The sequence below is a fragment of the Marivita sp. genome (assembly GCF_051251565.1).
Taxonomy (GTDB): Bacteria; Pseudomonadota; Alphaproteobacteria; order Rhodobacterales; family Rhodobacteraceae; genus Marivita.
Genome location: NZ_JBPOFB010000006.1, coordinates 56,969 through 113,352, shown reverse-complemented (window position 1 = coordinate 113,352; position 56,384 = coordinate 56,969). Strand labels below are relative to the sequence as shown.

Sequence of the window (56,384 nt, the reverse complement as noted above, 5' to 3'; positions counted from 1 at the left end):
TCGGATGCCCAACCGAAATCAAACCCCAGGAATTCCGCGTCGGCATCACTCCGGGCGCGGCTCACGAAGCGGTCGATCACGGACACGAGGTGATCATCCAATCCGGCGCTGGCATTGGCGCAGGGTTTGACGATGCGGCCTATATCGCTGTCGGTGCAAAGATCGTTGATACCGCGCACGAGGTGTTCGCCATTGCCGACATGATCGTCAAGGTCAAGGAGCCGCAGGCAGAGGAACGCAAGATGCTGCGCGAAGGCCAGATTTTGTTTACCTATCTGCACCTCGCCCCTGACCCCGATCAGACCCATGACTTGATCGCGTCGGGCGCCACCTGCATCGCCTATGAAACCGTAACCGATCGGTCTGGCGGCCTTCCTTTGTTGGCCCCCATGTCCGAAGTTGCAGGCAAGCTTGCGCCACAGGTGGGCGCGTGGACGTTGCAAAAGGCCAATGGCGGGCGCGGAGTGTTGATGGGCGGTGTGCCCGGCGTCGGCCCTGCCGACGTGGTTGTGATCGGTGGCGGTGTCGTTGGCACCCATGCGGCGCGCGTGGCCGCAGGCATGGGCGCGGCTGTGACCGTACTGGACCGCTCGCTTCCCAGGATGCGCTATCTTGATGATGTGTTCGGATCGGTCTTTCGCACGCGGTATGCCAGCAAGGCGAACATCGCCGAGTTGATTGCACAGGCGGACATGGTTGTCGGTGCGGTCCTTATCCCCGGTGCTGCCGCCCCCAAGCTTGTCAGCCGCGCGGATCTGGGCACGATGAAACCCGGATCAGCGCTGGTCGATGTCGCCATTGACCAAGGCGGATGTTTTGAAACCTCGCATGCGACAACACATGAAAACCCAATCTACGACGTGGATGGCATCATGCATTACTGTGTTGCCAACATGCCCGGTGCCGTGGCGCGCACGTCCACGATCGCGCTTGGCAATGCCACGATGCCATTCATGCTGGCGCTTGCGGACAAAGGTTGGAAACTGGCATGTACAGATGACCCACACCTTATGGCGGGTCTGAACATACACGCCGGGAAACTGACCTATGCCGCGGTGGGCCAAGCGCTTGGTCTTCCTGTCATCGCGCCTGAAACGCTTATAAACGTGGACTAACCCACTGGCAGCGCTTGCATTTTTGTAAGCGCTGCGACCCTCTCATTCACCTGGACCAGGCAGGTGTGCACTTCAAATTTAATCAACCCAGACTTTAGTCTTGCGGTACTAAAGAATTTTAAAAGTTGTATTTGAGATGTTGATTAAACCAAATCCCAGAGCTAGCGTTTAATTGCTCAACTGACCCAGGGTCACCCCGAGGGTCGCCGGAGGACGTTGAGCACACCATAAATCAGGGAGGATATTATGGGTTATCTATCTCGTACGACCGCTGTTCTTGCGCTTGCGCCGATCATGGCCGGGTCATTGATGGCCGCGTCACAGGCTGCCGCACAAACGGGCGTCAACACCACAAGCCTGCAACATACCGTGGTTCTTTCGGACGTTGACGAACCGTGGGACATGTCGTTCCTCAACGATGGAACAATGTTCTTTACCGAAAAATGCGATGGCCTTTCCGTTCTCATGCCCTCCGGTGAAGTCAACAACCTCTTGGGCATGGAAAATGCCGAAGGCTATGCCAGCTCTGCAGGCGACCTGTTCTGCGACGGTCAGGCAGGCAGGCATGATGGGCGTGGCGGTTGACCCCGACTTTGCCAACAATCGCCAAATTTATGTGTATTCTACGTCAAACATGGCCACGCCGCACACCAACCGACTGATGCGTCTGGTGGTGAACGAAGACTTCACAAACGTGTCCGAACGGACCGATATCGTGGATGACGTGCCCTACAAGATGGAAGCGTCAGATCACCCCTTTGGCGGAACCGGCGCACATAACGGCGGGCGTGTTCGCTTTGGACTCGATGGCCATCTGTACCTGACGACCGGTGACACGCATAACGGTATCGTGCCGCAAAGTCCGACGATCATGGGCAGCAAAGTGCTGCGCATCGACACCGACGGTAACGCGATTGCGGACAACGCGCCGCCAGAAGGGTTTGACAAGCGCACTTTCACCTATGGGCACCGCAACGTGCAAGGTATCGCGTTCCACCCGGCCACCGGCACACCAATCGCTGCTGAACATGGCCCATGGCACTCGGACGAGATCACCGTGCTGCAAAATGGTGGCAACGCCGGTTGGGATCCGCGCCCGAATATGGCCGGTCGCGGCGATTGCCCCGACGGGTATTGCGGCTATAGCCCCAACCAGATGGACGGTATGGACCGCTATGAACGCGCGGCCTTTATGCCGATGACGGACCTAGACACCTATCCCGATGCCATGGCCCCGATCTGGGACAACAATGGCTGGTCACAAGGCACGTCGTCTGCCGCCTTCTTGCAGGGTGAACAGTGGGGCACTTGGGATGGCGCACTTGTTGTCGGCATCATGGGGATCGGCTTTGGCGGGACACCCATGGGTCAGCGGATCGACGTGATCCAACTGCACGAAGACATGACCGTTGCAGATGTCACCGAAATGACGCTTCCGATGGAAGCAGGCCGTTTCCGGTCCGTCGTTTCTGGTCCGGATGGCAGCCTGTATGCGGCTGTTGATGAAGGCGTGATCTACAAGCTGACACCCGGAAACTGATCAACCAACCGCCACGCGCGGTCAGGGACAAAACAAAGGGTGCGCAAAACCTGCGCACCCCATCTTTTTGAACGTCCCATTTTGAGCAAGATAAGCGCTCAGCCCTTTTTCAAGGCGTCCCGAATTTCGAGCAGGACATCAAGTTCGCTTGGTCCGGTATCAGCTTCGACTTCGGCCTCTTTCGCCTTCTCAGAGGCGTCTTTGACCCGGTTTACCATCTTCACCAACATGAACACCACAAACGCGATGATCAGGAAATTGATCACAGCCATGATGAAATTGCCAATGGCAAAAACCGCTGCGCCCGCGTCTTGGGCTGCTGCAAGCGACGCGTGCTCACTGCCGTCCAGCGTGTAGAACCAACCCGAGAAATCAATCCCGCCTGTAAACAGTGCGATAATCGGGTTGATCAGGTCCCCCACCAAAGATGTCACGATTGCCGTAAACGCCGCCCCGATGATGATACCGACGGCCATGTCCATGACATTACCCTTGGCGATGAAGTCCTTGAATTCTTGAATCATTACGCGTTCCCTCGTGTTGCTGGGCTCAGATCAAAAGATCAAACCCACTATTTTGATAGCATTTCGGTGCTGATTGTCACGCAAAGCTCACAAAGGCACGGGGAAATATGCGTTTCTGACTGCATAGACACAGCAGAAAAACATCTATGCACGCATCACGCGGGCAATGAACCCGTCAGAACGTAACGTAGGATCTGTGCGACCTCTTGCGGGCTGCGCGTCATCGCCAAAGCGGCGGCGTCCACCTCTTTCAAGGCATGATCGTGTTCGGGCTGTTGCAGGATGATAAGGGATTTGCCCAACGCGCTGGCATAGCCCGCGTCAAAAGCGGCGTTCCACTGTTTGTATTTCTCACCAAAGCGCACCACGACAACATCTGCGTCGGTGATTCCCTTACGGGTGCGAATCGCATTGACCATCGCGCCCTTGTGGTCGTGCCAATACTTGGTCTCCTCGGCCCCAAGGATCGCAACACCGCAATCATCGCTCGCGGCGTGATCGGTGACCGGGCTGTCAAAACTGACATCAAGGCCCTTGCAGGCGTCAATAATCTGTTCGCGCCAATCGGTATGAATTTCTCCGGACAGGTACACACGCAATCCCATGGGACACTCCTTTGGTTTGTTCACAGGGGTAGCGCAGTTTGGCGCGAAGGCCAATCAATCGGTCCGGCGGGCCACAATCGTCCGGCGCGGGTCTTTGCCCGGTGCCATCTGCGTCTGCTCAATCGTGAACCCGGCTCGCGTGATGGCGGCGTCCAGTTCTGCTGTTGCCAGTTTTGCGAAATAGGGTGCTTTGCCAACAGCCTGCATGACTGGCAGCCCCGTCTGGATGAACCACCAGATCAGGTTGCGGCGCTCTGGCGTGCAAAAGGTCTTGGACACGAAAACCCCGCCGGGTTTCAACCGCGCGGCAATATCCGACAACGCGCCGTCCATGTCTTCGATCAGATGCAAAAGATTGACGGCCAACACCGCGTCAAACGGTCCGCTGGGGGCATCTGACGTATCGGCGACAAGGAATTCGACGTTGGCGACGCCTTGATCCCGCGCCTTGTCGCGGCCCTTGGCCAGCATCGCATCCGACACGTCGGTCGCCACGATGCGGGACACGCTGGGGGCGAGCGCCAATGCGGTTGTGCCGGTCCCACAGCCAAGCTCTAGCACCGTGTCGGTCGGGGCCAAGAGGCCACGCACCTGATCCAGTGTCGCCTCATAGGCCTTGGGGTTGCGGATCGGCGTTGCGGCATATTTGTCCGCAACCCGATCCCAGAACTTTGCCGACCTATACATGGTGAACCGCCCTCTGTGTGCTGCCGCCTCAGCCGCGCAAGACGCCTCCGGTGGCTTTTTCAACCTTTTCGATGATCTTCTTGCCGACCGCTTCGATATCCGCTTCCTTGAGCGTCCCACCTGTGGGCTGTAGTCGCACGGTGATGGCAAGCGATTTCTTGCCATCACCCAGCGACCCGCCGATGAATTCATCGAACAAACGCACATCCGAAATAAGCGCTTTATCCGCCCCGGCAGCAGCGTTCATCAGGTCCAGCGCCGCAACATCAGACGCCACCACAAAGGCAAAGTCCCGTTCGACCGCTTGCAGATCATTCAGCACCAAGGCAGGTCGCGTCGCGCCAACCTTGCGCGGCAACGGTATCTCCTGCGGCCAAAGCGTAAACGCCACAGCTGGTCCCTTGATGTCCATCGCCTTGAGCACTTTGGGATGCAGTTCACCAAACACGCCAAGCACCTTTTTCGGGCCAAGGCAGATCATGCCATGCCGCCCGGGATGCCACCACGGACTGGCACCGCGCATAATCTGCGCCTTCGCAGGTGCCCCCATCGCGGAGAGCACTGCCTCGGCATCGGCCTTGGCGTCGAACAGATCTACCGCCCGCGACGTGCCATGCACATCCTTGGGGCCGGTGCGCCCGATGAGCAGGCCAGAAAGCTGCAAATGCTGCTCTTCGGGTTCGCCGCCATGGAACCCGTGACCCAGCTCAAAAAGCGCCAAGTCCATGAACCCACGCGCCTGATTGCGCGCTGCCGCCTGCAACAGGCCCGGCAACAGCGCCGGACGCATATGGCTCATTTCCGAGCTGATCGGATTGGCGAGCATGGTGGCATCATCGCCACCACCGAACAGCGTAGCCGCGGCTTTGTCGATAAAGGTGTAGGTCACACATTCGTTGTAGCCCAACGCCGCCGCCGTCCGTCGTGCCGCGCGTTCGCGTCGCTGCATCGGCGACAGGATCGCCTTGGGCACACCGGGATGCATGCGTGCCATCGGCTTGCCCTGCAACTTGGTCAGGGACGCGATGCGCGCCACCTCTTCAACAAGATCTGCCTCGCCCTGCACATCCGGGCGCCACGACGGCACATGCGCCATCTCGCCTTCAAGCGTGAAACCCAGTGCTGTCAGGGTTGCGCGCTGCTGCGCTTCGGGAATCTCCATTCCAACAAGCGAAATCACCCGCGCCGGATCAAGCTTGTAGGCGCGCGACGTGTCCGGCACCTGACCTGCAACAATCACCTCGGACGCCTCACCACCGGCGTGATCCACGATCATCCGCACAGCCAATTCAAGACCTTCGGGCGTGAAGGCCGGATCGACACCGCGTTCAAACCGGTAACGCGCGTCAGAGTTGATTTTCAACGCGCGACCCGCATAGGCGATCTGGATCGGATCCCAATAGGCGCTTTCGACGAACACATCCGTAGTGTCCTCGGTGCAGCCCGTTTCCTCGCCGCCCATGATACCCGCAATGCTTTCAGGCCCATTGGCGTCGGAAATCACCATCTGACCGGGCAACAAGCTGTAGGTCTTGCCATCCAGCGCCAGCAGCTCTTCACCACCTTGCGCACGGTGCACCCGCAGGTCACCCGTCACCTTCGACATATCAAAGACGTGCAAGGGGCGGTTGCGGTCATAGGTGAAGAAATTGGTCACATCGACCAAGAAGTTGATCGGACGCAGGCCAATGGCGCGCAGCGCATCTTGCAGCCATTTCGGGCTTGGCCCGTTCTTGACACCGCGAATGATCCGTCCGCAAAAGAGCGGGCAACCATCCAGCGTGTCATCGTCGATCACCACTTTGGTATCCGCTACAAAGCTGGCGGGAACGGGTGCCACATCCCCTGACCTGAGCGTGCCAAGACCGCGCGCCGCGAGATCGCGGGCAATGCCCAGAACGCCCAACGCATCGGGACGGTTCGGTGTGATCGCAATCTCGATCACCGGGTCCACTTTGGCGGGGTCGTTCTGAGCCAACCAATCTACAAAGGTCTGACCGACCTCGCCCGAGGGCAGTTCAATGATCCCGTCATGTTCGTCCGACAGTTCCAACTCGCGCTCGGACGCCATCATACCGTGGCTTTCGACACCGCGAATGTTGCCGACGCTTAGCGTCACGTCGATGCCCGGCACGTAGTCGCCCGGTTTCGCAAGCACGACGGTGATCCCCGCCCGCGCATTCGGGGCACCGCAGACGATCTGCTTGTCGCCCTCGTCGGTCTCGACCGTACAGACGCGCAGCCGGTCCGCATCGGGATGCTGTTCGGCATGTTTCACTTTCGCCAGCGTAAACGCCTTGAGCGTGTCCGCCGGGTTTTCGACGCCTTCGACCTCGAGGCCCAGATCGGTCAGGGCATAGGTGATCTCGTCCACGGTCGCCGTGGTGTCGAGGTGCTTTTTCAGCCAGGAGAGGGTGAATTTCATCGTTTCGTCTTCCTGTAGGGGGGGGCTTAGCCCACCAATCCAGTTTAGCAGGTTACAAACCCACCATAGGTTATCGAGACTAGCTCAAACCGCCATGCAGCGTCGGCACATCCAGCGCACTGAACCCATAGTGCCGCAACCAGCGCAGGTCTGAATCGAAAAACGCCCGCAAATCGGGGATGCCGTATTTCAGCATGGCGATCCGGTCGATGCCCATGCCGAAGGCGAAGCCTTGCCACTGCTCAGGATCAACGCCCGCGTTCTGCAATACTTTCGGATGCACCATGCCAGACCCGAGGATCTCAAGCCAGTCGTCGCCCTCGCCCACTTTCAGCGTGCCGCCTTCCCATGAACAGCGGATATCGACCTCGGCGGACGGTTCCGTGAACGGGAAGTGCGATGCGCGGAAGCGCAGTTCGACATCGTCGACCTCGAAATACGCTTTCACGAACTCCTCCAGCACCCATTTCAGGTTCGCCATGGAGATGTCCTTGTCGATGGCAAGCCCTTCGACCTGGTGGAACATCGGCGTGTGCGTCTGGTCGTAATCCGCGCGGTACACCCGGCCCGGTGCGATCACGCGAATGGGCGCGCCGGTCTTTTCCATCGTTCGGATCTGCACCGGCGACGTATGCGTGCGCAGCACATGCGGCGGACGGTCGTCACCTTCAGCGCGGTGCATGTAAAACGTGTCCATCTCGGCACGCGCGGGGTGATGGCCGGGAATGTTCAACGCGTCGAAATTGTACCAATCGGTGTCGATCTGCGGCCCTTCGGCCACGGCAAATCCCATATCGGCAAAAATCGCTGTGACCTCTTCGGTGACCTGGCTGATCGGATGGATGGTGCCTTGGCGCCGCCCGCGACCGGGCAGCGTGACGTCAAGCCATTCACCGCGCAGGCGTTCATCAAGCGCACTGTCTTCCAGAGCCACTTTCTTGGCCGACAGGGCCGAATTGATCTCATCCTTGAGCGCGTTCAACGCCGGGCCCGCAACTTGCCGGTCCTCGGGGCTCATCTTGCCCAATTCGCGCATCTTCAGGCTGATCTCGCCCTTTTTGCCAACCGCCTGCACGCGCAGGTCTTCCAACGCCGCTTCATCGTTCGCCGATGCAATCAGCCCAATATACTTGTCGCGCAGATCGTCCATGTCACCCTCCGGCCGATATCGTGCTTTCCCTAGCCGCCCCTGTGCAAGGACGCAAGACAAGCCCAAAACCCGTCTCTGATTCTTTGACCACGGGGCACGACAGGACCAGCCGTTCAGAAATGATTGTTATCAAGTCCATCAAAAGACATATATGTTGACCCTTTCACCAAATTAAGCAGTATTAAGGGTTATCACTATCAACATATTGGGCCATTACGGGCTCTGATGCTGCTTAGCGAGTTTGGGGGAAAGCATGTCACTACAGATTTTGAAAAAGCATTTACCGTGGATCGCACCGACCGCCGCGATTGTCTTGGCGGCAACCGGCGCACTTAACTTCGGCGCGAAAGGGTCCGATCGCGCGGACCGCTTGTCTGGGTTTGACACCGTTGAGGTGTCCCGCAACATCACCCAAAACCCGGTTGACCTAGGCGAACAGACCGCAGGGTTGCTGTCCGATCTGCCGCAAACCGAAGACGTGATCGAGGCGGCTGTGGTACAAGCCCCGCAAACCCCCGAGGTTGATATCACCGCTGCGGCACCTGCGGTTGTCGCGCCCTCCGAACCCGAGGTTCAGCCACAACCCGTGTCGATCCAACCCACCCCGGAAACCGCCCTCACGGAAAACCCTTCTGCATTTTTTGCCGCCGCACAGGCGAATTTGGCGCAGGACCAATCTTGCGTTGAGGATCTGCGCATCCTTGCCGATCAAGCACGCGTCTATTTCCCAAGCGGCGGGCTGACCACAGAAGAAGCAGGCATGGCACAGGCGCGACTGCTTGGTCTTGTCGCGCAGGATTGCCCCAGTGTCGAAATAATCGTCGAAGGGCACTCGGACCCGTCGGGAGATCCGGCGGCAAACTTGCGGCTGAGCCAACAGCGCGCGGATGAAGTGCTCAAGCGGATTGCGGCATCGGGCATCGACACGACGCGCTTCCAATCTGTCGGACTTGGCAGCGCAGAACCCTCCGGACTCACAGGCAGTCGCCCCGCCGCCTATTACGACCGTCGGGTTGAGTTCGAAATTCGGGACGTCGCTCAAACCGCCGACGTGATCCGCATTGACACCCCGGTCGTTCGTTCGGAATGCGTGTTGCAGCTTGAGGCGGCAGTTGCACAGACCAAGCTGTTCTATTCGCCCCGGTCGATCACAGCGCCGTCCGATGGTCTGCCTGCCGTCCTGCGTCTTGCCGCGCAGGCCAGCGCCTGTCCCGGTGTACGGCTGCGTGTTGTCGGCCAGTTTTCCGATGAACCCGGTTCAGGTGAAACCCCCGCCACAGCGCGGCTACGCGCGGTCGCCTTGATGAGCTCGCTTGTCGGGGCTGGCTTCGACCCCGCGCAGATCATCATTGCCGCACATTCGTCGCCACAGATTCTGGCTGGCCAGCCGGGGCTGAGCGAACGTCGCGTCGATTTCGATGTGATCCTTGAAAACTAGGTTCCGTCTGGTTCTAAACCGGACGCGCAAAGGCGGCTGTCATGGCCGCCTTTTTATCGTTCCGGGTCTCGCATCAAGATTTTACCATTTGGTAAAATATGACCGTCAGTCCCGTGGCCCAACAAGCCGGTCAATCGGGGCATAATCATCGGTCAACAAAAACCCGGTCGCTGCAATCCGGTCAACAAACCCGGCCCCCAGCGCGGCAAAGCTGGTGCGCTCAGGGGCAGGCACCACAAAGCTGTCCACTGGCGTCACTGCCCGTCCCGCCGCGATCACCATGACCACCCGTTCGCCGGGTTCAGGACGGCGCGCTTCGGCCCAGACCTCAACCACGGGAAACACATCGCGCAATGTCGTCACAACACTGCCAACGGCCTGCATCCGGTCAGCATAGTCGATCACGTTCATCAAATAGCTGCCATCCGGCGTCAGACGGCTTTGGATCAGTTCAAAAAATTCGCGCGTCACAAGGTGCTGGGGCACCGCCGTGTCGGTGAACGCGTCGCCGATGATGATGTCAAAGCGCGTTGTATCCGTGCGCAACGCCTGGCGTGCATCCATATGAAGGATAATGGCCGACTGCGGGTCAAACCAGAAATCCCGCGCAGCAAGGTCGGTCACCGCAGGGTCAATCTCGGCCACGGTGGTCTGTGTCAGGCCGCGATGGGCAAAGGCCCGTGGCAGCGCGTAATTCCCGCCACCAATCAAGAAGCTGGACGGGCTGCTGTTGGGGGCACGAATGCGGGCCAGCGCATCCAGCATCGCGGCATGATCGGTGAACATCACATCCGGCGCATCCTGCGCAGAAATGCCGTGCACCATATGATCAATCACCATCGCGCGGGTGATGTGTGCCGGGTTCGCCGACACATCGACGCTTTGGAGGCAGAAATACCGGCTTTCGATGGTGCACGGGCTTGGCGACAAGGCGGTTGCGACGGACAAGCCCACAAGCCCGACCGTGGTCACGCCTTCAATCAGGCGAAACCGTTTGGCCAAAGCAAAACACAGCGCTGCCCCAAGGCTGTAAACAAGCGTCACCGCTGCGAGGGTCCAAAGGCTGCCCAAGAACGAGATAAAGACAAAGCCCGCCAGCAAGGTGCCAAAAATCGCCCCGATTGCCCCGGATGCAAACATCGCGCCCAAGGCCTGACCCTGCCGTGATGGACCCGACAACGACACCTGTGTGAGCAAGGGCGCCGGGATGCCTGCAAACAGAGAGGGCAGAAAGAACGCGGCAAGCGTCAGCCCGGTGATGCCCCAGACGGGTTGCGGAAAGGCGCTCAGCACGGGTTCCGCTGAGGCGCGCAACGCCGCACCGGCAAGTGCCGTGGTCAGTGCCGCAGCCGCGAGCGCCCAGCCTGTTGCCGCCATCGGGTCGACGCCAGGTCGATCTGCCAGTCGCCCGCCCCACCAATGACCAACCGAGAACCCCGCGAGCACAACTGCAATCACAGAGGTCCATGTATAAAGCGACATACCGACATAAGGCGCCAACATGCGCCCCGCAACGATCTCGACCACCATGGAGGCGGCAGCGATTGTGGCTTGTAGGGTAACAAGCACCCAAAGTGGAGCTGTGGGCATAAGGCCTCGCAACGAAGGAATTTCACCCATGTTGCGTTTGCGCGGGTCGAAGGCAAGACCCCTTCGTGTCAGGCGCGCGCCAGAACCGGACCGTCCAGAAGGCGCATCAGGTCACCAAAATATCCCCCCGACCGCGCCGGTTGATTGGGGTCCGAAGTGATCACAACGGCCAGATTGGCCCCCGAATGCGCCGCAATGATCTGCCCGCCATAGCCCCGCGCCAATGTGTAGCCGGACGGCGACAGAAACCAGCCATAACCATATGACAGCCCGGACCAAGGCGAACGTGCGTATGGGACCATGGACGCGGCAACCCAGCTTTGGGGGATCACCTGCTGCCCGTCATACATGCCACCGTCGCGCATAAGTTTGGCGATTTTCAGCATGGCCGTGGGGCGCAGCGCCATGTTGTTGCCGCCCATGTAGTAGCCTTGAGGATCGCGGGTCCACGGAGGGATCTCAATGTCCAGCGGAGCGCCAAGACGGTCGCGCGCCTGCGCCAAAAGGCTTTGACCGGTCGCCTCGGTCAGGGCGGCCCCAAGGATATGGGTTGATCCGGTGGAATAAAGCATCTGATCACCGGGCTGCGCCACCATGGGCCGAGACAGCGCGTCCGCCAACCAGTTGCGCGAATTGACCCATGCACCATAGTTGGCCCCCGACGTTCGCTCTAGCCCGGCGCGCAGGGTGACCAGGTCTTCCAACGTGATCTCTGCGGCACCGGGCGTTGCGTTGACGGGCAGGATGTTCGGGGCGGTTTCGGCCAATGTGGCGGTGACGGCAGGCACATCGCCCTGCGCGATGGCGGCCCCTAATAGAAGCGCGACAATACTTTTCGAACAGGATTTGATATTGGCCAGCCGATCAAGCCCCGGCCCGCGCGGCGCTTGGGCAAAGAGCGTCTCTGCGCCCCGGCTGATCTGAAGCGAGTGCAATTGCGGCAGCGCGTCGATGGCGCCTCGCAGATCATCCGTTTGTGCACGGACCACATAAGGCACGCATAGCGCAGCGGTGGCAGACAAGAGAAATGTACGACGCTTGATCATGGTTCGGGTTTATGGCCTTCCCGCCGCGTGTCCAGCGCACTTGGATCACGACTGCGTGCGAGACACCGGGCGAGCACATACCTTTGAAAACAAAAAGCCCCGCTGAGCCAGCGGGGCCTTTCGAAACTTTGGGCTGTGATCGCTTACGCGGCCAGCGCGCCTTTGGCCTGATCCACGATCGCGTTGAACGCTTCGGGCTCGTGCACGGCGAGGTCGGCCAGCACTTTGCGGTCCACTTCGATCCCGGCCAATGTGAGGCCGTTGATGAAGCGGGAGTATGTCAGCGCTTCGTCGTGCATCCGCACAGCCGCGTTGATCCGCTGAATCCACAATGCGCGGAAGTTGCGCTTGCGGTTTTTACGGTCGCGTGTGGCGTACTGGTTCGCCTTGTCGACGGCCTGACGTGCGACCTTGAAGGTGTTCTTGCGGCGGCCATAAAAGCCTTTGGCTGCCTTAATAACCTTCTTGTGACGGGCGTGTGTGGTGGTTCCGCCTTTTACTCGGGACATATCAATTCCTCCTTAGCGCGCGTAGGGCATCATCGGCTTGATGATTTTCTCATCAGCCTTTGCCAGCGTGGTGGTTCCGCGCGCGTCGCGGATGAACTTGGTTGTGCGCTTGATCATGCCGTGGCGTTTGCCAGCTTGACCTGCTTTGATCCGGCCGGTGGCCGTGATCTTGAACCGCTTTTTGCAGCTCGACTTTGTCTTCATCTTCGGCATTTCCGTCTCCTTAGATAGGTCGGTGAACGCGCGACTCGGTATGCCATTTCGACCGGTCCCGCGGGTAGAGCGCGCCGTATATGCGCGGTTTGGGGGCAATGCAACTGTTTCAGAGCAGGCTGTCGGGGATTTTCTGCTCCGCTGCCGTATTTGCGCGCCGGAAGATAAAGGTCACGCAGGTTGATACGATCACAATGAACAGCGAATAGAGCACCGGAACCGCCATGATCGCCTGCGCCTCGGTCCCCTGAAAGGTGAAGACGATTATGGCAATGGCAAGCGGTCCGTTCTGGATACCTGTTTCAAGCGCCACGGTGCGCGCGTTGCGCGGGTGCAGGCGCAGGGCGCGGGCAAACAGATATCCGATGGTGATGCCAAACACGCCAAGTCCGATCGAGGCGATATAAGTGTTGGGTGTGGTCTCCAACAGGAATTGCCAATTGCGGGGAATCCAGCTGACCATGAGGAACAGGATAAAAAACAGCGCCAAGGCTGAGCCGAAAAATTCGGTCACAGCGCCCACATTCGCGCTGATCTTGCGCAGAACCATTCCGATGGCGACAGGCACCAGCAACAGAACCAGCGTTGCGATGATGTTCTCGCGCGGGATTTCAAGATCGAGCGCTGAGGCATAGAACACCAGAACCAGAGGGATCATCAGGACGCCCGTCACCGTTGATGTCACTGTCATCAGCACCGAAAGTGCCAGATTGCCCTTTGAGAAATAGGTAAAGATGTTGGATGTGGTTCCACCCGGCATACAGGCCATGATGAGGATACCCAGCGCAATGGTTTCGGGCACCACAAGGAAGGTTGCCAGCAGAAAGCCGATAAACGGCATGAACCCGTATTGCGAGATCACCCCGATGGCGAGGCCATAGGGGCGCCGCAGGGCAAGGTAGAAATCACGCGGCGTGAGCGATGCCCCCATACCCAGCATGATGACAAAGATCATGAGCGCCAGCAGCGCCTGTTCGAATGCTCCGACCATCGGGCTTACTCCGCTGCGATGCGGGCCAGCTCTTGGGCGCGCAGGTCTTTTCTGAGGATTTTACCGACATTGGATTTCGGCAGCTCGTCGCGGAATTCAACACTCCTCGGCACTTTGTATGCGGTCAGATGTTGTTTGCAATGGGCACGGATGTCGGCCTCGGACAGCCCGCTGTCGCGCTTGACCACGAACGCCTTGACCGCCTCACCAGAGGCATCATCGGGCACGCCGATCACCGCCGATTCCAGAATGCCCGGATGCAACGCCAAACAGTCCTCTACCTCGTTGGGATAGACGTTGAAGCCAGAGACGACCACCATGTCCTTTTTGCGGTCCACAATGCGGAAATAGCCGTCGGCATCCATCACGCCGATATCGCCGGTCAGGAACCAGCCATCCCGCAACGCGCCTTCGGTTTCGCCCGGTTTGTTCCAGTACCCGGCCATGATCTGCGGGCCCTTGGCTGCAATCTCACCGGTTTCGCCTTGTGGTACCGGTGCTCCGGCCTCATCGAAACAGGCGATGTCGGTGCCGGGCACCGGGATACCAATGGACCCATCCCGTGTCTTGCCAAGCGGATTGAAGGTCAGGACCGGCGACGTTTCGGTCAGCCCGTAGCCTTGCAGCACCGGCTTGCCGGTCACGCCCTCCCATTTCTGGGCGACCGCCGCCTGAAGTGCCATGCCGCCTGCGGACGAGAACTTGAGGTACTTGGGCGGGCTGTCGGTGAACCAGACCTCGTTGGTCAAACCGTTGAACAGCGTGTTGACCCCGCTCATCCACGTGATCTTGTAATTCTCGAAGGCGCGTTTCAGGTTTGACAGGGGCCGGGGGTTCGGGATCAGGACGTTGCGCGCGCCCAGCCAATAAAAAGCGAGCATGTTCACCGTGAAGGCAAAGATGTGATACAGCGGCAGCGCGGTTAGGGCGATTTCCTCGCCCTTTTCGACGCCTTCCAGCATCTCCATCGTCTGTTCCATATTCAGGATCAGGTTGGCATGGGTCAGCATCGCACCCTTGGCCACCCCCGTCGTGCCCCCGGTATATTGCAGGCACGCCACGTCATTGGCATCGACGGTTTGCGAATAGACATCCGGCGCGATCTGTTCGCGGGTCATGTGATCCCGCCCCGCCGCCAGCGCATCGGGGAACCGGATATGGGCCACATCAATCGGTTTTACGGACTTGTCCCAGTGCTTTTGCACCAAGCCGACAATACCGCGTGGCAAGACGGGCAGGAATTCGGCGACGCGGGTGACAATGATGTTCGGGATCGGATGGCCTTGGGTGGCCGCCGGGATCTTGTCGGCGAACATATCGATGATGACCAGCGCATGTGGCTTGGCATCGGCGAACTGCTTGGCCATTTCATCCGCAGTATAAAGTGGATTGACGTTCACAAGGATGCAGCCGGCCTTGAGAATACCAAAGGCCGCGACTGGAAAGGTCAGGCAATTGGGCATCTGGAGCGCGACACGATCCCCCTGCTCCAACCCGGCCACTTCGCGCAGGTAGACGGCAAAGACATCCGACATCTCGTCAACCTGCTGAAAACTCAGCGTGCCATTCATGCCGTTGGGCAGGCAGGTCGTAAAGGCCGGTGCCGCGCCATAAGTTCCCGACACCGAGCGGATCAGATCCGCAAGCGTGCGATAGGATGCAGTATCGATATCCTTGCGGACATTTGGCCCGTAAAAAGCCGTCCACGGACGCGCTTCGCGTGTCATGTCCATCCTCCCCATTCCTCACCATGTGGCACGATGTTACGGCCACATGGTCTCCATTTGCGAGAGGCTAAAGCGATATGACGGTTTGATCTATAGTGCCCGAACGTCACAAGCGCACAACCCGGCTGTCAGGTGAACCCACGCATCACCCGCGCCACAATCGACGGGATGGCTTCAATCGAATACCCACCGGGTTTGTTGGACATCGCCCAAACCAGCATCGCGCCCGCGATCATAAGGGTGATCGTCGCAATTCGTGGACGTTCCCCCTTGGAGATCGAAGACACCACCGCCGGAATGGACAAGACACCAAGCCCGAGGCCAATCACAAAAAGAGTATCCGGGTCCATTGCACCCTCTCCCACTGGTTATACCAGCCGGACGTTACTCTGGATCGGTGTTGTAGATCAAACGTTCGTCACACGGGGCAACCCGGAGAATGTTCGTTGTTCCCGGCGTGTTGAACGGAACACCTGCGGTCACGAGGATCTGGTCCGTCGCTCCGGCATAACCGCCAGCCCGCGCCGCGCGTGCCGCGTTCACAACGGCTTGCTTAAAGCGTTCAAGTTCGCCCGTGATCACACATTCCGTGCCCCAGGTCAGGGCAAGCCTGCGCGCTGTGCGCACAGAATTGGTCATGGCGATAATCGGTACGCGCGGACGTTCCCGTGCGGTCAACAGCGCCGTTGTGCCTGACGAGGTGTAGCAGCAGATCGCCTTGATATTCGTTGTCTCGGCAATCTCGCGGGCGGCGGCGACGATGCCATCAGCCACGGTCTGCCGTTTGGCCACGCGCGAGGCTTCCATGATCTCGGTATAGGTCGGATCGCTTTCCACCTCGATGGCTACGTTGTTCATCGTGGTCACGGCTTCGATTGGATAATCACCAGCAGCGGATTCCGCGCTGAGCATGATCGCGTCAGACCCTTCGTAGATCGCCGTGGCCACATCCGAGACTTCGGCGCGGGTCGGCATCGGGGATTCGATCATCGATTCGAGCATCTGCGTGGCCACGATCACCGGCTTGGCCGCAGCGCGGCAGCGGCGGATCAGACGTTTCTGGATCGGGGGCACATTCTGCACCGGCAATTCCACACCAAGATCGCCACGGGCAACCATGATACCGTCAGAAACTTCGAGGATCTCTTCAAAGGCTTTGACGCCCGCAGGCTTTTCGATCTTCGACAGGATAGCCGCGCGACCCCGGCAGAGTTCGCGCGCTTCCAATACGTCCTCGGGGCGCTGCACAAAACTTAATGCGAGCCAATCAACACCCAGGTCACAGACGAATTCAAGATCGCCGCGATCCTTTTCGGAAAGGGCCGCCAGCGGCAGCACAACATCGGGTACGTTCACCCCCTTGCGGTTGGAAATTGTGCCACCGGCGATGACGGTGCAATCCGCAAAATCGGCACCGCACGCATCGACCTTGAGACGGATTTTCCCATCGTTCACAAGCAAATGCGCGCCCGGCTCCAGGGCTGCGAAGATCTCGGGGTGGGGCAGCGTCACGCGTTGTGCGGTGCCCTCTTGGTCCAGAAGATCCATACGGAACTGCGCCCCGTCCACCAGCTCTTCTTCGCCGTTTGCAAACACGCCAACCCGAAGTTTCGGGCCTTGCAGATCAGCCAGAATGCCGATGGTGCTGTCGCAATCTTTTTCGACCTGTCGAATGATGGCGTGACGTTCAGCAATCTCACCATGGCTGCCATGGCTCATATTGAGGCGGAACACATCGGCACCTGCTTCGTGCAGGGCACGGATCATCTCATAGGTGGTCGATGCCGGCCCAAGGGTGGCCACGATTTTCACACTCCGCATACGTCTCATTCGAAAACCAGTCCTTCAGCTTAATTGTGGGCGACGGGCGCATCTGTCCGGCGCTGCCCTGTTCCATCTCGTAGCAGCAAGACAATTGGGCCATGTTACCGCTAACGAATTGCTTGGGTTATTGCCCATTTCACTTTCCAGCGCAACTCCACTATCTGATGCGCCCGGGAGATCACACACCTATGACATACCATCCATATTTCATTCATGGGGAAGAACGTGCATCGCGCTGGCTCATCACCTGCGATCACGCGGCAAACACGGTTCCCCCCGATCTTGGCGGCACGCTTGGCCTTTCTGACGCCGACATGTCGCGGCACATTGCTTTTGATCCGGGCGCGGCGGGTGTCACCCGCGCGCTTGCCGATGCGTTGAGAGCACCTGCGATCCTGTCGAATTTCTCAAGGCTGGTGATTGATCCGAACCGGGGCGAGGACGATCCCACCCTGTTGATGCGGCTCTATGATGGTTCAGTGATTCCAGCAAACCGACACGCCAACGCGGCCGAGAAAGAGCGCAGGCTGAACGCTTATCACCGCCCCTATCATGCCGCGCTGGAGCGTCTGGCCGCGCGCCGGAACGACACGGTGATCGTGGCGGTGCACTCTTTCACAAAGCAATTACGCGCGAGGCCCAGCCGCCCTTGGCATGTAGGCATTCTGCACGCCTGTGACCGCCGTCTGTCTGATCCGCTGATCACCGAGCTAGAGGCCCAACCCGATCTGGTGGTTGGCCGAAACGAGCCCTATCCCGGCCATTTGCCGGGCGATGCAATTGACCGTCATGCCTTGCATCATGGGCGGCTGAACACACTTATCGAACTGCGCAACGACCTTATCGAGACCGACGCGGCGCAAGCAGCCTGGGGCGCGCGACTGGCCCCAATGCTGAAAGCCGCCCTGGCCCAGACGACAGAGTGATCCAAAGGAGATCGACATGGACCCCCAAACACAGCTTGAGATCGAAGCCGCCGCGTTCCGTAGAATGCGTCAACATCTGATTGAAGACCGACCCGATGTGCAAAACATTGACATGATGAACCTGACTGGGTTTTGCCGCAACTGTCTGAGCCGTTGGTATCAGGAAGCCGCGAATGAACGCGGTATCGAGATGGACAAGGACACCGGGCGCGAGGTGTTTTACGGGATGCCAATGTCGGAATGGAAAGCCCTGCATCAGACCGAGGCCAGTGATGCGCAACAAGACGCGTTTCAGGTCGCGTTCAAGGAAAACGTGACCGACAAAGACGGCTAACGCTGGGGTACGACGTGGTTACGCATCTTGCCTGCCAGTGAACCGGGCCTGCCCGCCGGTGGCGGGCGTGAGGGCTTTGCCCTCACACTCCCGGGGTATTTTCAAACTAAAAAGGTATAAACGGTGCGCAAGTTAACGGTTTGCGCCCGGCACCCACAGAACGTCAGCTTTGCCATCGTCATTGGCCACGCGGGCAGACACGAAGAACCAATCGCTCAGGCGGTTGAGGTATTTGACCGCCGACGGATTCACGCTTTCCATCGTCGCCAGTTCGACCGTCAGACGCTCAGCGCGGCGCGCCACGGTCCGACATTGGTGCAGAGCAGCCGAGAGCGCCGACCCACCCGGCAGGATAAAGCTGCGCAAGGGTTCAAGTTTGACGTTCATCGCATCAATCTCGGATTCGAGCCGGTCCACCTGCGAATTCACGATCCGCAAGGGTTGGTATTCGGCGTCGGCGTCTTTTTCCATGTCGGGACGGCACAGATCGGCACCCAGATCGAAAAGGTCATTTTGAATACGCGACAATTGCATGTCGAGATCGCCTTCGGCCTGCAACCGCGCCAACCCGACAATGGCGTTCAGTTCGTCTACCGTGCCATACGCGGTGACGCGCATTGAATGCTTGGCCACCCGCGCACCGTTGCCCAGCGCGGTTTCGCCATCATCACCGGTTTTCGTGTAAATTTTGTTCAGAACAACCATCGTTTATTCCCCTCGCAGCCAGACAAAAAGCAAGATCAGGATCACAGCCACGAATTGTGCGATGATCCGCCAACGCATTGCCTTGTTGGCATATTTTTTGTTGAACTCACCACCTTTGGCGAAGCTCCCGATGCCAAAAAACAGCACAGCCACCACGGCCAAACAGGCTACGGCGGCAACGATAAAGAGGGGGTCTTGCATCATGGCGAGGTCTTTCTTCGGTTGGTGTTCCCGGGGATGTAGCCGTACCGCGCCGCAAAGCGAATGAAAAGTCAGGCTTTGGACAAAAGCCAGTCCAGCGCCCGTGTCGGTAGAATACGTTTGGCCAACGCCATCATATATGTCGGCGTCGTGACGCGGTAGCGCGGTTTTGCACGACGCGCGGTCAATGCCTTTTCCACCGCGTCAGTGACAGCCGACGCAGGCCATTGCACACCGGAACTGCCGCCTTTTCTGAGCATGTCCAGCAGGGAGGCTTCGTATTGGGCGCGGCGTGCAGAGGATTGCCAGTCGACCCATTTTTCGAATTGCTGGATCGCGTTCTTGCGGAAATCGGTCTCAATCGGACCCGGTTCGATCAAGACAACCTGAATGCCTGTCTCGGCCATTTCCATCCTGAGAACATCCGCATAGCCTTCGAGGGCGAATTTCGTGGCAACATAGGGGCCGCGATATTTCATCCCGACGATCCCAAGAACCGAGGAATTGAACAGGATACGCCCCCTGCCCTGCACCCGCATGGCCGGGATCAGGTGACGGTTCAGATCATGCCAGCCGAGGAAATTTGCTTCGAACTGCGCGCGCATGCCATCGGCGGGAATATCTTCGATCGGACCGGGAAGCGCGTAAGCCCCGTTGTGGAAAACCGCATCCAGCGTGCCACCGGTTTGGGCCAGCACCTCTTGGGCGCAGCGCGCAATGCTGTCGGGGTCTTCGTAATCAAGCTGCGGGGCGGCGAAGCCCTCTTCGATGCGGCGTGTGCAATCTGTTTCGGCGCGGCACGACGCAAACACGGTCCACCCAAGGGATTTGAGCCTGCGCGCTGTGTCGAGGCCTATTCCCGAAGAACAGCCCGTGATCAGAATGGTTTGCGGTGTCACGTCAGTTGGACGCCGTCACAAGAAAATCCGCAATCCAGCCTTCATCGCCCGTGGCTGTGTCACGCAGATGCAACCAGCCATTGCCTTCGTCCATGATGATCTCAACCATGTCATTGCGCACAAGCCGACCAACGACAGCATAACCGGTGCCGGGACCGCCGCGCATGTTCACGCGATCTCCGTCGACAAAACGCAGGTCTGGCTGCGCGTCTGCCGGGACATTTTCGGTCAGGGATGCCGCGACAACCACCGCCGCTTCGACCTCTTTGGAAATCAGGTCAACCGCAGGCGTTTGTACATCCGGTTCGATCAGGGCGCGTGCCGGGGCAATTTCTGTCAAATCGGCCGCATTTGTCGCGTCGCGTGCAACGGTGGCGGGTGCCGCCTCGGGCGAGGTCACAACAAGTTTGGGGTCTGCAAACACAACAATCGAATTGGAACCGGGTTCGAAATCTGATCCGCCCGACAATTCATAAAACATCACGCCCATAACAACGAAACTGATCACAACATACTTGTTCATCACAACCCCCAAAGGTGGACGCACCCCTTAACTCATCGAAAGATATACGTCGATTCTCATTCGACACCGAAGGGGAAAGCGAAAAAATATTCCCGCAATTGCTTTACGGCCTCAAAGGGGGTGAGTATCACATCATCTATGGCCAATGACGTCGACACCCCCCAAATACCCCCCCGCGATTTCTCGGAACCGCTGCGCCGTGCGATCGGCGACCGGTATCTGACCTATGCGCTGTCGACGATCATGCACCGCGCGCTGCCCGATGCGCGCGACGGGCTCAAGCCTGTGCACCGGCGCATCCTTTACGCCATGCGCGAATTGCGGCTCAGTTCGACTGGGGGGTTCCGAAAATCCGCCAAGATCAGCGGCGACGTGATGGGCAATTACCACCCGCATGGCGATGCCGCGATCTATGACGCGATGGCGCGCTTGGCGCAGGATTTCGCTGTGCGCTATCCGCTTGTCGACGGGCAGGGCAATTTCGGCAATATCGACGGCGACAACCCGGCTGCGGCGCGATACACCGAAGCGCGCCTGACCGTAGTGGCCGAGGCCCTGCTTGAGGGGCTGAACGAAAATGCGGTTGATTACCGGCCCAACTATGACGGCACGCTGGAAGAGCCAATCGTTCTGCCAGCGCAATTTCCGAACCTTCTGGCCAACGGGTCATCAGGTATTGCCGTTGGCATGGCGACGAATATCCCGCCGCACAATATCTCGGAACTGATCGACGCCTGTTTGCATCTGATCAAGATGCCCGACGCGCGCGACGATACTCTTTTGAACTATGTGCCCGGTCCAGATTTCCCCACCGGCGGCGTGATCGTCGAAGACCGCGAGAGCATCGCGCAAGCCTATCGTACTGGGCGCGGGTCCATCCGTCTGCGGTGCCGCTGGGAGATCGAGGACCTGGGGCGCGGTCAATGGCAGATCATCGTCACCGAGATTCCCTATCAGGTGCAGAAATCCAAGTTGATCGAGCGGCTGGCCGAGGTGATCCAGACCAAGAAGGTTCCGATCCTCGCAGACATCCGCGACGAATCCGCTGACGACATCCGCATGGTCCTTGAACCACGATCCAAGAACGTGGACCCAGATGTTCTCATGAACATGCTCTATCGCAATTCCGATCTCGAAACGCGGTTCAGCCTGAACATGAACGTGCTGATTGATGGACTGACACCCAAAGTCTGTTCGATGAAGGAGGTGCTGCGCGCCTTCCTTGATTTCCGGCGCGAGGTTCTGATCCGCCGCAGCCAGCACCGGATGGACAAGATCGACCACCGGCTTGAGGTCCTGGAAGGCCTGATTGTTGCTTTCCTCAATCTGGACCGGGTGATCGACATCATCCGCTATGATGACGAACCCAAAGCCGCGCTGATGCGCGAGGATTGGGGCAAGGATCATCCGCGCGCGATGAACGAGGCAGATTATGTGCCACCTCCGATGGTTGGGGGTGACGAGGATCTGGGCCTTACCGAGGTCCAGACCGAGGCGGTCCTGAACATGCGTCTGCGGTCTTTGCGCAAGCTCGAAGAGATGGAGCTTGTGGCCGAACGCGACCGCCTGATGGCGGAACGAGCGGGGCTTGAAGACCTTTTGGACAGTGGCGACTTGCAATGGGATGCCATTGCAGACCAATTGCGCGAGACCAAGAAGACTTTTGGCAAATCCTATGCCGGTGGCCAACGGCGCACGACCTTTGCCGAAGCTGGCGTGGTGGAAGACCTCCCTATCGAGGCGATGATCGAACGCGAGCCGATCACTGTGGTCTGTTCCGAGATGGGCTGGATTCGCGCGATGACGGGTCATATCGATCTGACCCGCGAGCTAAAGTTCAAAGATGGCGACGGGCCGCGCTTTATCTTCCACGCAGAAACCACAGACCGGTTGCTGGTGTTCGGATCGAATGGCCGCTTTTATACGTTGTCAGCCTCTAACCTTCCCGGTGGGCGCGGTATGGGGGAACCCTTGCGCCTGATGGTCGATCTTCCGAACGAGGCGTCAATCGTGGACCTGTTCATCCATCATCCCGATCGCAAGCTGTTGGTGGCCTCCAATGCCGGGGACGGTTTCATTGTCCCCGAAAACGAGGTGGTGGCCCAGACCCGTGCAGGCAAACAGGTGTTGAACGTACGCGGCGATGTCCGGGCGCTTGTGTGTAAACCTGTACATGGCGATGCTGTTGCTGTTGTCGGTGAAAACCGTAAAGTGCTTGTCTTTGCTCTTGATGAGCTGCCCGAGATGGGGCGCGGGAAAGGCGTTCGGCTTCAGAAATACAAGGACGGAGGCCTGTCTGATGCAACCACCTTCACCTTGGGAGAAGGCCTCTCCTGGCGCGACCCGGCAGGACGCACCAGAACCGAAGCAGACCTTGCCGAATGGACCGGAAAGCGCGCCGGAACCGGGCGCATGGCCCCGCGCGGCTTCCCCAGAGACAACAGCTTTACCTGACGCGCTGTCTACTGATGTGGTCGGCGGTCGTGGTGCGCTTTTCTGGCTGACGCTCAAGACTGGTCTGCTGACAGTTCTGACACTGGGATTTTACCGCTTCTGGATGCGGACCCGGTTGCGCCGCTGGTTTTGGTCTGCGATCCGACCCGGCGGGCATCCATTGGAATATGTCGGCGACCCGATCGAGAAACTGCTGGGGTTTTTGTTCGCGGTGGTCGTACTGGCCTTCTATATTGGGATCGTGAATCTGGTTCTGATGTTTGCCAGTTTCTCGTTGTTTCAGGACAATTTCGCCGCCTATGCGGCCAGTTTGGTGGGGGTGATCCCGCTTTGGTTTTTTGCGCAATACAGGGCGCGGCGCTATATTCTCGCGCGCACCCGGTGGCGCGGATTGCGCTTTGGTCTGGAGCCGGGTGCATGGGGCTATGCGTGGCGCGCAGTTGGGCATTGGATCATCACGATCCTCAGCGCCGGTTTGCTGATGCCGCGCATGACATTCTGGCTTGAGAAATACAAAGTGGACCGCACGTTTTTTGGCTCTGCCCGGATGGCTCAGGGCGGAACGTGGACCATGCTTTATCCTGCGATGAAGCCGCTGTTTGTTGCCCTGTTGGTCGGCCTTGCGGGCGGCGCTGCGATCCTTTCGGACAACTTTGCCATTGGCGCAGGCTTTTGCGTGATTGCGGGTTTCCTCGGGGTTTACGGCTTGGTCCATTACCGGGTTGAAAGCCTGCGCCTTTTGACCGACACCAAGACGATCAACGGTGTGGCCCTTGGCCTGTCGCCCAATCCCTTTCGGGTGATGATGATTTATGTTCTCGGAACCTTGCTTGCCGCGGCCGCCGTGCTCATTCCAGCCGCCATGTTCGGCGGGTTGATCGTCATGCTGCAATCGGCTGACCTATTGGCCGAGATGGATCTGGACGGCATGATCGCGCCGGTCGCAGGGTTTGGCCGATACGCCATCATCGGTGCAAGCGTGCTCCTTTATTTTTCGATCTTTCTGCTGTGGTCATCTTTTACGAATGCATTTGTGACCCTGCCGGTGATCCGGCACTATTTCTCTACCCTGAGCCTATCTTCCGAAGATGCGGTGTCCGACATCAGGCAACGCCCACGCGATGAATTCGCCGAAGCAGAAGGGTTCGCCGATGCGCTGGATGTGGGGGCTTCGCTATGACTGTTTTGCGTGTTGGCCGCGTGCCCGAAGCCTTTGCAAGCACAGGCACCTATTTCGACGGCACGCGCGCCATTCCGACCCCGATCACCCTTTGCATCGACGAGGACGCACACGTGTTGATCGGCGTGAGTGACACTGGCGAGCCATTGCGCTGGCCGTTGACGGACATCCGTGAAGTACCGGATCAGGCAGGTGGGGATCACATGGTTATCCAGCGGGCCGATGACCCCGTGCAGCGGATTTACCTGCCAGATCACGCGCTTGCCCCGCGCCTGCCAAACCGGACCAAACGTCGGCCCGTGGCCAAACGTGGGCCGCTTGTGGTTTGGGCGATGGCTGCGGTGGCGTCAGTCGCGTTGATCATTTTTGTGCTTGTGCCTGCCATGGCCAACCAACTGGCACGGTATATCCCACCCGAAGGCGAACGCGCATTGGGTCAGGTGACGTTTGATCAAATCCGCTCTGCACTGGACCAGACCGGGCTCAACCCCGTGCCTGTTTGCACCAACCCTGACGGCATTGCAGCACTTGCCAAGATGGAAGCCCGGCTGCAAGACGCGCTGCCTGAAAGCCAGCCTTTGACCGTCTCGGTTCTGGACCACGAGATGGTCAACGCCTTTGCCCTGCCCGGCAATTACATCGTTTTCTTTCGTGGCCTGATCGACCACGCGGAAACGCCCGAAGAAGTGGCGTCGGTTTTTGCACATGAAATTGGTCACGTGATCAGCCGCGATCCAACGCGTCACGCGCTGCGATCCGCCGGGTCGCTTGGCGTTCTGGGTTTGCTCTTTGGGGATTTTGCAGGCGGTGCCGCTGTGCTGTTGTTGGCCGAACGCCTGATCGAAGCACACTACAGCCAAGGCGCCGAAGCAGAGGCCGATGTCTTTGCCCATACCCTGATGATTGACGCACAAATAGCGCCATCCGCCTTGGCGCTGATGTTTGAGCGGTTTCAAGAGCTTGGTGGGGACGCAAGCCCGTTTGTTGCACATTTTCTTAGCCATCCCGCACTGGGAGACCGCATTCAAGCCGCCCGCGATGCGACCCCAGAGAGATTCAATGCGGTTCCGATCCTCACAGACGAGGAATGGCAGGCGTTCAAAACGATCTGTGATTGATGCTGCATCACAGCAACGGGTTTGGGGCATAACTCGAAAACGCGACGTCCGATGGCGCTAACGTGACGATTTTGCCCTGTTTCCCCTGTCCAGTGTTCGGTATCCCTTGGGCCGAACGACTTGTCAGAATCGCAGTTTCCCTGCGATCCCAATAAGAGGAACGCGCTTATGAAGGTCCTGGTGCCTGTCAAACGTGTGATCGACTATAACGTGAAGGTTCGTGTCAAAGCGGACGGATCCGGTGTCGATCTCGCCAATGTCAAAATGTCGATGAACCCGTTCGACGAAATCGCTGTCGAAGAGGCGATCCGCCTCAAAGAAGCGGGTAAGGCCGACGAAATCATCGCGGTGAGCATTGGTGTGAAGCAAAGCCAGGAAACCCTGCGCACCGCACTGGCCATGGGCGCAGATCGCGCGATCCTCGTGATTGCCGCCGATGACGTGCATACCGATATCGAACCGCTGGCAGTTGCAAAAATCCTTGCCGCCATCGTCAAAGAAGAAGAGCCGGGGCTGGTCCTTTGCGGCAAGCAGGCGATCGACAATGACATGAACGCCACAGGCCAAATGCTGTCGGCGCTTTTGGGCTGGTCGCAGGCGATGTATGCCAACAATGTGGATATCGACGGCGACAGCGCCGTTGTCACCCGCGAAGTTGACGGCGGTTTGCAAACCATCAAGGTCAAGATGCCCGCGATCATTTCGACGGACCTGCGCCTCAATGAACCGCGTTACGCGTCTCTGCCCAACATCATGAAGGCCAAGAAAAAGCCTTTGGATGAAAAGACAGCCGCCGATTACGGCGTCGATGTCACACCGCGCCTCAAGATCGTGAAAACCACCGAACCCGAAGAGCGGGCGGCAGGTATCAAAGTTGCATCGGTCGACGAGCTGGTTGCGAAACTCAAAGAAGTGGGAGCTGTATAATGGCCGTTCTTCTGATTGCCGAAATCACCGACGGCGCGCTGGCGATGGACGCCACCGCCAAAACCATTACCGCCGCCAAAGCGCTGGGGGACGTTGTTGTTCTTGCTGCTGGTGCCACCGCCAAGGCCGCCGCTGACGAAGCCGCAACCATTGAAGGCGTGTCCAAGGTTCTGCTGGCCGAGGACGATCTTTACGGTCACCGCCTTGCGGAGCCAGTGTCGGCGCTGATCGCCTCAATCGCAGGCGATTACACCCACATCGTCGCCCCCGCGACAACAGACGCCAAAAACATCCTGCCCCGCGTTGCGGCACTTCTGGATGTGATGGTCATGACCGATGTGACGGCTGTTGTTGACGCCGACACATTCGAACGTCCAATATATGCTGGCAACGCGATCCAGACCGTGAAATCTTCGGACGGGATCAAGGTTATCTCGTTCCGCACCTCGACGTTTGAAGCCGCGCCGCTTGGCGGCTCCGCGGTGGTTGAAACCATCGCGGCTGGCGACAATCCGGGCCTGTCCGAATGGATCGAAGACAAGGTTGCCGAAAGCGATCGCCCCGAGTTGACATCGGCGGGCGTGGTTGTGTCCGGCGGGCGCGGCGTCGGGTCGGAAAGCGACTTTGCAATGATCGAAAAGCTGGCCGACACGCTTGGTGCCGCCGTTGGCGCATCGCGTGCGGCAGTCGATTCGGGTTTTGCACCAAACGACTGGCAGGTGGGTCAGACCGGCAAAGTCGTGGCACCGAACCTGTATATTGCCGTTGGCATCTCGGGTGCGATTCAGCACCTCGCCGGGATGAAAGACAGCAAGATCATTGTCGCCATCAACAAAGACGAAGAAGCGCCGATTTTTCAAGTCGCCGATTTCGGACTTGTTGCTGACCTGTTCGACGTGGTGCCCGAGCTGACAGAAAAGCTTGGCTAACCGTGATCACAATGCATTTGAAGCAGCGCGCCTCACCGGGCGCGCCGTTTTTTTATTGTAACGCCGGGATAATTGCGCGCGCCACCGCAACCGCGACATCGTGATGTGCGGCACGCCCCGGCAGGTGTTCGGCCCGCGACAGTTCCAATGACGGCACCGCCAAAGCATCTTCGGCGCAGCGCCACTGCTCTGGCACAACCTCGATCAGAGCCCTGACATGTGGTGCCAAAGGGCGGATCACGTCCCGCGTGAGCAGCGGCTCTGCGTGCATCGCGGTCGCGGTGTGTTCTGGCAAAGGCACCGGCGCGAACCAAAGCAGGTGAACCGCGCCGTTCATCTGCGAAATCAGGTTGCGCATCCGCGCTTGCCACGCGGTACGCGCCTCTTTGGCCACCATATCAAACCGTTCAGGGCAAATGGCCTGCAAGCGCGACAGCAGATGCCGCGTGAAATGTACTTCGGTGAAGTCCATTTCAGGATAAAGCGATTTCAAGCTGTCCGACGCCTTGAGAAAGCGATCGTTTCTGCGCGGATGGACCGAATAATACCGGTTGGATGTGTTGTGACCAGAGGTCACCTGAATAATCACGACCTGCGCATTTGCCGCCGTTACAAGCGCACCGGGATCATTCAGATAGGCGTCGATACCCGCATTTTCGACGCCCAGATTGACAACAGTACGGGCGGTTTTGTCTTCCAGCAGCGCGGGCCATGGATGCTCCACATAGCGGCCATAAACACCACCGCCCCCAAGACAAGCCACGTATGGTGGTCGCAACGCTTTGCGTGGTCCGCGAAACCACAAGCGTGACGCATTATATCGACTTGGCGCATAATCAATCACTTGATCGCGCGTAGAGGAAATCTGCATATCCTCACCCCTTCTCTTTTCCCGGAATTGAGACTGGCGTGATTCGGTTCCCAAATCGCTAAAGCTAAATTTCGATGGATCGTTCCAATCCACCTTGCAGCGCCCCTCCCCACAAGCCATTGTTGCCGCGTAACGGACGGAGCAAGCGCATGACGGTCAATTCAATCGGCGTGGTCGGAGCAGGCCAGATGGGCAACGGGATCGCTCATGTTATGGCGCTTGCGGGCTATGATGTTGTTCTGAACGATATCAATGCAGATACGCTGAAACGCGCCGTTGAACTGATTGAACGGAATATGGACCGGCAGGTCAGCCGCGAAAAAATCACACAGGACGCGCGGGATCAGGCAATGGCCCGCATCATCACAACACGGGACGTGCCTCAGGTTGCACAAACAGACCTCATCATCGAGGCGGCAACAGAGGAAGAAGTGATCAAGCAAAAGATCTTTGACGGCCTTCTGCCCCATCTTGGCGACAATACGATCCTGACGTCGAACACCTCGTCCATTTCTATCACCCGTTTGGCAAGTCGCACAGATCGGCCTGAAAAATTCATGGGGTTTCACTTCATGAACCCGGTTCCGGTGATGCAACTGGTCGAACTGATCCGCGGCATCGCCACCGACCGCCCGACCTACGACACCTGCCTTGGCGTGGTGGAAAAACTGGGCAAGACGGCCGCGTCAGCAGAAGATTTTCCTGCCTTTATTGTCAATCGCATCCTGATGCCAATGATCAACGAAGCTGTCTACACGCTGTATGAAGGGGTGGGAAACGTTAACTCGATCGACCAGTCATTGAAACTGGGGGCGAACCACCCGATGGGCCCATTGGAATTGGCTGATTTCATCGGGTTGGACACCTGCCTTGCGATCATGAACGTACTGCATGATGGGCTTGCCGATACAAAATACCGCCCCTGTCCGTTGCTGACCAAATACGTCGAAGCCGGATGGCTGGGCCGCAAAACACAGCGCGGTTTCTATGATTATCGCGGCGAAACCCCGGTCCCGACGCGTTAAGCTGCGGATCGAAACGCACGCGCCGCGGCGCTATCTAGACTTGCCCAAACCCATTGTCGTCTCTCGAAGCGACGCGACAAAGTCACGGCCCCTGCCCGCAAAAGACCGGATCGCCTCGGCTGGGATCGGCTCTCCGACCACCGGGGCTTGAGGTTTGCCGCAGGCATGAATGACCTCGTGGATCAGCAGGCCTTGCCGAACGGTGGCGGAGAGCTGATTGGCAATCTGGTAAGCGCGGGAATTCTGGCCGGGAAAGAAAATCGGCACCACGGTCGCACCAGAGCGCTGGATCAGGTTGGCGGTAAACGGGTTCCACGCCCGCTCCACGGCGTCGCCAAAATATGTGTCACTGGATGCAACAACACCCGACGGGAACAAGGCCACAACACCACCTTGCTTGAGATGCGCCATCGCACGGCTGCGCATTTCAAGGCTCTGTTCACGCGAATCTTCCTCATGCGGGAAGGGCACCGGGATCATGAACTCCTCGATCTCGGTCACGCCGGTCAACAACGATCGCGTCAGGATTTTGTAATCAGTGCGCACCCGTCCAATCAGCTCGGCGAGGATCATGCCATCCACCAACCCATGCGGATGATTGGCCACCACGATCACAGGGCCATCTTTTGGAATGCGGGCGATCTGTTCCGGGGGCGTTTGAAGGGCGATGTTCATCAGCCCAAGGGCTTGGCCCCAAAACGCCTGTCCTTCGGCGGGCCCCATCCGTTCGAAACGGCGCACCAGCCGGAGCAAGGGAATTTTCCCGGTCATCCACTCCATCACGCGGATGGTGTTGGATTTCCAGGGATTGGTGAACGTGTTGGCATAGCTCAGCTTGCGCTTGTCATACGGCACCTCTGCGGGCGCCACGGGGCGCGTATCGGTCGAAGTATGCTGGTAGCTGTCAACCATAGTGCAGTGTGAAATCCTGTTTCCGGTTGCCTGCGCCGACCTGAATGGTCAGCAGCCTTCTCCAAAACGATCCGCCACCAATGTCTCAATGGCGACGGCCAGGGCTTCTGCATCCGGCCCGGAGGTAAGTACCTCAATAGAGGTTCCTTTGGAAGCTGCCAACATCAAAAGCCCCATGATGCTGTCACCAGACGCGCTCAGACCGTCTTTGCGCACCTCTGCGGTTGCGTCAAACCCTTCGACAACTTCGACCAACTTGGCTGATGCCCGGGCGTGCAAGCCTTTTTCATTAATGATTTTCAATACGCGCTGCGCCGTGTCCGACATAAAGACGGGCCTCCCTAAACCCAGTGATCAGGCGCTCTGATCCAGACTTATGTCTTGGCTGTCAATGTATTTCCGCCCGGCATCCAATGCCGCGCGGACCGCGTCAGGCACGGATTTGTCGCGGCTTTTCGCCAATTTGATCAACATGGGCAGGTTTGCACCATACACGATCCGACGGTTGTCAGGCTGACAAGCCCGCAGGCTCAGGTTAGACGGAGACCCACCAAACATATCGGTGACGATGACAACGCCATCGCCGGTATCGACCTCGTCCGCAAGAAAACAAATCTCGTTTTGTTTGTCATCCCGATCATGATCGGCGGCGATCGAAACGGCCGCCATGCCGGGTTGATGACCGACAACATGTTCTACCGCAGAAAGATATTCCTGCGCCAAACCACCGTGAGCGACAATCACGATCCCGATCACTCTGCGGCCCTTCCCCGATCTGGTGCGGCCATGTTTCCAGAGGGAACAATCCCCCGGCGCGCCAATTCTTTGTGCCCAATTGACACTCGCCAGCCATCCTCTGCAAGGGCTGTCGCAACCAATTCCGTAAGGACAACGGATCTATGTTGTCCGCCCGTGCAGCCAATGCCAATCGAAAGATGCGTTTTTCCTTCGACTTCGATCTCGGGCAAAAGAAAGGTCAGCATGTCCGTGATCTGCCGGGTGAAGGGCGCAAGGCGCGTGTCGTTCTGCACATAGGCCTGCACCTCGGGGTCAAGCCCGGTTTTTTCGCGCAGCGCTGCATCCCAATGCGGGTTGGACAAGAACCGGCAATCAAACACCATATCCACCCCGTGCGGGATACCGCGCTTGTAGGAAAAGGACTGGAGCGCCACCGCAAGTTTTTGTGACGCGTCATCGGCAAACCATTGGTGCATCTCAGATTTAAGATCATGCGGCGACAAGAGCGATGTGTCGATCACGATATCGGCACGGGCCTGTATCGGGCGCAACAGTTCAATTTCGCGCGTGATCCCCACATCAGGCGTCTCTTCCTGTGCCATGGGGTGACGCCGCCGCGTTTCAGAATAGCGACGCAGCAGTACATCTGGTCGACAATCCAAAAACAGAAGAGACGCATCGCCGTCGGTCTGTCGCAGCAGATCAAGATGAAGGTCCAACATCCGCGACAAGGAAAAATCGCGGTTCCGCACATCGATTCCCAAAGCCAGCGGATGATCCAGTGGATCACCATCAAACAGCCGTGGGATCATTCTTAACGGAATGTTATCAATCGCTTCAAAGCCCAGATCCTCAAGAACATTGATCGCAGTTGATCTCCCCGCGCCCGAAGGCCCGGTGACCAGAACAACACGTGTTCGGCTGCGTTGGATCGGCATGTGTCTCAGCCTGCGTTCAAGACCGTTGAAAAGATGTTTCTCCGGTAGACTTTAGATATTGTATAATTGCAGCAGGAAAATGCGGCGATGCAACATTGTGAAGCATTCGAAATGTTTGTGTAAGGTACGTGATCGACCGGTCTTCCGGCAGGCGGGACGTCTCGGTCAGGTCCATATCAACAACAAGGCTCAACCGCACCGGGGATTGATACGCCGCGTGCAAGATGCCAACGCCACGCGCTTCGATCATGCCGCTAAGCGGTTCAGGACAACTTAGCATGACATCGTGATCCAACCTGGTTAGGGTGACCCGGTCATCCGCGACGAGCGTGGCACCGCGCGCCATCATCTCAAGCGCGAGCGACGACTTGCCTGATCCCGATGCCCCCGTGATCAAGACCGCGTTGCCGCCGAGCGCGACAGCGGTGGCGTGCAGTGTGAGAGGCTTGTCTTCAGGCACGTTCGCGTCAGAGCGGCAAACCGACGACAAAGCGCGCGCCAAGCGGTTCAGAGGTCGCGTCAGCTTCGGTCGGTCTGATGTTTTCCGCCCAGATCACGCCGCCATGCGCTTCGACAATCTGTTTCGAGATGGCAAGGCCAAGCCCGGAATTGTTGCCAAAATCGGTCTCGGGTCGCTGCGAATAAAAGCGTTTGAAGATTTTGGTCAATGCTTCGTCCGGTATGCCCGGCCCCGTGTCTTCGACAACGATCAGCACACGGTTTTCACGCCTCCGCGCCCAAATGCGAATGGCATCGCCATCTTCACAAAAGCTGATTGCGTTGGTGATCAAGTTTACAAATACCTGTGCCAGTCGGGCCTCAAGCCCGTGCAAGTGGATCGGACGGTCGGGCAAATCCGCAATGAATTCAATCCCGCGCCGCTTGGCATCTTCACCAAGAAATTGCGCCAGATTACCCAGCATGTCCAGCAGATTGAATTCGGCTTCTTCTTCCTTGACCAGCTCACTGTCCAATCGCGATGCGTTGGAAATGTCGCTGACCAACCGGTCCAAGCGGCGCACATCGTGGTCGATCACATCCAACAGGCGTTCCACCTGATCGGGTTTGCGCGCAACACGCAACGTGCCGACTGCCGACCGAAGAGACGCGAGCGGATTCTTAATCTCGTGGGCCACGTCAGCCGCAAATTGTTCATTCGCATCAATACGGTCATACAGCGCAGCAACCATCCCCCGTAGCGCGCCGGACAAGCGTCCAATCTCGTCGGGCCGTGCTGTCAGGTCTGGAATTCGGATACGCCCCGAAGCCACGTTGCGCCTGTTGCGGTCGCGCCCCACTTCTGCTGCGTCGGCAAGATTTGAAATAGGATTGGAAATGGTCGACGCAAGAACAAGGCTGAGGCCGATAGAAACAAGCGTCGCTATGACAAACATTTGCAGGACGCTTTCCCGTTCAAGCCGGACAGCCGCGTCAATTTCGGGCGCATAGCTGACCAATGCGATGGTGCCGGCAACGCCGTTTTCTACCTCGATCGGGCTAAGCGCGGTAAAAATCGTTTCGCCAAATGGCCCCTCAGCCCGTTCTATGCGGGTCTGGGTGGGATCGCTTTCTTCGATCTGACGGCGCAGGATATCTTCAAGTGTCAGCGCCTCCAGCCCTTCGTCGGGCCCAAAGACCGACGATACGCTGCTCCAGACCGTGAGCAGGAAATCAGAGATGACGGTTGGCTTTTCCGCCGGTGCGGGACGTTGCCCCGGCCTATTTGCGCCGTCGATGTCCCCGACAAGGAATCGTGCCGCGTCAAAGACAAACACCTGCAAACCGGGACGCATTTCAAGATTGTCTAGCGTGCCTGCAACATCAATACCTTCGCCCGTCCCGAGATTGACAGTGCCGGCACTGGGTGCCTGCGCCTCGAACACGTCAGCGATAAGCTCCGCCTCTATGCGGACAGCCTCGGCCTTTTGTTCGGCCAAGGTGTCACGCGATGAGTTCAGAAAAAGGATGCCTGCGACCAAGAAGTTCAGGGCAACAAGGTTGAAGGTGATGATCTTGCGGGTCAACGGAGATCGGTTCAGCGAGAACAATCCCCGCTTCTCGCGAATGCTGCGGACTTCGGATTCGACAGTGCGGTCGGGGGCGATCCAATCATCCCCGAGCACCACGTCTGCATCGTTTCGCCCGTCGGCTTTTGTGTGGGTCACACCCTCAACCAGTGCCATGGTTACTCTTCGTTATAACGGTAACCGATCCCGTACAGTGTTTCGATGGCCGAGAAATCATTGTCGACCGTACGCATCTTCTTGCGCAGCCGCTTGATATGGCTGTCGATGGTGCGGTCATCAACATAGACCTGATCGTCATAGGCCACGTCCATCAGCTGATCACGGGATTTCACGAATCCGGGGCGTTGCGCAAGTGCCTGCAACAAAAGGAATTCTGTCACGGTCAGCGACACGTCCAGCCCCTTCCACGATACCGAATGGCGCAGCGGATCCATGCTCAGGTTGCCGCGCACCATAAGCTTGGTTTCCTCAACCTCAATGCCGGCTGCATCGCCGGAAATCGCGTCCTGACGCCGCAGCAACGCGCGAATCCGTTCCACCAAAAGACGCTGGGAAAACGGCTTTTTGACATAGTCATCTGCACCCATACGCAGGCCAAGCACCTCATCAATCTCATCGTCTTTGGACGTCAGAAAGATCACAGGCATCTTGGATTTCTGACGCACCCGCTGAAGCAGGTCCATACCGTCCATCCGGGGCATTTTGATATCGAAGACGGCCATATCCGGCATCTTCTTGTTGAAGGCGTCCAATGCGGCCTGTCCGTCATTGTAGGTTTCGACCTCGAATCCCTCTGCCTCAAGGGTGATCGCGACCGATGTCAGGATATTCCTGTCATCGTCCACAAGGGCGATTTTCGACATGGATTTAGTTCCTTTTACTGCTCTCATTATCTTTTTTGTCCTTTATGCGTCTTTTTCTCCTTTGCGCCAATGCAATTTTGCGAATCACTCGGCAGGCTTGGCTTTATTCAGACCGAAAATCCCTTACGGATGGCTAATTTGCATCACCCCACATCGGCAAACAGACGCCATGGTTGCGCTAAACCCGTTTTGGTTGCGCTAACTGCGTGCATGCGTCCTGTTCAGCCCTAGAAATGCCATGTTAAGACGCCAGCAGCTCGGGCGTGACGCTAGGGCCGCGCATCCTGATGCGCCTGAAAGGAAGACCGCCGCAAATCGCGGCTACAGGAGCTTGGCAAATGACATTTGGACGGGTGAACCCGGAATTCCGGCTGGAAGATCAACAGATCAACGGGCTTGGCAATGTCTATTACAACCTCACAGAGCCAGCTCTGATCGAAGCCGCACTGAAACGTGGCGAGGGAACATTGGGCAATGGTGGCGCGTTCCTTGTGACCACTGGCAAATTCACAGGCCGGTCCCCCAAGGACAAGCACGTGGTCAAAACCGACAGCGTAACGGACACGATCTGGTGGGAGAACAACGCGCCCATGTCGCCCGAGGGGTTTGACGCACTGTATGCCGACATGCTCGAACATATGAAGGGCCGCGAATATTTCGTTCAGGATCTGACCGGCGGTGCGGACCCCAAGCATTCCATCGACGTGCGCTTTGTTCAGGAACTTGCGTGGCACAACCTGTTCATCCGCCACATGATGCGGCGCCCAGAAGCTGAGGACCTTCATACGTTCACAGCGGATTTCACTGTCATCAACTGCCCGTCCTTTCAGGCAGACCCCAAGAAACACAATTGTCGGTCCGAAACCGTCATTGCGATGAATTTCGACAAGAAGCTGATTCTGATCGGCGGCACCGAATATGCAGGCGAAAACAAGAAGTCGATCTTCTCGCTGCTCAATTACCTGTTGCCCGAAAAAGGCATCATGCCGATGCACTGTTCTGCCAACCATGCCGTTGGCAATCCGGTCGATACGGCTATTTTCTTTGGCCTGTCTGGCACCGGCAAGACCACGCTTTCGGCAGATCCGAACCGCGTTCTGATCGGCGACGACGAACATGGCTGGTCGGATCGCGGCACCTTCAACTTTGAAGGCGGCTGCTATGCCAAGACCATCAATCTCAGCGCCGAGGCCGAGCCCGAAATCTACGCCACGACAACCAAATTCGGCACCGTGATCGAGAACATGGTCTTTGATCCAGAAACGTTTGAGCTTGATTTTGCCGATGACAGCCTGACCGCCAACATGCGTTGCGCCTACCCGCTCGACTATATCTCTAACGCGTCACCCACGGCACTTGGCGGGCACCCGAAGAACATCATCATGCTGACCTGTGATGCGTTCGGCGTGTTGCCCCCGATCGCGCGTCTGACACCGGCGCAAGCGATGTACCACTTCCTGTCGGGCTTCACCTCCAAGGTGGCAGGCACAGAACGCGGCGTGACCGAACCCGAACCCACGTTCTCGACCTGCTTTGGCGCGCCATTCATGCCACGTCGTCCCGAAGTCTACGGCAACCTCTTGCGCGAAAAGATTGCGTCGCATGGCGCGACCTGTTGGCTGGTCAACACCGGCTGGACGGGTGGGGCCTATGGGTCTGGCCAACGCATGCCGATCAAAGCAACACGCGCCCTGCTGACAGCAGCCCTTGATGGCAGCCTGGCCGAGGCAGAGTTCCGCAAAGACCCGAATTTCGGCTTCGAAGTGCCGGTCAAGGTTGAAGGTGTGCCGGACATGCTTCTTGATCCGCGCCGCACGTGGAATGACAAAGACGCGTATGACGCACAGGCAGCCAAACTGGTGCAAATGTTTGCTGACAATTTTGCGCAATACGTTCCGTTCATTGACGACGACGTAAAAGCAGCGGCGATTGGCTAAATTCGCCTGCGTCGAAAGGCGCTTGGAAATAACGGGGCGAGCGCATCATACTTGGTGCACTCGCCTTTTTTGTTTCTGCACCTGCAAGGGGCGTAGCGCCGCAGAGCAGCAATTCAATGCGAAATATTGAAACGAATTAAAGGCCCGCTTGGTATTTTTGTTGCGCTGCACCTGCAAAGTAGATATCCAGCGGCAAAGCTGAAAGGACACGATTCATGGCCCATGACGGACAAGACTTGACCCTGACGACCGAAACCATTCTGCCAAACCTTCTTGGTCTGACTGCCGCAGCTATAGAGCCTGTGAACACCGTACTCGACACAGCAAAAGCGCGCGTACGGAACATGGTTGACGCAGACGGTCGCGTCTCAGGGGCCCTGATCGAAGAGCACCAAACCGCCGCACACGGCTTTGCGTGGCTGGCGACATATGTTGAATCGCTACGGCAAATGCAGGGTTGGGCCGAGCGCCTGAATGCCGAGGGCAAGTTCGGCGAGGTCGAACAACTGATCCACCAGATCGCCTTTGGTGAATACCTTTGGCAGATCTACGGCGGCATCCAGATGAACCAGGGTGAAATGGTCCGGCTTCAGGATATCGGCCTTGGCCAGGATGAAATGCGCGTCTTGATGACGCCCGAGGTTATGCAGCTGACCCAGTCGGGCAACACACAGGCAGCACGTATGCGCCTTGTTGAGCTGATGCAGGAACGCAGCGCGGAACTGACGGTCGGGGCCTGCGGTCTGGACGAAGAGCTAGAGATGATCCGCGAGCAATTCCGCCGCTTCTCTCTCGATAAAGTCGAACCCTACGCGCACGAATGGCACCTCAAGGATGAACTCATCCCGATGGAAATCATTGATGAGCTGGCCGAGATGGGTGTCTTTGGTCTGACCATCCCAGAAGAACATGGCGGCTTTGGCCTGACCAAGAACGCCATGTGCGTCGTGTCTGAAGAACTGTCGCGCGGATACATCGGCGTCGGCTCTCTTGGCACCCGGTCCGAGATTGCAGCCGAACTGGTGATCGCGGGCGGCACCGATGAACAAAAGGCCAAATGGCTCCCGGGTCTGGCCTCGGGCGAAATCCTGCCCACGGCCGTGTTTACAGAACCGAACACCGGGTCCGACCTTGGCGCGCTTCGCACCAAGGCGGTAAAGGACGACAACGGCGATTGGGTCATCAATGGCAACAAAACATGGATCACCCATGCCGCCCGCACCCATGTCATGACCGTTTTGGCGCGCACAGTCCCGGACACCACCGATTACAAGGGATTGTCAATGTTCCTTGCCGAAAAGACACCCGGCACAGATGAAGCGCCCTGGCAGGATGCGGGCATTTCCGGCGGCGAGATCGAAGTGCTCGGTTATCGGGGAATGAAGGAATACACGCTCAATTTCGACGACTTCAAAGTCAAAGGCGAAAACCTTCTGGGCATGGAAGAGGGCAAAGGCTTCAAACAACTGATGGAGACATTCGAATCCGCCCGCATCCAGACCGCCGCCCGCGCGATTGGTGTGGCGCAATCCGCACTTGATGAAGGCATGTCCTACGCGCTTGTGCGCAAGCAGTTTGGGAAACCGCTGATCAACTTCCCGCGTGTTGCGTCGAAACTGGCGATGATGGCGGTCGAGATCATGATCGCGCGTCAGCTCACCTACTTCTCGGCGCGTGAAAAGGACGAAGGTCGTCGCTGCGATCTTGAGGCGGGTATGGCCAAGTTGCTTGGGGCCCGCGTGGCATGGGCTGCTGCCGACAACGCGTTGCAAATCCACGGCGGCAACGGTTTTGCGCTCGAATACAAGATCAGCCGCATTCTGTGCGATGCGCGTATCCTGAATATCTTTGAAGGCGCGGCGGAAATTCAGGCACAGGTTATCGCCCGCCGCTTGCTCGGATAGATCGAGCCGGTCCCATGAGAGGGTTTTGGAAGGTCGGACATACTGTCCGGCCTTCTCTTTTTTAGCCAACCCGGTTTCCCCTGATCTGAATCAAAGACCCCCGCGCACAGGAATGCTCTTGCAAACAAAACACATCTCAGGAGCACGATATGAGCTGGAAAGCAAAGCTGAACGACACCAAAACACAGCTGAAATCCCTCAACGGGTTGATCCCCGACACCTCTGCCGCCTTCGCTGCCTTAGGTAAAACGGTCAAAACTGACACCGCCCTGACCTTCAAGGAAAAAGAATATGTGGCGCTTGGCATCGCAGTCGCAACACGCTGCGAACCTTGCATCATGTTCCATGTCGAAGCCTTAATCCGACTTGGCGCAACCCGCGACGAAATCGGCGAAGTTCTTGCAACGTGTATCCAGATGGGCGGTGGCCCAAGCCTGATGTATGCGGGCAAGGCCCTCGAGGTGTACGACGAGCTGACCAGCTGATCCTGCGGCACTAAAGAGGGGTGCCGTTCAAGCAAGCTCCCCACCCTTTCAAATATTTAAAATGTATGAGGCTATCATGTTCAAATCTTCCCTGATTGTCGCCCTGCTCTTTGCAGCGACCACCGCAACCGCCCAAAATGCCACCCCCGGCGGACATTTTGTCGAAAGCTGGGATCTTAATGGCGACGGTCAGGTCACTTTGGCTGAAGCAACAGAACGACGCGCCGATGTTTTTCTAAGCTTTGATGCGGATGAAAACGGGATGCTCACAAGCGAAGAGCACGACCTCTTTGACGAAGCCCGCGCGATGGACATGGCCGAAAACGGCGAAGGCCACGGCACCGGAAAACGCAATCCAGCCAATGGCATGCTGCGTGAAGTGACAGATGCCAATGGCGATGGAAACGTCACACGCGAAGAATTCCTGAATGCTGTCCCCGCTTGGTTCGCAGGTATGGATCGCAATGGCGACAACATGGTCACCACTGCCGATTTCGGCCGGGGCTAAAACACCTCGCCCAACAGAGGCACTTTTCCATCAACGGAAAAACCGGGCGCGTCCACGCATCCGGTTCCGCCCAAATCAGCCGTCGATGCGGATCACCTCGTTCTTTGGATCATACGGGCTGTCCTCAACCACTACGGCATCCCAAAGCTGGTCGAACATTTTGACCTTTAACTTGGTGCCCGGAACCGCCAATTCGGGCGTCACATAAGCCATTCCTATCGATTTCCCGAAGGCCACGGAATACCCGCCCGATGTCAGACGCCCAACGCGGGTATCGTCCTCATAAAGCGCCTCGCGCCCCCACGGATCGGCGTCGGCAGGCCCATCAATCAGTAGCGTGCAGCACTTGGATCGCACGCCCGTCTGTTCCAGCGCCGCCTTGCCCTGGAATTCCTTGGTCAGGTCGATAAACCGGGGCAGGTCTGCCTCCAACGGCGTCGCGTCACGGCCCAGCTCGTTGCCAAAGGCGCGGTAGGATTTTTCCTGACGCAGCCAGTTCTGTGCCCGCGCACCAACCAGCTTCATGTCGTGCTTGGCCCCTGCAGCCATCAGCTGATCCCACAGATAGGCCTGCATCTCTATCGGGTGGTGCAGCTCCCAACCTAACTCGCCGGTATAGGCCACACGGATCGCGCGCACCGGACACATGCCCAGTTCGATGTCGCGGCACGTCAGCCACGGGAACCGCTTGTTGCCCAGAACAGTTGAAGGATCGGCATCCTTGACGATCTCGTTCAGCACATCACGTGCCTTCGGCCCAGCAATGGCAAAGACGCCCCACTGGGTCGTCACGTCCTGAATTTCGATATAGCCGAACTCGGGTGCCTTATCCTGCGCCGCCTTGCGCAGAAAGTCGGAGTCATAGGCCGTCCAAGCCCCTGCTGACACAAGGTAATATTCATCCTCTCCCAACCGCACGATGGTGTATTCCGTGCGCGTGGTGCCATGTTCCGTCAGCGCGTAAGTCAGGTTGATGCGGCCCACCTTAGGCAACTTGTTGCAGGTGAACCAATCCAGAAACTGCGTCGCCCCCGGCCCTTTGACGACGTGCTTGGTAAAGGCGGTTGCGTCTATCAGCCCAACGCCTTCACGGATCGCCTTGGCCTCTTCGACAGCATATTGCCACCAGCCACCGCGACGGAAGGACCGCGCGTCATGGTCGAAGGTCTCGGGCGCGTCCAAAGGCCCGTAATAATTCGGACGCTCCCACCCATTCACACAGCCAAACTGCGCGCCCAGCGCTTTTTGACGCTCATAGGCCGGGGCCATCCGAAGCGGACGACAGGCCGGGCGTTCCTCGTCCGGGTGGTGCAGGATGTAGACGTGCTCATACGCCTCTTCGTTCTTGCGCGCGGCGTATTCGGTGGTCATCCACGATCCAAACCGCTTGGGATCAAGCGACGCCATGTCGATCTCGGCCTCGCCTTCGACCATCAGCTGCGCCATGTAATACCCAGTGCCGCCCGCCGCCGTGATCCCGAACGAGAACCCTTCGGCCAGCCACATATTCCGCAAGCCCGGAGCCGGGCCGACCAGTGGATTACCATCCGGGGTGTAGCAGATCGGACCGTTGAAATCGTCCTTCAAACCAACGGTTTCCGACGACGGAATCCGGTGGATCATGCTCATGTATTCCTCTTCGATCCGCTCAAGATCCAGCGGGAAAAGATCGGCCCGGAAACTGTCGGGCACACCGTATTCAAACCGCGCAGGCGCATTGCGCTCATATGGCCCAAGAATCCAGCCGCCGCGTTCTTCGCGCACATACCATTTTGCGTCCGCGTCGCGCAGGACCGGGTGTTCGCCGTTCTCCTTGCGCCACGCGACAAGCGCGGGGTCAGGTTCCGTCACAATGAACTGATGCTCCACCGGAATTGCCGGGATCTTCAGCCCCAACAGCTTTGCCGTCCGTTGCGGATGGTTGCCCGTTGCTGTCACAACATGTTCGGCATGAATGACGATCTGTTCGTCCGAGGGCACCAGATTGCCGCCCTTTTCAACCATCTTGGTGCAGGTCACATCCCAATGATCGCCGGTCCAATGAAACGCATCGGCCTGCCATTTGCGTTCGATCATGACCCCACGCTGCCGCGCGCCTTTGGCCATCGCCATCGTCACGTCAGCAGGGTTGATATAGCCATCCGTCGGGTGATAGATCGCGCCAACCAGATCCTTGGTCCGCAGCAGTGGATAACGGTCCTTGATCTGCGCGGTCGACAGCCATTCGTAGGGCACGTCGCAGGTCTCAGCCGTAGTGGCATAGACCATGTATTCGTCCATCCGCGCCTGTGACTGCGCCATGCGCAGGTTGCCGACAACGGAAAAGCCCGCGTTCAGCCCGGTCTCTGCCTCAAGCGTTTTGTAGAACTTGATCGAATAGTCGTGAATATGCGTCGTCGCATAGCTCATGTTGAAATAGGGCAGCAGGCCAGCCGCGTGCCAGGTCGAACCAGACGTCAATTCGTCTCGTTCGAGCAACATCACGTCATCCCACCCCGCACGAGCAAGGTGGTAGGCGATCGAGGTGCCGACAGCGCCGCCACCGACAACCAAAGCTTTGACATGCGTTTTCATGGGTCTTCACTCCAAGGCGTTCAGCCCTGTGAATACCCGGAGCGCGCGCAAGCCGCCAAACCGACCCGACACGTTGCGGCAGGAAAACGACGCGCCGTCGATTCAAACCGTTATTGCACCACCCGCGCCCGCGGCAAAAGCGAACGTTCCGGCGCCAACCCACCCGTAACTGACGCAAGCTGGATCGGGTGCGCGACATCTTCCTGCGTGGCAGCTTGCGGACTGATCTGTTGGATAGGCACTGAGGCAAACGTGTCCTCTGCCTCTGGCATCAGCGTGTCCGGCATGCTCAGACCAACTGTCTCCAAAAGCCCCGTCTCTGCCACCCAAGCGACACCCGACGCCAATCCGGCACTTGCCGTGTCGAGAAAGGCAAAGGCCTGCGCTGCGTCGTCACCATAGCGATCAAGCACTGACACCTGGTACTGTGTAAAGGAATACACATAGCCTGCGGCCTTGGCCTGCTGCGTGTAATCCCAGATGCCAACGATGGTCGCAGTGCCTGCCGTCAAAAAGCAGAGCTTGAAGAGACCTTTTACAATTTTTGCAAACATTGTGACCCTCTGAATGGTTTGAGGCTATTCTGGGTCTGGTTCATGATCGGAATGCGGTGGCAACATGGTCATTCAAAGACACCTTTTCCCCGAATGGTTTCAAACACGCGAAAATACTGAGAAGTCCCGAAAATTGTCGATAGATTGAAGACAATTGCAGATAATCCCATTTGGAGCCGTCCCCTTTGAACGCCAAGTTTTGGGATACGGCAGATTCACGCTGGCAAAGCACCTTGAGGCCCTTTCGCACGCTGACAAGCAGACCTATAAGACCCTCGGCTTGCCCTCGCACAGAGTCGCAGGCCTAAGAGATATTGGTTTGGGGCAAAACGCACATGTTGGGACTCGACAAATTGTTGGGCATGTTTTCATCAGACATGGCCATCGACCTTGGAACGGCGAACACGCTGATCTACGTGAAAGGGCGTGGTGTCGTCTTGTCCGAGCCCTCCGTGGTCGCTTACCACATCAAAGACGGTGTGAAAAAAGTGCTGGCAGTGGGTGAAGACGCCAAGCTGATGCTGGGCCGCACCCCCGGAAGCATTGAAGCCATCCGCCCAATGCGCGAAGGCGTGATTGCGGACTTCGACGTGGCCGAAGAGATGATCAAGCACTTCATCCGCAAGGTCCACAAACGCTCAACCTTCTCAAAGCCCAAGATCATCGTCTGCGTGCCGCATGGCGCGACCCCGGTGGAAAAACGCGCGATCCGTCAATCGGTTCTGTCCGCAGGCGCGCGCAAAGCCGGGCTGATTGCCGAACCGATCGCAGCGGCCATTGGCGCAGGCATGCCGATCACCGACCCGACCGGGAACATGGTTGTCGACATCGGCGGCGGCACCACCGAAGTCGCAGTTCTGTCGCTGGGCGATATCGTCTATGCCCGTTCCGTCCGCGTGGGTGGTGACCGTATGGACGAAGCGATCATTAACTATCTGCGCCGCCAGCAAAACCTGTTGGTGGGCGAAAGCACTGCTGAGCGGATCAAGACGTCCATCGGCACGGCCCGGATGCCCGACGACGGACGAGGCACGTCCATGATGATCCGGGGGCGCGATCTGTTGAATGGCGTGCCCAAGGAAACCGAGATTTCCCAAGCGCAGGTGGCGGAAGCCCTGTCAGAACCCGTTCAGGCCATCTGCGAAGCGGTCATGACGGCGCTCGAAGCGACCCCGCCCGATCTTGCGGCAGATATTGTTGATCGCGGCGTGATGCTCACCGGTGGCGGTGCATTGCTCGGGGATCTGGATCTGGCCCTGCGCGAACAAACCGGCCTGGCGGTATCCATTGCAGATGAAAGCCTGAATTGTGTGGCCCTTGGCACGGGCAAGGCGTTGGAATACGAAAAACAACTGCGCCACGCGATTGACTACGACAGCTGATCACAGCACCCTTTTTTCCTGTTTGTATGTTAAGACTGCGCGCATCTTGATCCGAAAGTCGGTTCCCGCTTTTCGGATCGCGCATGAAAGAGGGATATTTGGCAAAGAACGGCACACAAGGCGAAGATTACGCAACACCGCTCCGGCGACTGCTGTTGGCGGTTGTGGTCCTGTGCCTTCTTAGTCTGTTTTTCATCTGGCGGATCGACAGCCCCCGCGTCGAACGCTTCCGCGCGGCTGTGATCGACACGGTTATTCCCAGTTTCGACTGGGCCATGGCCCCGGTGACCGCAACGGTCAACATCGCCCGCGACTTTCGCAGCTACCAGCGCATCTACGAACAGAACCAGGAATTGCGCCGCGAATTGCGGCAAATGGCATCATGGAAAGAAGCCGCGCTTCAGCTTGAACAGGAAAACGCGAAACTGCGCGACCTGAACAATGTTCGGCTTGATCCGCGCCTGACTTATATCACGGGCGTCGTGCTTGCCGATTCCGGGTCACCATTCCGGCAATCGCTTTTGATCAATGTGGGGTCTCGGGACGGGATTGTTGACGGATGGGCAACAATGGACGGCACTGGCCTTGTCGGGCGCATTTCTGGCGTCGGCGCGAACACAAGCCGTGTGATCATGCTCACCGATGCGACAAGCCGTATTCCCGCAACGATCCAACCCTCGGGCCAGCGCGCGCTGATTGTCGGCGACAACACCTCTGCGCCACCCATCGACTTTCTTGAAAACCCCGATCAGGTCCGCCCCGGCGATCGGATTGTGACCTCGGGTGACGGCGATGTCTTCCCACCCGGCCTGTTGATTGGGCAGGTCGCCCAAGATCCCGGAGGCCGGTTGCGCACCCGCTTGGCCGCAGATTACGAGCGGCTCGAATTTCTGCGCGTGCTGCGCGACCATGGCGCGCGCCGCGTGTCGAACCCATCTGCGCTGATCCTGCCCGAAACACCCGTTGGCACTGCCGACGCCGCTGCGGCCGAACCGGAACAATGATGGATTCCGGCCTTCTGCAAATCTGGGGCATGCGGCTGATGTTCTTCCTGCTCGCGCTCCTGATCCTGTTCTTCCACCTGCTGCCGCTCAACCCGGCACCAAGCCAATGGTCCAGCCCAGATGTGCTAGTGGCCGTTGTTTTTGCCTGGGCTGTGCGCCGCCCCGAATACGTGCCGATCCTTGTGGTCGCCGGAGTGATGCTGCTGGCGGATATGATGCTGCAACGCCCACCCGGCCTGTGGTCGGTTCTGGTGGTATGTGCCGCTGAATGGCTCAAATCCCGCGAACGTCGACAGCGCGAAACGACATTTGTCCTTGAATGGCTCACCTTCACGAGTACCCTGATCGTGATTACGATCCTCTATCGCGCGGTGATGATGATCCTTATTCTGGCACCCGGAACGCTGACTCTCAGCCTGATTCAGGTGATCATGACCATTGCCGTCTACCCAGCCGTTGTGGGTGTGTCCCACTTTCTTTTCGGTGTGCGCCGCGCCGCGCCCGGAGACATGGACAGATTGGGACGCACACCATGAGACGCGCACCAAAGGACACCGCGGAAAGCGTCCGCAAGATATCACGCCGGGGACTTATCCTTGGAGGTGTGCAATTGGCTTTTGCTGGCGCACTGGGCTTGCGCATGCAACATCTGCAAGTCGATCAAGCCGATGAGTTCCGCCTGTTGGCCGAGGAAAACCGGATCAACATCCGGCTTATCCCGCCGACACGCGGTCAAGTGTTTGACCGCAATGGCGTGATCCTTGCTGCGAATGAACCGTCCTACCGGATCACAATGGTCAAAGAGGACGCTGGCGATGTGGATGATGTGATCGCCCGCCTGTCCGCGCTTGTCGAACTGGACGAAGACGAACTGAACCGTGCGCTGACGGAAATGCAGCGCAGCGCGCCGTTCTTGCCTGTCACGGTGGCTGAACGCGTAACATGGGACGACATCAGCCGCGTTGCGGTCAATGCCCCTGCCCTGCCCGGCGTCACCCCCGAAGTGGGGCTGTCCCGGATTTATCCGCGGCGGGGCGATTTTGCGCATGTGGTGGGGTATGTCGGCCCTGTCAGCGAACGTGATCTGGCACGTTATGAAACGCCGGACCCGGTTCTGCGCATTCCGCGTTTCCAGATCGGCAAGGTCGGGATCGAGGCCCGCCACGAAGAAGCGCTGCGCGGACGCGCGGGCGCAAAACGCGTTGAGGTAAACGCCGTAGGCCGCGTCATGCGCGAACTGGACCGCCGCGAAGGCACCCCCGGTGCCGACATGCAGCTGACCGTGGACAGCGCCCTGCAAAGCTACGTTCAAGCCCGGCTCGGCGACGAAAGCGCCTCTGTTGTCGTCATGGACGTAAACAACGGAGATCTGTTGGGCATTGCCTCGTCGCCTTCATACGATCCGAACAAATTCGTACGCGGCATCTCTGTCGCGGATTTCGGCGAATTGCGGGACAATGATCACCGCCCGCTGGCCTCAAAAACCGTGCAGGACGCCTACCCCCCCGGATCAACGTTCAAGATGGTTACGGTACTGGCGGCCTTGGATGCAGGCGTTGTGGCCCCGGATGAAACCGTCTGGTGCCCCGGCCATATGGAGGTTGCAGGTCGCAGGTTCCATTGCTGGAAACGCGCGGGGCATGGCCACATGAACCTTGAACAGTCTTTGCGCGAAAGCTGCGACGTCTATTATTACGATCTCGCCCTCAAAGTTGGCATCGAACGCATCGCCGAAACGGCGCGCCGTCTTGGTCTTGGTGAAGCTTTCGGAATTGGCATGTCGGCTGTCACCGAAGGGTTGGTGCCGAACAAGGATTGGAAAGAACGCGAACGCGGCGCGGGTTGGGTGATCGGTGATACGGTCAACGCCTCGATCGGTCAGGGGTTTGTCCTCAGTTCGCCCTTGCAGCTTGCGGTCATGACGGCCCGACTGGCCACCGGCAAAGGTGTCTCGCCGCGTCTTGTGCGCCGGATGGGCGGGACGGAAACCGCGATCGCCGATGCCCCGGACCTTGGTTACAACGAAAACCACCTCCGCCAGATCCGGCGCGCGATGTATGCGGTCACCAATAATCGCCAGGGCACCGCATACGGGTCCCGCATCATCGAAGAAGCGTTTCGGATGGCGGGCAAGACCGGCACGAGCCAGGTCCGCAACATCACCCTCGCTGAACGCGCGCGCGGCGTCACCCGTAACGAAGATCTGCCATGGAACCGCCGCGACCACGCATTGTTCGTCAATTATGCGCCCTATGACGCGCCCAAGATTGCGGTGTCTGTCGTGGTCGAACATGGCGGAGGCGGCTCTGCCGCTGCGGCACCTATCGGCCGCGATGTGACGTTGCAGGCCCTTTACGGCCAAGACCCACCGCTTGAAGCCTACCCCTCCAAGGACCGCGAACGTATTCGCACCCAGCAGGAACGTCTGCAACAGGTGTTGCGCGCCAATGACCCGGATGGCCGGAGCCGCGCATGAGCTATCTTGAATATACCGTCAAGACGGTCCCGGCGGGCTGGCGCAAGATGCTGTTCATCAACTGGCCTCTTGTGATCTTGCTGACAGCCATCGCCGGAGTCGGCCTTTTGATGCTGTATTCGGTTGCTGGCGGTTCAATGTCGCCCTGGGCCGAACCACAGATGAAACGCTATGCCCTTGGGCTGGCGGTCATGTTCGTCGTGGCAATGGTGCCGATCTGGTTCTGGCGCAACATGTCAGTGATGGCCTATCTTGTGGCACTCGCATTGCTTGTCGCTGTCGAATTCTTTGGCTCGGTCGGAATGGGCGCACAGCGGTGGATCAACCTTGGTTTCATGCGCCTGCAACCGTCCGAGCTTATGAAAATCGCGATGGTGATGATCCTTGCCGCATATTACGACTGGCTGCCGATCAAAAAAATCTCGCATCCCTTCTGGGTTTTGGTCCCGGTGTTTATCATCTTGCTGCCAACGTTCCTTGTGCTGACCCAACCCGACCTTGGCACGGCAATCCTTTTGGTTGCAGGTGGCGGGTTGATGATGTTCTTGGCCGGGGTGCATTGGGCCTATTTCGGCACGGTCATCGCGGCGGGCATCGGTGGGATCTACGCTGTCTTTCTGAGCCGCGGCACGGATTGGCAATTGCTCAAGAACTATCAGTTTCGGCGGATTGACACGTTTCTTGATCCGTCCTCTGACCCGTTGGGCGCAGGCTATCACATCACGCAGGCCAAGATCGCAATGGGGTCAGGCGGTTGGACCGGACGCGGTTTTATGCAGGGCACACAATCCCGGCTTAACTTCCTGCCAGAGAAACACACAGACTTTATCTTCAACACCCTGGCCGAGGAATTCGGCTTTATCGGCGGGATCTCTTTGCTCCTGCTCTATGTGCTGATCCTGATTTTCTGCATCGTCTCTGCGCTGCAAAACCGTGACCGCTATTCCTCGCTTTTGATTCTGGGAACCGGCGTGACGTTCTTTCTGTATTTCGCCGTCAATATGTCGATGGTGATGGGGCTGGCCCCGGTTGTGGGTGTGCCACTGCCTTTGGTCAGCTACGGTGGATCGGCCATGTTGGTCTTGATGATCGCGTTCGGCTTGGTACAGAGCGCCCATATCCACCGACCGAGGTAAACCATGCCAATCAACGTGCTCTTCGCCGCCCACGAAAAACGCTGGGCGCAATACGAAACCCCTTTGCGCGCGGCACTTGACGACATTGGCGTGGCTTATTCCCTTGGCACAGACATGCCGCCTGCCGTTGTAGACTACATCGTCTACGCCCCGAATTCCCCGGTGCAGGATTTCACCCCGTACACCCGGCTCAAGGCGGTCCTGAACCTCTGGGCCGGAGTTGAAGACGCAGTGGGCAACTCGACGCTCAATGTGCCCTATGCCCGCATGGTCGACGACGAAGGTCTGACGCAAGGCATGGTGGAATGGGTCACCGGCCACACGCTGCGGCATCATCTGGGGATGGATGCGCATATCGTGAACCCGGATCACGCATGGATCGCGGATGCGCCGCCCGTCGCCTCAGACCGACCTGTCGGCGTTCTGGGGCTCGGCGAACTGGGGACCGCCTGTGGTCAGGCCTTGGCCCGGCTTGGCTTTCCAGTCAGCGGTTGGGCGCGCAGTCCCAAACAGATCGACGGCATCACTTGTCACACCGGCACCGACGGGTTGCAGGCGGTTCTCAGGCAATCGCAGATCCTGATCTTGCTGCTGCCAAGCACAGCCGCGACGGAAAACACGCTGAATGCACAAACGCTGGCGATGCTGCCCAAAGGGGCGTTTCTGATCAATCCCGGACGCGGTCCGCTGATTGACGATGACGCGCTTCTTGCCGCGCTCGATAGCGGGCATATCGCGCATGCCACGCTGGACGTTTTCCGCGTCGAACCCTTGCCAAGGGATCACCCGTTCTGGGCCCACCCCAATGTGACGGTCACACCCCATATCGCCTCTGAGACCCGCGCGCCCAGCGCGTCCCGCGCGATTGCCGAAAACATCCGGCGCGGCGAAGCCGGTGAGCCGTTCTTGCACCTTGTGGACCGGACCGCCGGGTACTAAGCCCGCACCAATCAAACAGGAGCCGCCGCCATGAAATTTGACCATTCGGTAAAAATTGCCCCCTCCATCCTTTCGGCGGATTTCGCCAATTTCGGAGCCGAGATCCAAGCGGTCGAGGCGCAGGGTGCGGATTGGATTCACGTCGATGTCATGGACGGGCATTTCGTGCCCAACATCACTTTTGGCCCAGCCACCTGCGCCGCGATCCGCCCACACATCAAGACCGTGATGGATGTGCACCTCATGATCGCCCCGGTCGATCCCTATATCGAAGCCTTCGCAGCAGCCGGTGCCGACATCATCACCGCCCATGTCGAAGCAGGCCCGCATATCCACCGCACGCTTCAGGCGATCCGCGCTACCGGGGCCAAGGCTGGTCTGGCGCTGAACCCCGGCACGCCAGCCGAAGTGGCGGCGCCCCTGCTTGATATGGTGGACCTGATCTGTGTGATGACCGTGAACCCCGGATTCGGCGGTCAGAAATTCATCCATTCCTGCGTGCAGAAAGTGACCGAACTGCGTGAGATGATCGGCGACCGCGAAGTCCATATTGAGATTGACGGCGGCGTCGATCAAAGCACGGCACCGCTGGTCGTGGCCGCTGGCGCCGATGTGCTGGTTGCGGGCTCTGCCGTATTCCGGGGCGGATCGGTTTCAAACCCCGCCACCTACGGCGACAACATCCGCGCCATTCGCAACGCTGTCTAAGCCGCAACCTCGAACACGGTGATCCACTGAGCCACAATCGCAGGCGTGTCTGTGCCCTCGATCTGCACGGTCACATCCCACCGAACGTCATAGCGGCCCGGTTTCTCGGCCACGTCCATAACGCTAAAGCGGCCCCGGATACGCTGCCCCGCGCGGACCGCGCTGACAAAGCGGATGCGGTCAAAGCCGTAGTTTAAGCCTTGGATCATGCCCGGTATCTCGGGCTGCACATCATAGGACATGGCCGACAGCATCGACAGGGTCAGGAACCCGTGCGCCATGGCCCCGCCCTGCGGGGCCATGCGATCTGTATCCAGATGAATATGCTGCCAATCCTCTGTCACATCCGCAAAGGCGGCGATCCGGTCCTGCCCGATCTCGTACCACCGCGACAGGCTGGGCGGCATGCTGCGCAACAGCTCAGCGGACATCCGGCAAGACGTAATCGGCAAACTGCCGGCGCAAGGTCAGCTTGGACACCTTTCCCGTCGCCGTCAGCGGCAAAGCGTCGACATACAGGACATCATCCGGCAATTGCCATTTGGCAAAATGCGGATCCATCAGATCGTGAAAGGCTTGTAAACCGGGCTGCGCCCCCGATTTGCACTGAACCACCAGAACCGGGCGTTCATCCCATTTCGGATGCGCAATCGCAATCACCGCGCAATTTGCAACCTCGGGGTGGGACATGGCGATGTTTTCAAGATCAATCGAACTGATCCATTCGCCGCCCGATTTGATCAGGTCCTTGGACCGGTCCTGAATGCTCAGATACCCGTCCGGCGTGATGCTGGCCACATCGCCTGTCCCGAACCAGCCTTCGGCATCGACCGCCGCGCGGGTTGCGTCGTCGTTGTTGAAATAGCCGGAAATCACCGCGTTGCCGCGCACGAACAGTTCGCCCACCGCAGCACCGTCATGCGGCAGACGTTGACCATCTTCACCCACGATCTTGAGGTCCACACCAAACATCCGCCTGCCTTGCAGCGCCTTGCGTGCCATCCGCGCCTCGAACGGGTCGTTTTGCATGTCGACGGACAATTGGCCCGTTGTGCCGACGGGGCTCATTTCCGTCATGCCCCATGCGTGACAGACATCAATGTCCTGCTTTTCGAAAAACTCGATCATGCTGCGCGGTGCGGCTGAACCACCGATCACCACCTGATCCAAGCGTGACGGTGGAGTGCCCCGCGCCTCGATCTCGGCCCGCAGGCCAAGCCACACAGTCGGTACGCCCCAACTTGCCGTGACGTTTTCGTGCTCCATCAGATCATAAAGCGACGCCCCGTCCAGCTTGCCCCCCGGCATGATCAGTGACGCCCCAACAATCGGCGCAGCATAGGGCATGCCCCAGGAATTGACGTGGAACATCGGCACCACCGGCAAAAGCCGTGCCCCTTCGTGCAAGGACCGGGGCAACGTCACCGCGATGAACAATGCATGCAACACTGTGGATCTGTGCGAATAAAGCGATCCCTTGGGATGGCCCGTGGTGCCCGAGGTATAACACAGCCCCGCCGCAGTTTCCTCGGGCAGGTCTGGCCAATCAAACCCGGTCGGGTGCGGCGCGATCAGGTCTTCGTAGCACAGCACATCCAAAGTGGTGTCGGGCATATGCGCGGCATCGGTCATGACAACAAGCTTCAAACCAGCAGGCAGGTGGTCTTTCAACACCTCCAAGATCGGGACAAAGGTCAGATCGACGAAAAGCACCCGATCTTCAGCATGACCAATGATGAAAAGCATCTGTTCCGCCGACAGGCGCGGATTGATCGTGTGGCAGACAGCACCCATCCCGGAAATCGCGTAATAGAGTTCAAAGTGACGATATCCGTTCCATGCCAATGTCGCCACGCGGTCGCCCTGCGCAACGCCTAGCGCGGCAAGGCCATGGGCAAGCTGGGCTGTGCGCTGGAACGTCTCGGCATAGCTTTGTCGGTGCAGATCGCCTTCGGTGCGCACGGATACGATTTCGCCTGTGCTGTGAATCTCGGCCGCATAGCGCAGCAAGTCAATCACCGACAATGGCCGGTTCATCATCAATCCGTGCATCAAGCCCTCCCTTGCTTTCTGCCTTGTGGTTCTTGATACACTGAGCGCCCGACTGAATGCGCGCAAGCCCTAACCGCCAGGAACCAAACCCATGTCCAATACGATGTCCCGCATTGCCCTCGCCCGTCGCCCGCAAGGCGCCCCTCTGCCGGAAGACTTCAAACTGGTTACCGATGTGCGAGCGACGCCCCAAGACGGAGAGGTCCTGATCGAGGTGACGCACCTGTCGCTTGATCCCTATATGCGCGGCCGCATGGACGACGTGAAAAGCTATGCGCCTTCGGTCGATCTGGGCGGCACCATGACAGGTCAGGGCGTGGGCCGCGTTCTGGACAGCAAAGCTGGCGGGTTTGTCCCCGGCGACATCGTGACGGGCATGACCGGATGGGCCAGCCACGCCTGCCTGCCCGGAGCCGAAGTGCGAAAGCTTGACCCAGCGCTGCCGCCTTCAACCGCCTTGGGCGTTTTGGGCATGCCGGGCCTGACGGGATGGGTTGGCTTGCACACCTATGGCAAACCCAAGGCAGGTGAGACGCTTGTGGTGGGGGCGGCCACCGGTCCGGTTGGGTCAATGGTGGGCCAATTGGCCAAGCAGCTTGGCCTGCGCACCGTTGCCATCGCGGGCGGGGCCGAGAAATGCCGCCTTGCCACCGAAACTTTCGGCTTTGACGCTGCCATCGACCACCGCGCTTATGACGACGCTGCGTCCTTGCGCGCCGCGATTGCAGAGGCCGCCCCGAATGGCATTGACATCTATTGGGAGAACGTCGCGGGCCAAGTTCTCGAGGCCGTGATGCCCCTGATGAACGTGCACGGTCGCATCCCGGTATGCGGCATGATCGCTTGGTATGGTGGGGCAAATATCGCAGACAACAACCAACTGCCCGGTATCTGGCGCAGCATTCTGGTCAAGCGGTTACAGGTCTCGGGCTTTATCATCTTCGACCACTGGGATCAGTATCCTGCGTTCCTCAAGGACGTCGCACCCAAGGTTGCAGCGGGCGAAATTGCCTATCTCGAAGACGTAGCAGCCGGTCTGGACACCGCACCCGAAGCGTTTATCGCCATGCTGAAGGGCGGCAACACTGGCAAGCAGATCGTTAAGCTCTAGGTCAGGCACGCCGGTCAGATCTCGACTTCGACCTCAAGCGTCAAGGGTGCCGCCGGTGCAGCCTTCAGATCATCGACCTGCAATGGCCCGGTCGGCTTCGACAAACGGTTGCGCACAACCCAGTGCAACCGGTTGGACGCCCGGGTGATTGCCACATAGGCCAGACGTTTCCACAACGGCTGACCCGCTTCGACCCGGCCCATACGTGCCGCCACCGCGAGATCGGGCGCAAAGACCTGCACCGCGTCCCATTGCGACCCTTGCGCCTTGTGGATTGTCACCGCCGCCCCGTGCAGGAATGTGGCCCCCATGCGGGCGGCAAAGGGAATAAACGGTTCTTCCTCGTCCGGCTTTTCGATCTTAACGATCGACGCTGCCGACACCTGCGGATCTTCGGCCCCGATCACATGCAACCGCGAGAACCCCGGTTTTCGCCCCGGTCCAAGGTAAATGACCTGCGCGCCCTTGATCAGGCCGCGCGCCTCAAGATCCAACCGTTTCTTACGATGCTTGAGAGGCAATTCGATCCCGTCACAAATCAACGGCTCACCTTCCAAAAGCGCATCTTCGGGCGCGCCGTGAACGGCCCGGAACGCATGGATCAACCTGATCCGTGTTGCGTTGCGCCACACCAGAACAGGCGAGCGCGCCATCAGATCCACCTCGACCCGCTGACCCAGAACCACGCGATCATCGGTGCGGGATATGTCTTCGATCATCTGTTCAAACCCGTCGAAATCAAGCCCCGGATCTGCAAGCGCGTGGGCCAGATCAAGAATCGGATTATCGGCATCCTGACGGTGAATGCGGCTGAGGTTCAGGATCTGTTCTGGCGGCAAGGTTTCAAACACCATTTTGCCGGATTGGTTGACCGGCGCCAACTGCGCAGGATCGCCGAACAACAGCAAATGCGGGAATATTTCGCGCAGATCATCGACCTGGCGTTCATCCAGCATGGAGGCCTCATCCACCAACCCGATGTCCAAAGGATCGTCGCGGCGTTTCCAGCCGGTGATAAAATCCGACCCCCGCAAGCCAGCCGCCGCCAAAGCCGCCGGAATGGATTTGTGGGTTTCATACGACAACTGTGCGCGCGCCAGTGCCTCTTCGGTCAGGTCCTCGATCTCGGGCTTGTCATCATTGCCCATGAGCCATTCCGCAATGCGCTCATATTCCGGATCATAGACGGGCGTATACAGAATGCGGTGGATCGTTGTCGCCGGCACGCCGCGCATCCGCAGCACAAACGCGGCCTTGTTGGTCGGCGCAAGCACCGCAAGCGTTCGGCGGTCTTTGCGGCGGCGTCCCTCGTAATCGCCCGACACGATCTCAACACCGGCGTTGTGCAGAGATTTACAAAGCTCGGCCAACAGCAACGTCTTGCCCGATCCAGCCTTGCCCGTGACCGCCATGATCTTGGTCTGGGTGTCGCCTGGTGGCGAAAGGATGCCATCGTCCAGATCAACACCCGCCTCACGCAGCATGTCGGCAATCGCATCATGTGCGGCAGCCTGATCTTCGGAATATGTGAGCGCGGGAACTGTCATGCGCAGACCCTATAGGCCCGCGCAAACGGGCACCAGAGTCAGGCAGCACTTACCTCCGTTTGATGCGCGTTCTGTCCAAACGCCGCCATGAACCAGTCGCGCGACGCCTGCAACGGCACCCCGGCAACACGCGACACGTGTTTTTGCGCCGCCTCAGAGAAGTCCCACAGCCCAACGCTGATGGCCTGACGGCCCGCCCCATGCGTGCCAATCACCTCTGGCGCAGCGCCGATGCGGTTGTAGATCCGCACCATTCGGGCGTCAAAGACACCAACAAAGTGTTTTACACCGAACCCTTGCATGATTTCGCCCCCCGCGAGCATCAACGCGGCAGCCGTTCCGGGATCTGTTCCGCGTGCAAGGCAAAACCGCGTACATTCCCAGATCAGCGGGCTTTGAAAGGCCACCCCATCGGTCAGCTCCAGAAAATGGTCGTTCACCATCGTCTGACCGGTGGTCGGTAAAAACCGCATCGACCCCCCATGGGTTCCGTCTGCCTTTTGCCATATCACGTAAAGCGGATTGAGATCATCATACGCGTCACGCTCTTGACCGGCGTCATCGACTGTCACATCCCAGCCCAAGCGGGTTTTGAACTGGTCAGCACGGTCCTCGAACATGGTGCGTGCCAAAATTGGAAATTCTTGCAGTTGGTCGGCGTACAGGTACCGAATCATAAACAGCTCCTCCGTTTCTGGAGGGAAACCTGCGCGTCAAAGATGAATCGTTTCTTTCACGACCGCTCTTTGGCTGTTGCTTCGCAAATTGCTGCCAATATGAAAACAATTACACCACGATCTGTCCCCGTGCCATTGCACGGGCCACAGCATGGGTCGTGTTCAACGCCCCCAGCTTGAACCGCGCACTTTCAATATAGACGCGCAACGTGTGCTCAGAGATCGACAATGTGTCCGCCACCTGCGCCCGGCTGTAACCCACCGCAAGCAGCGTCATCGTTTCAACTTCGCGCGGTGAAAGGGGCTGCGTTGGTTCCGGTTTGCGCCCCGGTTCCAGCTTTAGCGCAGTCTGGTTGAAGTAATGCGCCAACAAAATGAGATCGCGGCGGTTCAATTCGGCAAAACTGGCCCATTGCGCATCGTCGCAACTGTGGCT

At 58.6% G+C, this 56,384-nt stretch carries 56 protein-coding genes (2 of these 56 running past the window's edge); 24 read left to right on the top strand and 32 right to left on the bottom strand.

Annotation, left to right across the window (positions count from 1 at the left end):
- The 3 genes from ald to ACSHXH_RS10380 form a co-directional block, all read left to right on the top strand.
- Positions 1-1,115: the 3' portion of an alanine dehydrogenase gene (gene ald / locus ACSHXH_RS10390; RefSeq protein ID WP_435671722.1), read on the top strand. 7 nt of this gene lie to the left of the window's left edge; only the last 1,115 of its 1,122 coding nucleotides appear in the window; the start codon falls outside the window, past its left edge; the stop codon is at positions 1,113-1,115.
- 246 nt (positions 1,116-1,361) lie between these two features.
- On the top strand, positions 1,362-1,700 hold the full coding sequence (locus tag ACSHXH_RS10385; RefSeq protein ID WP_435671721.1) for a hypothetical protein: 339 nt from the start codon (positions 1,362-1,364) through the stop codon (positions 1,698-1,700).
- On the top strand, positions 1,621-2,655 hold the full coding sequence (locus ACSHXH_RS10380; protein WP_435671720.1) for a PQQ-dependent sugar dehydrogenase: 1,035 nt from the start codon (positions 1,621-1,623) through the stop codon (positions 2,653-2,655). Before ACSHXH_RS10385 ends, ACSHXH_RS10380 begins: the two co-directional genes overlap by 80 nt.
- A gap of 98 nt (positions 2,656-2,753) precedes the next feature.
- Here the strand turns inward: ACSHXH_RS10380 and mscL are convergent, their stop codons facing one another.
- The 5 genes from mscL to pheS form a co-directional block, all read right to left on the bottom strand.
- Positions 2,754-3,179 carry a large conductance mechanosensitive channel protein MscL gene (gene mscL / locus ACSHXH_RS10375; protein WP_435671719.1) on the bottom strand — a complete coding sequence of 142 codons (426 nt, stop codon included), beginning with the start codon at positions 3,177-3,179 and terminating at the stop codon, positions 2,754-2,756.
- A 155-nt stretch (positions 3,180-3,334) separates the two neighbouring features.
- Positions 3,335-3,784 (bottom strand): YtoQ family protein, encoded by a 450-nt coding sequence (locus ACSHXH_RS10370; RefSeq protein WP_435671718.1) that lies wholly within the window; start codon positions 3,782-3,784, stop codon positions 3,335-3,337.
- A gap of 54 nt (positions 3,785-3,838) precedes the next feature.
- Positions 3,839-4,591 carry a class I SAM-dependent methyltransferase gene (locus ACSHXH_RS10365; protein WP_435671717.1) on the bottom strand — a complete coding sequence of 251 codons (753 nt, stop codon included), beginning with the start codon at positions 4,589-4,591 and terminating at the stop codon, positions 3,839-3,841.
- Complete coding sequence (gene pheT / locus ACSHXH_RS10360) at positions 4,500-6,896, bottom strand: phenylalanine--tRNA ligase subunit beta (RefSeq protein ID WP_435671716.1); 2,397 nt, start codon at positions 6,894-6,896, stop codon at positions 4,500-4,502. The genes ACSHXH_RS10365 and pheT overlap by 92 nt, the downstream gene beginning before the upstream one ends.
- Before the next feature lie 79 nt (positions 6,897-6,975).
- Entirely contained in the window at positions 6,976-8,046 is a 1,071-nt protein-coding gene (gene pheS / locus ACSHXH_RS10355; RefSeq protein ID WP_435671715.1) for a phenylalanine--tRNA ligase subunit alpha, read from the bottom strand.
- A gap of 253 nt (positions 8,047-8,299) precedes the next feature.
- Between pheS and ACSHXH_RS10350 the strand changes: the two genes are divergently transcribed.
- On the top strand, positions 8,300-9,484 hold the full coding sequence (locus tag ACSHXH_RS10350) for an OmpA family protein (RefSeq protein WP_435671714.1): 1,185 nt from the start codon (positions 8,300-8,302) through the stop codon (positions 9,482-9,484).
- A 105-nt stretch (positions 9,485-9,589) separates the two neighbouring features.
- On the opposite strand, the gene ACSHXH_RS10345 is transcribed toward ACSHXH_RS10350, so the two are convergent.
- The 8 genes from ACSHXH_RS10345 to pyk all read right to left on the bottom strand — a co-directional run bounded on the left by ACSHXH_RS10345 (position 9,590) and on the right by pyk (position 17,390).
- Positions 9,590-11,074, bottom strand: a complete 1,485-nt coding sequence (locus ACSHXH_RS10345; protein ID WP_435671713.1) for a fused MFS/spermidine synthase — start codon at positions 11,072-11,074, stop codon at positions 9,590-9,592.
- Between the two features lie 68 nt (positions 11,075-11,142).
- Entirely contained in the window at positions 11,143-12,120 is a 978-nt protein-coding gene (locus ACSHXH_RS10340; protein WP_435671712.1) for a serine hydrolase domain-containing protein, read from the bottom strand.
- Positions 12,121-12,263: 143 nt separating this feature from the next.
- Positions 12,264-12,629 (bottom strand): 50S ribosomal protein L20, encoded by a 366-nt coding sequence (rplT, locus tag ACSHXH_RS10335; protein WP_435671711.1) that lies wholly within the window; start codon positions 12,627-12,629, stop codon positions 12,264-12,266.
- Between the two features lie 12 nt (positions 12,630-12,641).
- The gene (gene rpmI / locus ACSHXH_RS10330; RefSeq protein WP_435671710.1) at positions 12,642-12,842 is read right to left on the bottom strand and encodes a 50S ribosomal protein L35; all 201 of its coding nucleotides are present in this window, start codon (positions 12,840-12,842) and stop codon (positions 12,642-12,644) included.
- Positions 12,843-12,951: 109 nt separating this feature from the next.
- On the bottom strand, positions 12,952-13,833 hold the full coding sequence (locus ACSHXH_RS10325) for a bile acid:sodium symporter family protein (protein ID WP_435671709.1): 882 nt from the start codon (positions 13,831-13,833) through the stop codon (positions 12,952-12,954).
- 5 nt (positions 13,834-13,838) lie between these two features.
- Entirely contained in the window at positions 13,839-15,560 is a 1,722-nt protein-coding gene (locus ACSHXH_RS10320; protein ID WP_435671708.1) for an AMP-binding protein, read from the bottom strand.
- Positions 15,561-15,688: 128 nt separating this feature from the next.
- Positions 15,689-15,910: a hypothetical protein gene (locus ACSHXH_RS10315; RefSeq protein WP_435671707.1), complete on the bottom strand. Its 222-nt coding sequence runs from the start codon at positions 15,908-15,910 to the stop codon at positions 15,689-15,691.
- Positions 15,911-15,944: 34 nt separating this feature from the next.
- Positions 15,945-17,390, bottom strand: a complete 1,446-nt coding sequence (gene pyk / locus ACSHXH_RS10310; RefSeq protein ID WP_435671706.1) for a pyruvate kinase — start codon at positions 17,388-17,390, stop codon at positions 15,945-15,947.
- Between the two features lie 182 nt (positions 17,391-17,572).
- Between pyk and ACSHXH_RS10305 the strand changes: the two genes are divergently transcribed.
- On the top strand, positions 17,573-18,310 hold the full coding sequence (locus tag ACSHXH_RS10305) for an N-formylglutamate amidohydrolase (protein WP_435671705.1): 738 nt from the start codon (positions 17,573-17,575) through the stop codon (positions 18,308-18,310).
- A 16-nt stretch (positions 18,311-18,326) separates the two neighbouring features.
- The gene (locus ACSHXH_RS10300; protein WP_435671704.1) at positions 18,327-18,644 is read left to right on the top strand and encodes a DUF1244 domain-containing protein; all 318 of its coding nucleotides are present in this window, start codon (positions 18,327-18,329) and stop codon (positions 18,642-18,644) included.
- A gap of 132 nt (positions 18,645-18,776) precedes the next feature.
- On the opposite strand, the gene ACSHXH_RS10295 is transcribed toward ACSHXH_RS10300, so the two are convergent.
- The 4 genes from ACSHXH_RS10295 to ACSHXH_RS10280 form a co-directional block, all read right to left on the bottom strand.
- Positions 18,777-19,349, bottom strand: a complete 573-nt coding sequence (locus tag ACSHXH_RS10295; protein ID WP_435671703.1) for a cob(I)yrinic acid a,c-diamide adenosyltransferase — start codon at positions 19,347-19,349, stop codon at positions 18,777-18,779.
- 3 nt (positions 19,350-19,352) lie between these two features.
- Entirely contained in the window at positions 19,353-19,553 is a 201-nt protein-coding gene (locus ACSHXH_RS10290) for a twin transmembrane helix small protein (RefSeq protein WP_435671702.1), read from the bottom strand.
- Positions 19,554-19,621: 68 nt separating this feature from the next.
- A complete protein-coding gene (locus tag ACSHXH_RS10285; RefSeq protein ID WP_435671701.1) occupies positions 19,622-20,449 on the bottom strand; it encodes an SDR family NAD(P)-dependent oxidoreductase in 828 nt (275 codons plus the stop codon).
- Position 20,450: 1 nt separating this feature from the next.
- Positions 20,451-20,972: an SH3 domain-containing protein gene (locus ACSHXH_RS10280; RefSeq protein WP_435671700.1), complete on the bottom strand. Its 522-nt coding sequence runs from the start codon at positions 20,970-20,972 to the stop codon at positions 20,451-20,453.
- 138 nt (positions 20,973-21,110) lie between these two features.
- On the opposite strand from ACSHXH_RS10280, the gene ACSHXH_RS10275 reads away from it, so the two are divergent.
- The 5 genes from ACSHXH_RS10275 to ACSHXH_RS10255 all read left to right on the top strand — a co-directional run bounded on the left by ACSHXH_RS10275 (position 21,111) and on the right by ACSHXH_RS10255 (position 27,580).
- Positions 21,111-23,426: a DNA topoisomerase IV subunit A gene (locus tag ACSHXH_RS10275; protein WP_435671699.1), complete on the top strand. Its 2,316-nt coding sequence runs from the start codon at positions 21,111-21,113 to the stop codon at positions 23,424-23,426.
- Positions 23,347-24,606, top strand: a complete 1,260-nt coding sequence (locus ACSHXH_RS10270) for a DUF898 family protein (protein ID WP_435671698.1) — start codon at positions 23,347-23,349, stop codon at positions 24,604-24,606. The genes ACSHXH_RS10275 and ACSHXH_RS10270 overlap by 80 nt, the downstream gene beginning before the upstream one ends.
- Positions 24,603-25,724, top strand: a complete 1,122-nt coding sequence (locus tag ACSHXH_RS10265) for a M48 family metallopeptidase (protein ID WP_435671697.1) — start codon at positions 24,603-24,605, stop codon at positions 25,722-25,724. Before ACSHXH_RS10270 ends, ACSHXH_RS10265 begins: the two co-directional genes overlap by 4 nt.
- 168 nt (positions 25,725-25,892) lie before the next feature.
- Complete coding sequence (locus tag ACSHXH_RS10260; RefSeq protein ID WP_435671696.1) at positions 25,893-26,651, top strand: electron transfer flavoprotein subunit beta/FixA family protein; 759 nt, start codon at positions 25,893-25,895, stop codon at positions 26,649-26,651.
- On the top strand, positions 26,651-27,580 hold the full coding sequence (locus tag ACSHXH_RS10255; RefSeq protein WP_435671695.1) for an electron transfer flavoprotein subunit alpha/FixB family protein: 930 nt from the start codon (positions 26,651-26,653) through the stop codon (positions 27,578-27,580). The genes ACSHXH_RS10260 and ACSHXH_RS10255 overlap by 1 nt, the downstream gene beginning before the upstream one ends.
- Before the next feature lie 52 nt (positions 27,581-27,632).
- Here the strand turns inward: ACSHXH_RS10255 and ACSHXH_RS10250 are convergent, their stop codons facing one another.
- On the bottom strand, positions 27,633-28,451 hold the full coding sequence (locus tag ACSHXH_RS10250; protein ID WP_435671694.1) for a DUF6473 family protein: 819 nt from the start codon (positions 28,449-28,451) through the stop codon (positions 27,633-27,635).
- Positions 28,452-28,600: 149 nt separating this feature from the next.
- On the opposite strand from ACSHXH_RS10250, the gene ACSHXH_RS10245 reads away from it, so the two are divergent.
- Positions 28,601-29,476, top strand: coding sequence for a 3-hydroxybutyryl-CoA dehydrogenase (locus ACSHXH_RS10245; RefSeq protein WP_435671693.1), 876 nt, complete (start codon positions 28,601-28,603; stop codon positions 29,474-29,476).
- 30 nt (positions 29,477-29,506) lie between these two features.
- Here the strand turns inward: ACSHXH_RS10245 and ACSHXH_RS10240 are convergent, their stop codons facing one another.
- Genes ACSHXH_RS10240 through ACSHXH_RS10210 form a run of 7 tightly spaced genes read right to left on the bottom strand, consistent with a single transcriptional unit; the run spans position 29,507 to position 34,954 of the window.
- Positions 29,507-30,388 carry a lysophospholipid acyltransferase family protein gene (locus ACSHXH_RS10240; protein ID WP_435671692.1) on the bottom strand — a complete coding sequence of 294 codons (882 nt, stop codon included), beginning with the start codon at positions 30,386-30,388 and terminating at the stop codon, positions 29,507-29,509.
- Positions 30,389-30,436: 48 nt separating this feature from the next.
- On the bottom strand, positions 30,437-30,715 hold the full coding sequence (locus ACSHXH_RS10235; RefSeq protein ID WP_435671691.1) for an HPr family phosphocarrier protein: 279 nt from the start codon (positions 30,713-30,715) through the stop codon (positions 30,437-30,439).
- A gap of 27 nt (positions 30,716-30,742) precedes the next feature.
- Positions 30,743-31,144, bottom strand: a complete 402-nt coding sequence (locus ACSHXH_RS10230; RefSeq protein WP_435671690.1) for a PTS sugar transporter subunit IIA — start codon at positions 31,142-31,144, stop codon at positions 30,743-30,745.
- On the bottom strand, positions 31,141-32,064 hold the full coding sequence (gene rapZ, locus ACSHXH_RS10225) for an RNase adapter RapZ (protein ID WP_435671689.1): 924 nt from the start codon (positions 32,062-32,064) through the stop codon (positions 31,141-31,143). Before rapZ ends, ACSHXH_RS10230 begins: the two co-directional genes overlap by 4 nt.
- Before the next feature lie 16 nt (positions 32,065-32,080).
- Positions 32,081-32,524, bottom strand: coding sequence for an HPr kinase/phosphorylase (locus ACSHXH_RS10220; protein WP_435671688.1), 444 nt, complete (start codon positions 32,522-32,524; stop codon positions 32,081-32,083).
- 7 nt (positions 32,525-32,531) lie between these two features.
- Positions 32,532-34,247, bottom strand: a complete 1,716-nt coding sequence (locus ACSHXH_RS10215; RefSeq protein WP_435671687.1) for a sensor N-terminal transmembrane domain-containing protein — start codon at positions 34,245-34,247, stop codon at positions 32,532-32,534.
- A gap of 2 nt (positions 34,248-34,249) precedes the next feature.
- A complete protein-coding gene (locus ACSHXH_RS10210; protein ID WP_435671686.1) occupies positions 34,250-34,954 on the bottom strand; it encodes a response regulator transcription factor in 705 nt (234 codons plus the stop codon).
- A 338-nt stretch (positions 34,955-35,292) separates the two neighbouring features.
- Between ACSHXH_RS10210 and ACSHXH_RS10205 the strand changes: the two genes are divergently transcribed.
- The 4 genes from ACSHXH_RS10205 to ACSHXH_RS10190 all read left to right on the top strand — a co-directional run bounded on the left by ACSHXH_RS10205 (position 35,293) and on the right by ACSHXH_RS10190 (position 39,788).
- The gene (locus tag ACSHXH_RS10205) at positions 35,293-36,891 is read left to right on the top strand and encodes a phosphoenolpyruvate carboxykinase (RefSeq protein ID WP_435671685.1); all 1,599 of its coding nucleotides are present in this window, start codon (positions 35,293-35,295) and stop codon (positions 36,889-36,891) included.
- 215 nt (positions 36,892-37,106) lie between these two features.
- Positions 37,107-38,795, top strand: coding sequence for an acyl-CoA dehydrogenase family protein (locus ACSHXH_RS10200; RefSeq protein WP_435671684.1), 1,689 nt, complete (start codon positions 37,107-37,109; stop codon positions 38,793-38,795).
- Between the two features lie 149 nt (positions 38,796-38,944).
- Positions 38,945-39,280: a carboxymuconolactone decarboxylase family protein gene (locus tag ACSHXH_RS10195; RefSeq protein WP_435671683.1), complete on the top strand. Its 336-nt coding sequence runs from the start codon at positions 38,945-38,947 to the stop codon at positions 39,278-39,280.
- Between the two features lie 76 nt (positions 39,281-39,356).
- Entirely contained in the window at positions 39,357-39,788 is a 432-nt protein-coding gene (locus ACSHXH_RS10190; RefSeq protein ID WP_435671682.1) for an EF-hand domain-containing protein, read from the top strand.
- A 75-nt stretch (positions 39,789-39,863) separates the two neighbouring features.
- Here the strand turns inward: ACSHXH_RS10190 and ACSHXH_RS10185 are convergent, their stop codons facing one another.
- Both ACSHXH_RS10185 and ACSHXH_RS10180 read right to left on the bottom strand, forming a co-directional pair.
- Entirely contained in the window at positions 39,864-42,362 is a 2,499-nt protein-coding gene (locus tag ACSHXH_RS10185) for a GcvT family protein (protein WP_435671681.1), read from the bottom strand.
- Positions 42,363-42,472: 110 nt separating this feature from the next.
- Positions 42,473-42,874, bottom strand: coding sequence for a hypothetical protein (locus tag ACSHXH_RS10180; protein WP_435671680.1), 402 nt, complete (start codon positions 42,872-42,874; stop codon positions 42,473-42,475).
- A gap of 377 nt (positions 42,875-43,251) precedes the next feature.
- Here ACSHXH_RS10180 and ACSHXH_RS10175 point away from each other — a divergent pair, with 377 nt between their 5' ends.
- The 7 genes from ACSHXH_RS10175 to rpe all read left to right on the top strand — a co-directional run bounded on the left by ACSHXH_RS10175 (position 43,252) and on the right by rpe (position 50,561).
- Positions 43,252-44,298 carry a rod shape-determining protein gene (locus ACSHXH_RS10175; RefSeq protein WP_435671679.1) on the top strand — a complete coding sequence of 349 codons (1,047 nt, stop codon included), beginning with the start codon at positions 43,252-43,254 and terminating at the stop codon, positions 44,296-44,298.
- Positions 44,299-44,396: 98 nt separating this feature from the next.
- Positions 44,397-45,302 (top strand): rod shape-determining protein MreC, encoded by a 906-nt coding sequence (mreC, locus tag ACSHXH_RS10170; protein WP_435671842.1) that lies wholly within the window; start codon positions 44,397-44,399, stop codon positions 45,300-45,302.
- Positions 45,302-45,838 carry a rod shape-determining protein MreD gene (locus ACSHXH_RS10165; protein ID WP_435671678.1) on the top strand — a complete coding sequence of 179 codons (537 nt, stop codon included), beginning with the start codon at positions 45,302-45,304 and terminating at the stop codon, positions 45,836-45,838. The genes mreC and ACSHXH_RS10165 overlap by 1 nt, the downstream gene beginning before the upstream one ends.
- On the top strand, positions 45,835-47,778 hold the full coding sequence (gene mrdA, locus ACSHXH_RS10160; protein ID WP_435671677.1) for a penicillin-binding protein 2: 1,944 nt from the start codon (positions 45,835-45,837) through the stop codon (positions 47,776-47,778). The genes ACSHXH_RS10165 and mrdA overlap by 4 nt, the downstream gene beginning before the upstream one ends.
- A complete protein-coding gene (gene rodA / locus ACSHXH_RS10155; protein WP_435671676.1) occupies positions 47,775-48,914 on the top strand; it encodes a rod shape-determining protein RodA in 1,140 nt (379 codons plus the stop codon). Before mrdA ends, rodA begins: the two co-directional genes overlap by 4 nt.
- A 3-nt stretch (positions 48,915-48,917) precedes the next feature.
- Complete coding sequence (locus ACSHXH_RS10150) at positions 48,918-49,853, top strand: 2-hydroxyacid dehydrogenase (RefSeq protein ID WP_435671675.1); 936 nt, start codon at positions 48,918-48,920, stop codon at positions 49,851-49,853.
- Positions 49,854-49,883: 30 nt separating this feature from the next.
- Positions 49,884-50,561 (top strand): ribulose-phosphate 3-epimerase, encoded by a 678-nt coding sequence (gene rpe / locus ACSHXH_RS10145; RefSeq protein WP_435671674.1) that lies wholly within the window; start codon positions 49,884-49,886, stop codon positions 50,559-50,561.
- Here rpe and ACSHXH_RS10140 read toward each other — a convergent pair.
- Entirely contained in the window at positions 50,558-50,992 is a 435-nt protein-coding gene (locus ACSHXH_RS10140; RefSeq protein ID WP_435671673.1) for a MaoC family dehydratase, read from the bottom strand. The two genes, rpe and ACSHXH_RS10140, sit on opposite strands and share 4 nt — an antisense overlap.
- Complete coding sequence (locus ACSHXH_RS10135; RefSeq protein ID WP_435671672.1) at positions 50,982-52,613, bottom strand: long-chain fatty acid--CoA ligase; 1,632 nt, start codon at positions 52,611-52,613, stop codon at positions 50,982-50,984. Before ACSHXH_RS10135 ends, ACSHXH_RS10140 begins: the two co-directional genes overlap by 11 nt.
- Before the next feature lie 91 nt (positions 52,614-52,704).
- Here ACSHXH_RS10135 and ACSHXH_RS10130 point away from each other — a divergent pair, with 91 nt between their 5' ends.
- Positions 52,705-53,724 (top strand): NADP-dependent oxidoreductase, encoded by a 1,020-nt coding sequence (locus ACSHXH_RS10130; protein WP_435671671.1) that lies wholly within the window; start codon positions 52,705-52,707, stop codon positions 53,722-53,724.
- Between the two features lie 14 nt (positions 53,725-53,738).
- Here ACSHXH_RS10130 and ACSHXH_RS10125 read toward each other — a convergent pair whose 3' ends face one another.
- From ACSHXH_RS10125 to ACSHXH_RS10115, 3 genes are all read right to left on the bottom strand, one after another.
- Positions 53,739-55,271, bottom strand: a complete 1,533-nt coding sequence (locus ACSHXH_RS10125; RefSeq protein ID WP_435671670.1) for an ATP-dependent DNA helicase — start codon at positions 55,269-55,271, stop codon at positions 53,739-53,741.
- 38 nt (positions 55,272-55,309) lie between these two features.
- The gene (locus ACSHXH_RS10120; RefSeq protein WP_435671669.1) at positions 55,310-55,948 is read right to left on the bottom strand and encodes an acyl-homoserine-lactone synthase; all 639 of its coding nucleotides are present in this window, start codon (positions 55,946-55,948) and stop codon (positions 55,310-55,312) included.
- Positions 55,949-56,057: 109 nt separating this feature from the next.
- On the bottom strand, positions 56,058-56,384 hold the 3' end of the coding sequence (locus tag ACSHXH_RS10115) for a helix-turn-helix transcriptional regulator (RefSeq protein WP_435671668.1). Its footprint extends 366 nt past the window's final position; the window shows 327 of its 693 coding nt (coding positions 367-693); the start codon falls outside the window, past its right edge — the gene reads right to left on this strand; its stop codon occupies positions 56,058-56,060.

Bases quoted from the DNA above. Each gene is read 5' to 3' on its own strand.
- ACSHXH_RS10130 (WP_435671671.1), top strand. From the start codon at position 52,705: ATGTCCAATACGATGTCCCGCATTGCCCTCGCCCGTCGCCCGCAAGGC.
- rpmI (WP_435671710.1), bottom strand. From the start codon at position 12,842: ATGCCGAAGATGAAGACAAAGTCGAGCTGCAAAAAGCGGTTCAAGATC.
- ACSHXH_RS10315 (WP_435671707.1), bottom strand. From the start codon at position 15,910: ATGGACCCGGATACTCTTTTTGTGATTGGCCTCGGGCTTGGTGTCTTG.
- ACSHXH_RS10165 (WP_435671678.1), top strand. From the start codon at position 45,302: ATGGATTCCGGCCTTCTGCAAATCTGGGGCATGCGGCTGATGTTCTTC.
- ACSHXH_RS10200 (WP_435671684.1), top strand. From the start codon at position 37,107: ATGGCCCATGACGGACAAGACTTGACCCTGACGACCGAAACCATTCTG.
- ACSHXH_RS10120 (WP_435671669.1), bottom strand. From the start codon at position 55,948: ATGATTCGGTACCTGTACGCCGACCAACTGCAAGAATTTCCAATTTTG.
- ACSHXH_RS10135 (WP_435671672.1), bottom strand. From the start codon at position 52,613: ATGCACGGATTGATGATGAACCGGCCATTGTCGGTGATTGACTTGCTG.
- rapZ (WP_435671689.1), bottom strand. From the start codon at position 32,064: ATGCCGATCCAACGCAGCCGAACACGTGTTGTTCTGGTCACCGGGCCT.
- rpe (WP_435671674.1), top strand. From the start codon at position 49,884: ATGAAATTTGACCATTCGGTAAAAATTGCCCCCTCCATCCTTTCGGCG.
- ACSHXH_RS10250 (WP_435671694.1), bottom strand. From the start codon at position 28,451: ATGCAGATTTCCTCTACGCGCGATCAAGTGATTGATTATGCGCCAAGT.
- ACSHXH_RS10305 (WP_435671705.1), top strand. From the start codon at position 17,573: ATGACATACCATCCATATTTCATTCATGGGGAAGAACGTGCATCGCGC.
- ACSHXH_RS10215 (WP_435671687.1), bottom strand. From the start codon at position 34,247: ATGGCACTGGTTGAGGGTGTGACCCACACAAAAGCCGACGGGCGAAAC.
- ACSHXH_RS10255 (WP_435671695.1), top strand. From the start codon at position 26,651: ATGGCCGTTCTTCTGATTGCCGAAATCACCGACGGCGCGCTGGCGATG.
- ACSHXH_RS10265 (WP_435671697.1), top strand. From the start codon at position 24,603: ATGACTGTTTTGCGTGTTGGCCGCGTGCCCGAAGCCTTTGCAAGCACA.
- ACSHXH_RS10185 (WP_435671681.1), bottom strand. From the start codon at position 42,362: ATGAAAACGCATGTCAAAGCTTTGGTTGTCGGTGGCGGCGCTGTCGGC.
- ACSHXH_RS10280 (WP_435671700.1), bottom strand. From the start codon at position 20,972: ATGAACAAGTATGTTGTGATCAGTTTCGTTGTTATGGGCGTGATGTTT.
- ACSHXH_RS10240 (WP_435671692.1), bottom strand. From the start codon at position 30,388: ATGGTTGACAGCTACCAGCATACTTCGACCGATACGCGCCCCGTGGCG.
- ACSHXH_RS10300 (WP_435671704.1), top strand. From the start codon at position 18,327: ATGGACCCCCAAACACAGCTTGAGATCGAAGCCGCCGCGTTCCGTAGA.
- rplT (WP_435671711.1), bottom strand. From the start codon at position 12,629: ATGTCCCGAGTAAAAGGCGGAACCACCACACACGCCCGTCACAAGAAG.
- ACSHXH_RS10210 (WP_435671686.1), bottom strand. From the start codon at position 34,954: ATGTCGAAAATCGCCCTTGTGGACGATGACAGGAATATCCTGACATCG.
- ACSHXH_RS10175 (WP_435671679.1), top strand. From the start codon at position 43,252: ATGTTGGGACTCGACAAATTGTTGGGCATGTTTTCATCAGACATGGCC.
- ACSHXH_RS10370 (WP_435671718.1), bottom strand. From the start codon at position 3,784: ATGGGATTGCGTGTGTACCTGTCCGGAGAAATTCATACCGATTGGCGC.
- ACSHXH_RS10320 (WP_435671708.1), bottom strand. From the start codon at position 15,560: ATGACACGCGAAGCGCGTCCGTGGACGGCTTTTTACGGGCCAAATGTC.
- pyk (WP_435671706.1), bottom strand. From the start codon at position 17,390: ATGAGACGTATGCGGAGTGTGAAAATCGTGGCCACCCTTGGGCCGGCA.
- ACSHXH_RS10325 (WP_435671709.1), bottom strand. From the start codon at position 13,833: ATGGTCGGAGCATTCGAACAGGCGCTGCTGGCGCTCATGATCTTTGTC.
- ACSHXH_RS10290 (WP_435671702.1), bottom strand. From the start codon at position 19,553: ATGATGCAAGACCCCCTCTTTATCGTTGCCGCCGTAGCCTGTTTGGCC.
- pheS (WP_435671715.1), bottom strand. From the start codon at position 8,046: ATGGACGATCTGCGCGACAAGTATATTGGGCTGATTGCATCGGCGAAC.
- ACSHXH_RS10245 (WP_435671693.1), top strand. From the start codon at position 28,601: ATGACGGTCAATTCAATCGGCGTGGTCGGAGCAGGCCAGATGGGCAAC.
- pheT (WP_435671716.1), bottom strand. From the start codon at position 6,896: ATGAAATTCACCCTCTCCTGGCTGAAAAAGCACCTCGACACCACGGCG.
- mrdA (WP_435671677.1), top strand. From the start codon at position 45,835: ATGAGACGCGCACCAAAGGACACCGCGGAAAGCGTCCGCAAGATATCA.
- ACSHXH_RS10385 (WP_435671721.1), top strand. From the start codon at position 1,362: ATGGGTTATCTATCTCGTACGACCGCTGTTCTTGCGCTTGCGCCGATC.
- ACSHXH_RS10235 (WP_435671691.1), bottom strand. From the start codon at position 30,715: ATGTCGGACACGGCGCAGCGCGTATTGAAAATCATTAATGAAAAAGGC.
- ACSHXH_RS10345 (WP_435671713.1), bottom strand. From the start codon at position 11,074: ATGCCCACAGCTCCACTTTGGGTGCTTGTTACCCTACAAGCCACAATC.
- ACSHXH_RS10260 (WP_435671696.1), top strand. From the start codon at position 25,893: ATGAAGGTCCTGGTGCCTGTCAAACGTGTGATCGACTATAACGTGAAG.
- ACSHXH_RS10340 (WP_435671712.1), bottom strand. From the start codon at position 12,120: ATGATCAAGCGTCGTACATTTCTCTTGTCTGCCACCGCTGCGCTATGC.
- rodA (WP_435671676.1), top strand. From the start codon at position 47,775: ATGAGCTATCTTGAATATACCGTCAAGACGGTCCCGGCGGGCTGGCGC.
- ACSHXH_RS10275 (WP_435671699.1), top strand. From the start codon at position 21,111: ATGGCCAATGACGTCGACACCCCCCAAATACCCCCCCGCGATTTCTCG.
- ACSHXH_RS10195 (WP_435671683.1), top strand. From the start codon at position 38,945: ATGAGCTGGAAAGCAAAGCTGAACGACACCAAAACACAGCTGAAATCC.
- ACSHXH_RS10295 (WP_435671703.1), bottom strand. From the start codon at position 19,349: ATGGTTGTTCTGAACAAAATTTACACGAAAACCGGTGATGATGGCGAA.
- mscL (WP_435671719.1), bottom strand. From the start codon at position 3,179: ATGATTCAAGAATTCAAGGACTTCATCGCCAAGGGTAATGTCATGGAC.
- ACSHXH_RS10125 (WP_435671670.1), bottom strand. From the start codon at position 55,271: ATGACAGTTCCCGCGCTCACATATTCCGAAGATCAGGCTGCCGCACAT.
- ACSHXH_RS10380 (WP_435671720.1), top strand. From the start codon at position 1,621: ATGCCGAAGGCTATGCCAGCTCTGCAGGCGACCTGTTCTGCGACGGTC.
- ACSHXH_RS10150 (WP_435671675.1), top strand. From the start codon at position 48,918: ATGCCAATCAACGTGCTCTTCGCCGCCCACGAAAAACGCTGGGCGCAA.
- ACSHXH_RS10350 (WP_435671714.1), top strand. From the start codon at position 8,300: ATGTCACTACAGATTTTGAAAAAGCATTTACCGTGGATCGCACCGACC.
- ACSHXH_RS10190 (WP_435671682.1), top strand. From the start codon at position 39,357: ATGTTCAAATCTTCCCTGATTGTCGCCCTGCTCTTTGCAGCGACCACC.
- ACSHXH_RS10140 (WP_435671673.1), bottom strand. From the start codon at position 50,992: ATGTCCGCTGAGCTGTTGCGCAGCATGCCGCCCAGCCTGTCGCGGTGG.
- ACSHXH_RS10205 (WP_435671685.1), top strand. From the start codon at position 35,293: ATGACATTTGGACGGGTGAACCCGGAATTCCGGCTGGAAGATCAACAG.